This window comes from Paenibacillus sp. JMULE4, assembly GCF_013337105.1.
GTDB classification, from domain to species: domain Bacteria; phylum Bacillota; class Bacilli; order Paenibacillales; family NBRC-103111; genus Paenibacillus_G; species Paenibacillus_G naphthalenovorans.
Genome location: NZ_SGWF01000020.1, coordinates 288,358 through 346,028 on the forward strand (window position 1 = coordinate 288,358; position 57,671 = coordinate 346,028).

47 protein-coding genes, 9 tRNA genes, 2 rRNA genes and 3 pseudogenes (1 of these 61 running past the window's edge) are annotated in these 57,671 nt (G+C 54.1%); 15 read left to right on the forward strand and 46 right to left on the reverse strand.

Annotated features, from left to right (window positions below; genetic code table 11):
* Positions 1–16 precede the first annotated feature (16 nt).
* From EXW96_RS24195 to EXW96_RS24285, 19 genes are all read right to left on the reverse strand, one after another.
* The gene (locus tag EXW96_RS24195) at positions 17–967 is read right to left on the reverse strand and encodes an ROK family glucokinase (protein ID WP_074729716.1); all 951 of its coding nucleotides are present in this window, start codon (positions 965–967) and stop codon (positions 17–19) included.
* Between the two features lie 163 nt (positions 968–1,130).
* A complete protein-coding gene (gene trxB, locus EXW96_RS24200) occupies positions 1,131–2,078 on the reverse strand; it encodes a thioredoxin-disulfide reductase (RefSeq protein WP_054819198.1) in 948 nt (315 codons plus the stop codon).
* Positions 2,079–2,166: 88 nt separating this feature from the next.
* The gene (locus EXW96_RS24205; protein ID WP_174351613.1) at positions 2,167–3,906 is read right to left on the reverse strand and encodes a tetratricopeptide repeat protein; all 1,740 of its coding nucleotides are present in this window, start codon (positions 3,904–3,906) and stop codon (positions 2,167–2,169) included.
* A gap of 174 nt (positions 3,907–4,080) precedes the next feature.
* Positions 4,081–5,031, reverse strand: coding sequence for a ribose-phosphate diphosphokinase (locus EXW96_RS24210; protein ID WP_062410067.1), 951 nt, complete (start codon positions 5,029–5,031; stop codon positions 4,081–4,083).
* Between the two features lie 113 nt (positions 5,032–5,144).
* Entirely contained in the window at positions 5,145–5,960 is an 816-nt protein-coding gene (hisJ, locus tag EXW96_RS24215) for a histidinol-phosphatase HisJ (protein WP_062410068.1), read from the reverse strand.
* Positions 5,961–6,053: 93 nt separating this feature from the next.
* Positions 6,054–6,749, reverse strand: a complete 696-nt coding sequence (gene hisIE, locus EXW96_RS24220; protein ID WP_062410069.1) for a bifunctional phosphoribosyl-AMP cyclohydrolase/phosphoribosyl-ATP diphosphatase HisIE — start codon at positions 6,747–6,749, stop codon at positions 6,054–6,056.
* Complete coding sequence (hisF, locus tag EXW96_RS24225) at positions 6,746–7,504, reverse strand: imidazole glycerol phosphate synthase subunit HisF (RefSeq protein ID WP_174351614.1); 759 nt, start codon at positions 7,502–7,504, stop codon at positions 6,746–6,748. Before hisF ends, hisIE begins: the two co-directional genes overlap by 4 nt.
* A 67-nt stretch (positions 7,505–7,571) precedes the next feature.
* On the reverse strand, positions 7,572–8,300 hold the full coding sequence (gene hisA, locus EXW96_RS24230; protein WP_174351615.1) for a 1-(5-phosphoribosyl)-5-[(5-phosphoribosylamino)methylideneamino]imidazole-4-carboxamide isomerase: 729 nt from the start codon (positions 8,298–8,300) through the stop codon (positions 7,572–7,574).
* Positions 8,301–8,381: 81 nt separating this feature from the next.
* Positions 8,382–9,002, reverse strand: a complete 621-nt coding sequence (gene hisH, locus EXW96_RS24235; RefSeq protein ID WP_174351616.1) for an imidazole glycerol phosphate synthase subunit HisH — start codon at positions 9,000–9,002, stop codon at positions 8,382–8,384.
* Between the two features lie 3 nt (positions 9,003–9,005).
* Positions 9,006–9,617: an imidazoleglycerol-phosphate dehydratase HisB gene (hisB, locus tag EXW96_RS24240; RefSeq protein WP_062410072.1), complete on the reverse strand. Its 612-nt coding sequence runs from the start codon at positions 9,615–9,617 to the stop codon at positions 9,006–9,008.
* Positions 9,610–10,899: a histidinol dehydrogenase gene (hisD, locus tag EXW96_RS24245; protein ID WP_054819195.1), complete on the reverse strand. Its 1,290-nt coding sequence runs from the start codon at positions 10,897–10,899 to the stop codon at positions 9,610–9,612. The genes hisB and hisD overlap by 8 nt, the downstream gene beginning before the upstream one ends.
* A 44-nt stretch (positions 10,900–10,943) precedes the next feature.
* Positions 10,944–11,585 (reverse strand): ATP phosphoribosyltransferase, encoded by a 642-nt coding sequence (gene hisG / locus EXW96_RS24250; RefSeq protein ID WP_062410074.1) that lies wholly within the window; start codon positions 11,583–11,585, stop codon positions 10,944–10,946.
* 16 nt (positions 11,586–11,601) lie between these two features.
* Positions 11,602–12,807, reverse strand: coding sequence for an ATP phosphoribosyltransferase regulatory subunit (locus tag EXW96_RS24255; protein ID WP_074729713.1), 1,206 nt, complete (start codon positions 12,805–12,807; stop codon positions 11,602–11,604).
* Positions 12,808–13,103: 296 nt separating this feature from the next.
* A complete protein-coding gene (locus EXW96_RS24260) occupies positions 13,104–13,619 on the reverse strand; it encodes an acyltransferase (RefSeq protein WP_062410076.1) in 516 nt (171 codons plus the stop codon).
* Positions 13,620–13,622: 3 nt separating this feature from the next.
* The gene (gene ppaX / locus EXW96_RS24265; protein WP_174351617.1) at positions 13,623–14,270 is read right to left on the reverse strand and encodes a pyrophosphatase PpaX; all 648 of its coding nucleotides are present in this window, start codon (positions 14,268–14,270) and stop codon (positions 13,623–13,625) included.
* A complete protein-coding gene (lgt, locus tag EXW96_RS24270) occupies positions 14,248–15,288 on the reverse strand; it encodes a prolipoprotein diacylglyceryl transferase (RefSeq protein WP_062410078.1) in 1,041 nt (346 codons plus the stop codon). The genes ppaX and lgt overlap by 23 nt, the downstream gene beginning before the upstream one ends.
* A 47-nt stretch (positions 15,289–15,335) precedes the next feature.
* Positions 15,336–16,277, reverse strand: a complete 942-nt coding sequence (hprK, locus tag EXW96_RS24275) for an HPr(Ser) kinase/phosphatase (protein ID WP_062410079.1) — start codon at positions 16,275–16,277, stop codon at positions 15,336–15,338.
* Between the two features lie 144 nt (positions 16,278–16,421).
* The gene (locus tag EXW96_RS24280; RefSeq protein WP_062410080.1) at positions 16,422–17,546 is read right to left on the reverse strand and encodes an ABC transporter ATP-binding protein; all 1,125 of its coding nucleotides are present in this window, start codon (positions 17,544–17,546) and stop codon (positions 16,422–16,424) included.
* Positions 17,547–17,637: 91 nt separating this feature from the next.
* Complete coding sequence (locus tag EXW96_RS24285) at positions 17,638–18,732, reverse strand: PucR family transcriptional regulator (protein WP_074729710.1); 1,095 nt, start codon at positions 18,730–18,732, stop codon at positions 17,638–17,640.
* A 146-nt stretch (positions 18,733–18,878) separates the two neighbouring features.
* Here EXW96_RS24285 and EXW96_RS24290 point away from each other — a divergent pair, with 146 nt between their 5' ends.
* The 4 genes from EXW96_RS24290 to EXW96_RS24305 are packed head-to-tail and all read left to right on the forward strand — an operon-like array spanning position 18,879 to position 22,790.
* The gene (locus EXW96_RS24290) at positions 18,879–20,207 is read left to right on the forward strand and encodes a nickel-dependent lactate racemase family protein (RefSeq protein ID WP_174351618.1); all 1,329 of its coding nucleotides are present in this window, start codon (positions 18,879–18,881) and stop codon (positions 20,205–20,207) included.
* A gap of 26 nt (positions 20,208–20,233) precedes the next feature.
* Complete coding sequence (locus tag EXW96_RS24295) at positions 20,234–20,620, forward strand: hypothetical protein (protein WP_309225211.1); 387 nt, start codon at positions 20,234–20,236, stop codon at positions 20,618–20,620.
* Positions 20,621–20,628: 8 nt separating this feature from the next.
* Complete coding sequence (locus EXW96_RS24300) at positions 20,629–21,225, forward strand: gluconate 2-dehydrogenase subunit 3 family protein (protein ID WP_074729709.1); 597 nt, start codon at positions 20,629–20,631, stop codon at positions 21,223–21,225.
* Positions 21,222–22,790 carry a GMC family oxidoreductase gene (locus EXW96_RS24305; protein WP_074729708.1) on the forward strand — a complete coding sequence of 523 codons (1,569 nt, stop codon included), beginning with the start codon at positions 21,222–21,224 and terminating at the stop codon, positions 22,788–22,790. The genes EXW96_RS24300 and EXW96_RS24305 overlap by 4 nt, the downstream gene beginning before the upstream one ends.
* A gap of 141 nt (positions 22,791–22,931) precedes the next feature.
* On the opposite strand, the gene EXW96_RS24310 is transcribed toward EXW96_RS24305, so the two are convergent.
* The 19 genes and pseudogenes from EXW96_RS24310 to EXW96_RS24395 form a co-directional block, all read right to left on the reverse strand.
* A tRNA-Lys gene (locus tag EXW96_RS24310) sits at positions 22,932–23,007 on the reverse strand.
* A gap of 8 nt (positions 23,008–23,015) precedes the next feature.
* Positions 23,016–23,101 (reverse strand) — tRNA-Tyr (locus EXW96_RS24315).
* A gap of 14 nt (positions 23,102–23,115) precedes the next feature.
* A tRNA-Phe gene (locus EXW96_RS24320) sits at positions 23,116–23,191 on the reverse strand.
* 163 nt (positions 23,192–23,354) lie between these two features.
* Positions 23,355–23,431 (reverse strand) — tRNA-Asp (locus EXW96_RS24325).
* 12 nt (positions 23,432–23,443) lie between these two features.
* A tRNA-Thr gene (locus EXW96_RS24330) sits at positions 23,444–23,519 on the reverse strand.
* Positions 23,520–23,525: 6 nt separating this feature from the next.
* Positions 23,526–23,601: transfer RNA gene (locus EXW96_RS24335), tRNA-Val, on the reverse strand.
* A 47-nt stretch (positions 23,602–23,648) separates the two neighbouring features.
* Positions 23,649–23,725: transfer RNA gene (locus tag EXW96_RS24340), tRNA-Met, on the reverse strand.
* A gap of 12 nt (positions 23,726–23,737) precedes the next feature.
* Positions 23,738–23,825: transfer RNA gene (locus tag EXW96_RS24345), tRNA-Ser, on the reverse strand.
* A 76-nt stretch (positions 23,826–23,901) separates the two neighbouring features.
* A 23S ribosomal RNA gene (locus EXW96_RS24350) occupies positions 23,902–26,813 on the reverse strand.
* A 196-nt stretch (positions 26,814–27,009) separates the two neighbouring features.
* Positions 27,010–27,085, reverse strand: a tRNA-Ala gene (locus tag EXW96_RS24355).
* 97 nt (positions 27,086–27,182) lie between these two features.
* Positions 27,183–28,732: ribosomal RNA gene (locus tag EXW96_RS24360) — 16S ribosomal RNA — on the reverse strand.
* Together the 16S and 23S rRNA genes with 9 tRNA genes alongside form the textbook arrangement of a ribosomal RNA operon.
* Positions 28,733–29,119: 387 nt before the next feature.
* A complete protein-coding gene (locus EXW96_RS27915) occupies positions 29,120–29,602 on the reverse strand; it encodes a hypothetical protein (protein WP_254611545.1) in 483 nt (160 codons plus the stop codon).
* Between the two features lie 258 nt (positions 29,603–29,860).
* A complete protein-coding gene (locus tag EXW96_RS27920) occupies positions 29,861–30,022 on the reverse strand; it encodes a hypothetical protein (protein WP_254611546.1) in 162 nt (53 codons plus the stop codon).
* Positions 30,023–30,099: 77 nt separating this feature from the next.
* Positions 30,100–32,117: pseudogene (ligA, locus tag EXW96_RS24370) on the reverse strand (NAD-dependent DNA ligase LigA).
* A gap of 23 nt (positions 32,118–32,140) precedes the next feature.
* Positions 32,141–34,429: a DNA helicase PcrA gene (pcrA, locus tag EXW96_RS24375; protein WP_174351619.1), complete on the reverse strand. Its 2,289-nt coding sequence runs from the start codon at positions 34,427–34,429 to the stop codon at positions 32,141–32,143.
* Positions 34,430–34,435: 6 nt separating this feature from the next.
* On the reverse strand, positions 34,436–35,134 hold the full coding sequence (pcrB, locus tag EXW96_RS24380; protein ID WP_062411079.1) for a heptaprenylglyceryl phosphate synthase: 699 nt from the start codon (positions 35,132–35,134) through the stop codon (positions 34,436–34,438).
* 263 nt (positions 35,135–35,397) lie between these two features.
* Positions 35,398–35,982 carry a hypothetical protein gene (locus EXW96_RS24385; RefSeq protein ID WP_174351620.1) on the reverse strand — a complete coding sequence of 195 codons (585 nt, stop codon included), beginning with the start codon at positions 35,980–35,982 and terminating at the stop codon, positions 35,398–35,400.
* Between the two features lie 214 nt (positions 35,983–36,196).
* A complete protein-coding gene (locus tag EXW96_RS24390; protein WP_174351621.1) occupies positions 36,197–37,099 on the reverse strand; it encodes a spore coat protein in 903 nt (300 codons plus the stop codon).
* Positions 37,100–37,125: 26 nt separating this feature from the next.
* Positions 37,126–37,368 carry a hypothetical protein gene (locus tag EXW96_RS24395; protein ID WP_054819894.1) on the reverse strand — a complete coding sequence of 81 codons (243 nt, stop codon included), beginning with the start codon at positions 37,366–37,368 and terminating at the stop codon, positions 37,126–37,128.
* Positions 37,369–37,646: 278 nt separating this feature from the next.
* Here EXW96_RS24395 and EXW96_RS24400 point away from each other — a divergent pair, with 278 nt between their 5' ends.
* The 4 genes and pseudogenes from EXW96_RS24400 to EXW96_RS24415 form a co-directional block, all read left to right on the forward strand.
* A complete protein-coding gene (locus EXW96_RS24400) occupies positions 37,647–38,651 on the forward strand; it encodes a methionine ABC transporter ATP-binding protein (RefSeq protein ID WP_137670922.1) in 1,005 nt (334 codons plus the stop codon).
* Positions 38,651–39,307 carry a methionine ABC transporter permease gene (locus tag EXW96_RS24405; protein ID WP_174351622.1) on the forward strand — a complete coding sequence of 219 codons (657 nt, stop codon included), beginning with the start codon at positions 38,651–38,653 and terminating at the stop codon, positions 39,305–39,307. Before EXW96_RS24400 ends, EXW96_RS24405 begins: the two co-directional genes overlap by 1 nt.
* A gap of 67 nt (positions 39,308–39,374) precedes the next feature.
* Complete coding sequence (locus tag EXW96_RS24410; RefSeq protein WP_074729054.1) at positions 39,375–40,235, forward strand: MetQ/NlpA family ABC transporter substrate-binding protein; 861 nt, start codon at positions 39,375–39,377, stop codon at positions 40,233–40,235.
* A gap of 264 nt (positions 40,236–40,499) precedes the next feature.
* Positions 40,500–40,872: pseudogene (locus EXW96_RS24415) on the forward strand (amino acid ABC transporter ATP-binding protein); the annotation flags it as partial.
* Between the two features lie 116 nt (positions 40,873–40,988).
* Here EXW96_RS24415 and EXW96_RS24420 read toward each other — a convergent pair.
* From EXW96_RS24420 to EXW96_RS24450, 7 genes and pseudogenes are all read right to left on the reverse strand, one after another.
* Positions 40,989–41,279: a hypothetical protein gene (locus EXW96_RS24420; protein ID WP_174351623.1), complete on the reverse strand. Its 291-nt coding sequence runs from the start codon at positions 41,277–41,279 to the stop codon at positions 40,989–40,991.
* A 254-nt stretch (positions 41,280–41,533) separates the two neighbouring features.
* On the reverse strand, positions 41,534–42,586 hold the full coding sequence (locus EXW96_RS24425) for a copper amine oxidase N-terminal domain-containing protein (protein WP_254611547.1): 1,053 nt from the start codon (positions 42,584–42,586) through the stop codon (positions 41,534–41,536).
* Between the two features lie 703 nt (positions 42,587–43,289).
* Positions 43,290–44,225: a DUF4340 domain-containing protein gene (locus EXW96_RS24430; protein ID WP_137670909.1), complete on the reverse strand. Its 936-nt coding sequence runs from the start codon at positions 44,223–44,225 to the stop codon at positions 43,290–43,292.
* A complete protein-coding gene (locus tag EXW96_RS24435; protein ID WP_137670908.1) occupies positions 44,222–45,613 on the reverse strand; it encodes a GldG family protein in 1,392 nt (463 codons plus the stop codon). Before EXW96_RS24435 ends, EXW96_RS24430 begins: the two co-directional genes overlap by 4 nt.
* A 54-nt stretch (positions 45,614–45,667) precedes the next feature.
* Positions 45,668–46,380: pseudogene (locus EXW96_RS24440) on the reverse strand (ABC transporter permease subunit).
* Positions 46,373–47,425 (reverse strand): ABC transporter ATP-binding protein, encoded by a 1,053-nt coding sequence (locus tag EXW96_RS24445; protein ID WP_062410101.1) that lies wholly within the window; start codon positions 47,423–47,425, stop codon positions 46,373–46,375. The pseudogene EXW96_RS24440 and the gene EXW96_RS24445 overlap by 8 nt, the downstream one beginning before the upstream one ends.
* A gap of 214 nt (positions 47,426–47,639) precedes the next feature.
* Positions 47,640–47,984, reverse strand: a complete 345-nt coding sequence (locus tag EXW96_RS24450; protein ID WP_137670906.1) for a hypothetical protein — start codon at positions 47,982–47,984, stop codon at positions 47,640–47,642.
* A gap of 329 nt (positions 47,985–48,313) precedes the next feature.
* Here EXW96_RS24450 and EXW96_RS24455 point away from each other — a divergent pair, with 329 nt between their 5' ends.
* Both EXW96_RS24455 and EXW96_RS24460 read left to right on the forward strand, forming a co-directional pair.
* Positions 48,314–48,538 (forward strand): hypothetical protein, encoded by a 225-nt coding sequence (locus tag EXW96_RS24455; RefSeq protein WP_174351664.1) that lies wholly within the window; start codon positions 48,314–48,316, stop codon positions 48,536–48,538.
* Positions 48,535–48,768, forward strand: coding sequence for a hypothetical protein (locus EXW96_RS24460; protein ID WP_174351625.1), 234 nt, complete (start codon positions 48,535–48,537; stop codon positions 48,766–48,768). The genes EXW96_RS24455 and EXW96_RS24460 overlap by 4 nt, the downstream gene beginning before the upstream one ends.
* A 63-nt stretch (positions 48,769–48,831) precedes the next feature.
* Here the strand turns inward: EXW96_RS24460 and EXW96_RS24465 are convergent, their stop codons facing one another.
* On the reverse strand, positions 48,832–51,351 hold the full coding sequence (locus EXW96_RS24465) for a U32 family peptidase (protein WP_062410103.1): 2,520 nt from the start codon (positions 51,349–51,351) through the stop codon (positions 48,832–48,834).
* Between the two features lie 309 nt (positions 51,352–51,660).
* Here EXW96_RS24465 and EXW96_RS24470 point away from each other — a divergent pair, with 309 nt between their 5' ends.
* From EXW96_RS24470 to EXW96_RS24490, 5 genes are all read left to right on the forward strand, one after another.
* Positions 51,661–54,909 carry an FG-GAP repeat domain-containing protein gene (locus EXW96_RS24470; RefSeq protein WP_174351626.1) on the forward strand — a complete coding sequence of 1,083 codons (3,249 nt, stop codon included), beginning with the start codon at positions 51,661–51,663 and terminating at the stop codon, positions 54,907–54,909.
* Between the two features lie 45 nt (positions 54,910–54,954).
* Positions 54,955–55,206, forward strand: coding sequence for an acyl carrier protein (locus tag EXW96_RS24475; RefSeq protein ID WP_054820280.1), 252 nt, complete (start codon positions 54,955–54,957; stop codon positions 55,204–55,206).
* Between the two features lie 5 nt (positions 55,207–55,211).
* Entirely contained in the window at positions 55,212–56,408 is a 1,197-nt protein-coding gene (locus EXW96_RS24480; protein WP_074729036.1) for a class-II aminoacyl-tRNA synthetase family protein, read from the forward strand.
* Between the two features lie 86 nt (positions 56,409–56,494).
* A complete protein-coding gene (locus tag EXW96_RS24485) occupies positions 56,495–57,412 on the forward strand; it encodes a hypothetical protein (RefSeq protein ID WP_137670901.1) in 918 nt (305 codons plus the stop codon).
* Between the two features lie 95 nt (positions 57,413–57,507).
* Positions 57,508–57,671, forward strand: the start of a protein-coding gene (locus tag EXW96_RS24490; RefSeq protein ID WP_174351627.1) for an MBOAT family protein. The gene runs 991 nt beyond the window's last position; the window shows 164 of its 1,155 coding nt (coding positions 1–164); the start codon lies at positions 57,508–57,510; the stop codon falls past the right edge of the window.

Here is a 57,671-nt window from a genome sequence, read left to right on the forward strand (position 1 = left end):
ACGGCTCGATCCGGGTTTATCCCCGCAGATTAAGGCCGGCAGCGCCAACGACTCCGGCATCGTTGCCTAGAACAGCCGGGACGATGTCCACGCCTTCCTGCGCGGTTACCTGAGTATGCTCTCTGTAGTGTTTACGGATCGCGTCGAACAGGATATCGCCCGCCTTGGATACGCCTCCGCCGACGATAAATCGCTGAGGATTTAAGATAACGGAAACGGTAGCCATCGATTTGCCGAGGTACAAGGCAGCGCGGTTGATAATACGAAGCGCCGTTTCGTCGCCGGTTTTGGCTGCGTCGAACACATCTTTAGCCATGATGTTTTCTACAAGTGCCAAAGAGGTACTCTCGCCGCGTTCCACCGCTTCCTTCGCCATTCGAATAATGCCCGTTGCGGATGAGACGGTTTCCAGACAGCCCTTTTTGCCGCAGCCGCAATCGATAGCCTCAAGGTCGGGAACAATCGCCATATGCCCCAGTTCGCCGGCCATACCGGAAAAGCCTTGGTAAATTCGGCCGCGGATAATGATCCCGCCACCGACACCGGTGCCAAGCGTATAGCAAACGATGTTCGGGATACCTGCGCCTGCACCCGCCCACGCTTCGCCAAGGGCCGCCACATTGGCGTCATTATCGATTTTCACCGATTTTCCAAGCTTTTCTTCAAGAATTTTCTTCACCGGCACATTGCGCCAGCCCAGGTTGGGAGACAGCTTAACGAAGCCTTCGGAAATATCCATGAATCCGGCGATTCCCGCTCCGATCCCTGCAACCTGATCCCATGTATAATCGGACTCCGCCACCAGTTTGCGTACGTACTGCGCGATATTTTCCAACACCACGTCGGCGCCGTGCTCGGTACCGGTCGGCCCTTCGTCTGTGAGCAGCAGCTTGCCCTGCTCATTACATAAGCCCACCTTAATGGAGGTACCTCCCAAATCGACTCCGACGTATACTTGTTGTTCCATGCTTCTTAATCACCTCATAAAAATTGCCAATCTATGTTGTCCAAGACCTTTGGAGACCCGGCTCATATGCACTCTCTCTTGTTCCAACTATAAGCCAACCTCTACAAGAGGTCAAGCGAAGGCTAAAGAAAAAACGCGGAACGAAAGTTCCACGTTCAATCGATTAAAGAGACTGGCTCCAATCGTGTACCATATGCCCTTCAAGAAATTTTTCGCAATCCAGCGCAGCCATACAACCGCTGCCGGCAGCCGTAATCGCTTGGCGATACTTGCTATCCTGTACGTCGCCGCAGGCGAATACGCCTTCCACATTGGTCAAGGATGAACCCGGCTTCGTGATAATGTAGCCCAGCTCGTCGGTTTCGATTTGTCCGCCGAGGAAATCCGTATTCGGCTTATGGCCGATCGCTACGAAGATGCCGTCCGCTTCGATCAATTCTTCTTCGCCGGTTTCGTTGTTTTTCACTTTTAGACCGGTAACGCCTTTATCCCCGGATATAATCTCCAGCGGCGTACGGTTTAAGCTCCAAACAATCTTTTCATTCTCGCGCGCGCGATCCTGCATGATTTTGGAAGCCCTCAGCTCGTTTCTGCGGTGGACGATGCGTACTTCCGTTGCAAAACGTGTCAGGAAGTTCGCTTCCTCCATCGCCGAGTCGCCGCCGCCGACCACGATAATCTTTTTGCCGCGGAAGAAAAAGCCGTCGCAGGTTGCACAGGTGCTGACGCCGCGGCCGATGCTTTCCTTCTCGTTCTTAATGCCGAGCAGCTTGGCCGATGCGCCTGTAGAGATGATCAGCGATTCCGCGACAATGTCTCCAAGACCTTCTACGTTGAGCTTGAACGGACGCTCGGAGAGATCCACCTTATTGACCCAGCCGGTTTTAAATTCAGCGCCGAAGCGTTCGGCTTGTTTACGCATATTCGACATCAATTCCGGCCCCATGATGCCTTCAGGAAACCCCGGAAAGTTTTCCACATCCGTTGTGGTGGTCAACTGGCCGCCCGGCTCCGGACCTTCGATAACAAGCGGGTTCAGGTTGGCGCGTGCCAAGTAGATAGCTGCCGTTAACCCGGCAGGTCCGGTTCCGATAACGATTGACTTGTACATATGGTTTCCTCCCAATCGACTGCAACTCTTAAAGCCGCTTCCTTACGGCCGGTTGTCAGCGTATTTTTTCTATACCTTCATATTAAGGTTAAGACTCCAAGCTTGCAAATTTATCAAAGATGGCGTCCATCTTTTCTTTCAATCCGCAGGCTTCATCAATCAGCTTGGCGTTCCTGCTGACGGTAGCTACCGATACGCCGTAGCGATCCGCGGTTTCCTGATAGCTGACAGGGCGTCGGTGCATCTTAGCCGTCAGGTATTCCAGGGCGGCTGCCCAGCCCTCCACTTTCGTGATTTTGGGCACGTTCGGAAATACTCTTGATAAGTATTCTACCCAAAGCGTTTGTAAATCGTACTGCTGCACCATATCGTAGCGGCGGAACATATACCGCATCGCCGTCTCCATCACCAGCTGCCATTTGGGATCCCATATCGGAAGCCCCGGAGCAAAAGGCGACGGGGCCACCGTTGTCTGATTCCCCTCCAGCACGGCCGTCAGCGGTTCTTTCACGCCGATACTGCGAAGAACGAAGATAGCCACCTTCTTCAGATAGTCATCCTCGCCCGGTTGTCCGATAAATTCAAGCAGCGCATCCTTCACCTCGTCATCGGCGATCAAGCCGAACGCTTGAATGACCTGCAGCTTCGTATGCGCATCTCCATGCCGCAACGCCCAGAAAAAGGACGAACGCACCAACGGATCGCGCTTCAGGTGATCCGGCAAGCCGTTCTCCGTACGCTCGATTCCCCGAAACTGCTCCTCAAACGGCATATGATAATGATAGCTGACAGGCGGCTTCACCGCTTCGTCCCAATTCTTATTGAGCAAATTAAGATAGAACCTGGGAATTTCCGAACCGGGGTCGAACTTCGCCGCCTGCCGCCACCAGCGCTCAGCTTCCTCATAGCGGCCCGTATTGTATGCGGCTACGGCGGTATAGTGACACAAGCAAGGATCCGGACCCGTTTCGCCGGTTTTCAACAGACGCTTGAACAGCAAATAAGCCTTCTCATGCTCGTTCAAAATCCCCATAGTGGTCGCCAGCTTAAACGCATGATCCTGATGGAAAGGATACGTTTTGCGCAGCACTTCAAGCAGCCCGGCCAGACCCGCCTTATCACCGAAATGCTGGTAAAAAATCGCCAGATTGCACAACGCATGCAAATTGCCCGGCTCCAGCTCCAGCACTTGACGAATCATATCAACCGATTTTTCAAAGTGTCCCATGTAATAATAGGCCAACGCAAGGTTATTGCGCGCAGCTATGAAGTCGGGATGCTTGCGGATAATTTTCTCCAGCACCCGCACCGCTTCCGAAAAACGGCCCTCCTCCAGCATCGAACGCGCCCGGTCGTGCTCGAACAGCCCTTCCCGGCTCTTGATCGTCGTCAGCTTGGTGGGACGGTCGAGCTCGTAGCTGAGCAGCTCCATCATTTCTTCGGATTCTTCCAGAAACTGTCCGTTGGGGTCATTCTCCAGGTAATGGATAATCGCTTCTTCGGCCAGCTCGTAATTCTCCATATTGGCAAAATTGTTCGCCATATAAAAATAGCATTCCGTCATCGTAGGGTCGATCCGATCAAGCACATGCTGCAAAATGCGGTTGGATTCCTCATAATTTCCCATCTCGGACAGAAGCCCGGCCAGATTGCAATGATTCACCGGGTTTTCCGGTTCATATTCGGCCGCGCGACGAAAATACTTCAATGCCTTATCATAATGATAACGGTCCAAGGACTTAACGGCTTTTTCGAAAAAGAACGTGGCATCCATTTTCATCGGTACGATATTGCTGTGCTTGGGCGTCGCACGTTTTTTCTTCCCCATAGTAATAAGGCACCTCCGTAACCCGACCGGAATTCATGAGAAACCCTTCCTGAATATCCATTCGCAAAGTGCTCTCTAAATCGCCGGAGTAATATTGATTCTTAAGTATACCACAAGATGACCCCAAACTGTTAGTTCCTGTTTGTCGGGGTCATCCGGTAAATGTATTATAAGTTATACACCGCCATATTTAAACAAAGAGCTGAGCGATCCGCCGGACATGATGATGTTGATGGCATCCGACAGCAAAGTGGCCACGGACAATACTTGGAACCGGGCCGAATGATCTTCCGGAATGGCGATGGAGTCCGTAATCACGCATTCCTTGATGTTCGGATGATCCAGACGCTGCAGCGCCGGTCCGGAGAACACCGGGTGTGTCGCACACACGTAGGCATCGTTCGCCCCGCGCTCCTTGAGGCCTTCGACAACGTTGACGATCGTCGTTCCCGTATCGATCAAATCCTCAATGATGATCGGGGTTCTTCCTTCAACTTCTCCGATGACATGCGTGATAACCGCTTCGTTGTGAGCGGGTCTTTTTTTGATCATCATAGCGAACGGCGCGTCAAGAATGTTGGCCATTTTCTCTGCAGTCGTCGCCCGTCCCGCATCCGGCGAAACGATGATCGGATTGGGAATGTTTTTCTTCTTAATGTAATCACTGATCAAATCCAGTGCCGTCAAATGGTCCACCGGAATGTTGAAAAAGCCTTGAATGGCCGGAGCATGCAGATCGATGGTGATGACGCGGTCCGCACCGGCTGTAGTCAGCAGGTCCGCCACCAGCTTCGCCGAGATCGGTTCCCGGGGCGCCGCTTTTCGCTCTTGGCGGGAATAACCATAGTAGGGAACGACAAGATTGATCGTTCTCGCCGATGCCCGTTTGGCGGCATCCATCATAACGAGAAGCTCCATGAAATTCTCATTGATCGGATGGGAAAAGGTCTGCACTAGGAACACGTCGCAATTCCGGATGCTTTCCTCATAGAGACAGTAGATTTCCCCGCTTTTGAAACGGGACAGCTTGATCTGGCCGAGCGGTACATCAAGCTCCTTGCAAATGCGCTCCGCCAATCTCGGGTTGGACGAACCCGAAAAAATCTTCATTTTGTCGCTGTACATGGTTACCTCCGCTTGTGCTTATGTTACGTGGGTCATCAAACGACGCCGCAAGTATTGCAAAAAATGGTATTTTACATCATTTTAATAAAGCTACTACCCTATTATACATCATATTAGGGGAATCCAATAGGCATCATTAGCCGTTTCCGGCCTTTAAATGTGGCTAATTCTTTAAAACCGACATCACGAAGCAGATCCACCGCCTGGTCCAGATACTGTCCCAGCCGCTCCGGCTGGTGAGCGTCCGAGCCGATCGTGAGCGGAATTCCCAGCTCCAGCGCATATTCCAGCATCCGGCGGCTTGGAAACATTTCGTTGACCGGCATACGCAGACCGCTGGCATTCAGCTCGATGGCCATGTCTTGTGCTTTTACCGCTTCCAAAACTTGGCGTTCGAGGTGCTCCACGCTTTGCTCCGGCTTGAAGCCGAACCTCTTGATCACGTCAATATGCCCGATATAATCATAAAAGCCTGTCCTGACGGCTTTACCTACTGCATCATAGTACTGTTCGTACACCTCGTAGGCGTCCCTCTGCTTCCAGCCGTCGGTTTGCCGGTAGTCGGTAATGTCCCATTCACCCAAAAAATGCACGGACCCGATAACGTAATCCCAGGGATACGCTTGAATGATCCGCTCGATGTCAGCCTCGTAGCCTTCGATATAGTCTCCTTCGAGCCCTACACGAATGTCAATGCGGTCTTTATATTTCTCCCGCAGCATGAACGCTTCCTCAATATATTTCGGCAGTTCTTCCATCGGCATGGCCATGCCGGGATAATAGGCGGCCGGATCTACGTGCAGCAAGGGCATGTGATCGGACAGCCCGAGCTGGGTGAGTCCGATCTCAATGCCCTTCAGCACATAGTCCTCCAGTTCACCCGACGCATGGCCGCATCTTACATGGTGCGTATGATAATCAATGCGCATAGAGCGATTCTCCTTGCCCGGCCAGCGGTTCCATGTTCTTCCGCTGAATTGCCGTTAAGTTGTTCTTCCAATGAGCTTTGATCCCAAGCTTATTTACTTGTTGTGACGGCGGTCCAGCTCTTTCATCAGCTCATCCAGCGGCAGCTTTCTCTCGCGGAGCAGCACCAGGAGATGGAAAATCAGATCGCTGGCTTCATAACGCAGCTCGTCGTTGTCCCGGTTTTTAGCTGCGATGATGACCTCCGCCGTTTCCTCGCCGACCTTTTTCAAAATCTTGTCGACGCCTTTCTCGAACAGATAGGTCGTATAGGCCCCTTCCGGACGCTCGGCATCGCGCTGTGCAATGACGGATTCCAATATGCCCAGCATCGCGAAGCGGTCCTTCACGACTTCTTCATCAGACCCTATCTTCTCCGCCTGCCCGGCCAAAACGCCGACGCGTACATCGTGCTGAAAACAGCTGTAGCGTCCCGTATGGCAAGCCGGACCGGTTTGGTCCACCTGCACCAGCAGCGTATCTCCGTCGCAGTCGTACTTCAGCGATTTTACCTTCTGGATATGCCCGCTTGTAGCGCCTTTATGCCACAGCTCCCCACGCGAACGGCTCCAAAACCAGGTTTCGCCCGACTCCAGCGTAGCTTTCAGCGAATCCTTGTTCATATAGGCCATCATCAGCACCTCTTTGCTGGCCGCATCCTGAACGATGGCCGGCACCAGGCCGCTTCCGTCCCATTTAATCGCCGCTAACAAGCTTTCCAAGTTATCCACCGACGTTTGTTGTCCACTCATCGGATCTCCACTCCTTTATTTCTAAGGTCGTCCTTAACCTCTTCAATCGTTATTTCTTTATAATGGAAAATCGTCGCAGCCAGCCCCGCATCCGCTTTGCCTTCTGTGAACACCTCGTAAAAATGCTCCTTCCTGCCCGCTCCGCCCGAGGCGATGACAGGAATCGTCACCAGCTCCGACACCGCCTTCGTCAGCGGGAGGTCAAAGCCGTCCTTCGTACCGTCCGCATCCATGCTTGTGAGCAAAATTTCTCCAGCCCCGAGCTGTTCGATCCGCTTCACCCACTCCAGCGCCTTGATGCCCGTACTGTTCCGTCCGCCGTGTGTAAATACCTCCCACTCGCCCCATTCGGCATTGTATCGGGCGTCAACGGCCACCACGATGCACTGCGAGCCGAACCGGCGCGCACCGTCGGACACGAGCTGCGGATTTTTGACTGCAGCCGTATTGATGCCGATTTTGTCCGCACCCGCTCTTAGCAGCCGCTTCATATCGTCCACACTGGAAATCCCGCCTCCTACCGTAAACGGAATCGTGATTTCACCGGCCGTTTTTTGCACCACTTCAACCATGGTGGCACGGCCTTCATGCGAAGCCGAAATATCGAGGAACACAAGCTCGTCAGCCCCCTCGCGGTCATAGATCGAAGCCAGCTCTACCGGATCACCGGCATCGCGCAAATTCACAAAGTTAACTCCCTTGACGACCCGGCCATCCTTGACGTCAAGGCAGGGAATTATCCGTTTGGCCAGCATACCCCGCACCCCTTTCTCTGCCGTAAAGCCGCCTCGCTCTCCGGCGGGCGGCAATCGTTGAATCAGCTTATACCAGGCTTTGCGCTTCCTCCAGCTTAATGCTGCCAGTATACAGCGCCTTCCCGACGATCGCGCCGCCGACTCCCTCGGACGCGTACTGTACAAGACGCTTCAAGTCGTCGTATTGGCTGACGCCTCCAGACGCAATCACCGTTTGTCCGGACACCTTGGCCAAGTGGACGATCGCTTCCACGTTCGGTCCGCTCATCATGCCGTCACGGGAAATATCCGTAAAGATAAACGTGCGGGCGCCTTCCCGCGCCAGTTCCACGGCAAGCTCATCCGCTTTCACCGCAGACGTTTCCAGCCAGCCGCGCGTCGCGACATAGCCGTCGCGCGCATCCAGACCAATGGCCACCTTCTCACCGTGCTTGGCGAGTACGCGGTTCACAAAATCACGGTTTTCAATCGCCGCCGTACCGAGAATAACACGCGATACGCCTAGCGAAAGCACGTGATCCACGTCCTTCTCCGTGCGCAAGCCGCCGCCGAGCTGCACCGGCACCTGAACGGACTTTGCGATTTCACCGATCAGCTTGTCATTCACGGGATAGCCCGCCTTGGCTCCGTCAAGGTCGACCAAATGAATCCATTTCGCCCCTTGCGATTCCCAGGCTTTGGCCACTTCTAGCGGATTTTCATTGTATACCGTTTCCTGGTTATAGTCCCCTTGAATCAGACGAACACACTTGCCGCCGCGAATATCGATCGCGGGATAAATAACAAATGAAGACATGGACGTTCCTCCATCTCAGAGTCTTATAGGGTACAAGCCGCCATCAGACATTCGTGCTTCGCTGTATGGCAGCCTGATTGGCTACGTTGCAGCCTGTTTCTTGACGCACATATTCAGAAAGTTGCCGAGCAGCCGCATGCCGACAGCCCCGCTTTTCTCGGGGTGAAACTGCATGCCGTACACGTTGCCGCGGCCGACAATAGCCGTGACCTCCTGATGGTAATCGGTCGTCGCAAGCAGGTCTTCCTTCCGCTCGGGAAGCACATGGTAGGAATGGACGAAATACACATGGCCTTCTTCCAAACCCTGAAGCAGCGGATTCGACTGCTTGAACGACAGCTTGTTCCAGCCCATGTGCGGAACCTTGAAGCTGCCCTGGAAGCGGACGACTTCGCCCGGCAGCAGGTTCAATCCTTCATGCACGCCGTATTCCTCGCTCCTGCTGAACAGCAGCTGCATGCCAAGGCAGATCCCCATCAGAGGCTTTCCGCTTTGCGCGTAACGTTTCACCGCTTCATCCAGCCCGGCATTGCGCAGATGCTCCATCGCATCGCCGAACGCGCCTACACCGGGGAGGATGGCTCCTTCCGAATCCAGCAGCTCGCGCTCGTCCGCCGTCACCAAGGCGCTGTAGCCAAGACGCTCCACCGCCGAACGGACGCTGTGCAGATTGCCCATTCCGTAATCGATGATCGCGATCATGGCTTACAGTACCCCTTTCGTGGACGGAACGCCCTGCACGCGCGGGTCGATGCTGGTCGCTTCGTCCAGAGCGCGGCCAAGTGCCTTAAAGACCGCTTCGATCATATGATGCGTATTGTGCCCGTAATGCACGATAACGTGCAGCGTAATCCGGGCCTCCAGCGCAAATTTCCACAGAAACTCATGTACCAGCTCCGTCGTGAAGCTGCCCACCGTTGCCGATGGATACTCGGCGCGATATTCCAGATGGGGACGGTTGCTGATATCGATCGCCACCTGAGCCAGCGCTTCATCCATCGGAACAAACACGCTTGCGTAGCGTTTAATTCCTTTTTTGTCGCCCAGCGCTTCACGCAGCGTCTGTCCGAGGCAGATGCCGATATCCTCTACCGTATGGTGATCGTCGATTTCCACATCGCCCCGGGCGTCCACCCTGAGGTCGAATTGGCCGTGCTTCGTAAACAAATCGAGCATATGGTTCAAAAACGGTACATCGGTCTCGATCTCGGATACGCCCGAACCGTCGACAGAAAAAGCCAGTTTAATGTCCGTCTCATTCGTTTTGCGCGCGATTTCAGCCCGGCGCCCCGCTGCCTGAAAGTCTTGTTCAGCCACGAGTATTCCCTTCTTTCTCCAAACGAATTTGAATTGCCCGCGCATGTGCATCCAGCCCCTCATGACGGGCGAGCGAAATAATTTGACCGCCGTCCCGCAGCAGCGCTTCCTTGCTGTAATAAATGACGCTCGACTTCTTTATGAAATCGTCCACGTTAAGCGGTGACGAGAACCGTGCCGTGCCATTGGTCGGCAGCACATGGTTCGGTCCGGCAAAATAATCGCCTACCGGCTCGGAGCTGTAAGGCCCAAGGAAGATCGCTCCCGCATTCTCGATCCGGCTTAAATATTGAAACGGTTCCCGCACGATAATCTCCAGATGCTCCGGCGCCAAGCGATTGACTGCATCAATCCCCTCTTCAAGGTCAGATACCGTAAGAATCGCGCCATAATCGCGAATCGATCTCGCGGCGATCTCACGCCGCGGCAGCTCGTTCAACTGGCGTTCCACCTCTGCGCGGACCGCTTCGGCCAACGGCTCCGATGTCGTGATCAGAATGGCCGAGGCCATCTCGTCGTGTTCCGCCTGAGAGAGCAGATCCGCAGCTACGTAGGCCGGATCCGCACTATCGTCGGCCAGCACGACAATTTCGCTCGGCCCGGCAATGCTGTCGATATCTACGGCGCCGAACACATACCGCTTGGCCAGAGCTACATAAATATTGCCCGGCCCGACGATCTTGTCCGCGGCTCGGATCGACTCCGTCCCATAAGCGAGCGCAGCTACGGCCTGAGCTCCGCCCACGCGGTAGATTTCGCCGACGCCCGCTTCCGCCGCCGCTACCAGAATATGCGGGTTGATGCCCACAGCCCCTGCGGTGGCCGGCGGGGTCACCATCACGATCTCCGGCACTCCCGCGACCTGTGCAGGAATGGCATTCATCAGCACCGAAGAAGGATAAGCCGCCTTACCGCCCGGAACATACAAGCCGACCCGCCTCAGCGGACGGATCACTTGGCCGAGGATGGTGCCGTCGGCCTGCAAATCCATCCACGAGGAACGCATCTGCTTCTCATGGAATTTTCGAATATTCACTGCGGCCGCACGAATGGCCGACAAAAACTCCTCGTCCACCTCGTTGTAAGCGGCCTCGATCTCCTCTTTCGTCACGCGCAGCTCGTCCACGCGGACACCGTCAAACTGCTGCGCGAATCTCCGCAGCGCCGCATCCCCGTCGCGGCGCACCTCTTCGATGATCTGCCGGACGCTCTCGTTCTGCTCGGGGGAGCCGTACTCGACCTCCCGCTTCAGTGAAAATTTCGATGCAGGCATAATTCTCATGTTCCCTGCCTCCTTCTGACAATTCGTTGCGGATGATGGGATGGTTATCCCTTTGCCGTCACCGCGGCGATCACCGGCTGCAGCCGATCGCACAGCCCTTGAATAGCGGCATTTTTCATCCGGTAGCTTACCCGGTTCGCAATCAAGCGGCTTGTGATCTCAAAAATCTGCTCGTGCTCTGCCAGACCGTTTTCCCTTATCGTTCCGCCGGTTTCCACCATATCTACAATCCGGTCCGCCAATCCGATCAATGGAGCCAACTCAATGGAGCCGTTCAGCTTGATCACCTCGACCTGCTGTCCCCTTTCGCGGAAATACTGCGAAGCCACGTTCGGGTATTTCGTCGCTACCCGGGGATTCAGCACAGGCTTCCAGTCCGGCAGCCCGATCACGGACATGCGGCATCGCGCAATGCCGAGATCCAGCAGCTCATAGACATCCCGGTTTTCCTCCATCAGCACATCCTTGCCGACAACTCCGATATCTGCAACGCCGTACTCGACGTAAGTGGGTACATCGACCGGCTTCGCCATAATGAATTCCATCCGCGCTTCCGGTACGGCGATAATCAGCTTGCGCGAGTCATCCGCATCCTCGGGAATCGCTAAGCCCGCTTCGCGGAACAGCTTGGAGGCCTGTTTATAGATACGCCCTTTGGGCATCGCTACTTTCAATAAATCCTGCATGCGTATCGCCCCTCCTTTACTTCACAAACTCAAAGACATCCTGATAGACCGTCCCCTGTACGCGGAAGGCTCCGTCATCCAGCGGCTGTTTGTCTTTTAGTCCGTCCTTATGATCCAGCAGTTTGGTCTCCACCATCAACCCTTCGCGTGAACGCAGCGCCAAGGCTTCCTTAAGCGCCGCTTCGCGATGCTCGGCGGTGTAAGCGACAAGCACTCTCCTGGCCGTTGCGCTTGATGCGCTTTTCCCGACTACCTCTAAAATGCGGTTCGTCTTCAGCGCGAATCCGGTGGCCGGCGCCGGACGTCCAAACTGCGACAGTAGATTGTCATAGCGGCCGCCGCTGCATACGGGAAAACCAAGGTCTGCGGCATATCCTTCAAACGTCATGCCTGTATAATAGGAGAAATCTCCGATCATCGTCAGATCGATTAACACATGCTCACTTACATGATAAGCCTTCAGCACATCCCATATCTCACACAAATGAGCGATCGCACGTTCGGCTACAGGATCATGCGTCACTTGCTGCGCCAGACGGCAAATCTCCTGCCCGCCGCGCAGACGAAGAACGCCTTCCAGCTTCTTTTGCACCTCTGCCGGCAGCCCGAGCGCTTTAATCGTCTCCCGATAACCTACATAATCGCGGCTCAGGAGGCAGTCCTTTAGCGCCCGCTGAGCATCCGGACGCCCTTCCAGCATCTCCTGGAACAATCCGTTCAAGAATCCCACATGGCCAAGGGCGATCTTGAACTCCTTCACGCCGGCAGCCTGCAGGCACGCCACCGCCAGCGCGATCACTTCCGCATCCGATTCGCTCGAATCGTCGCCTACCAGCTCTACACCGGTCTGGAAAAACTCCGCATCCCGTCCCGCTTCCGCTTCAATGGCCCGGAAAACATTGGCATGATACGACAGGCGCAGAGGAAACGGATGTTCCCTCAGCAGCGAGGATACCACACGGGCAATCGGCGCTGTCATGTCCGATCGCATGACCAGCGTTGTTCCATTGCGGTCGAGCAGTTTGAACAGCTTTTTATCTTCCGTGGAGCTCGCGACTCCAACCGTATCGTAATATTCCAAAGTAGGCGTTATAATTTCTCTGTATCCCCAGCGCTCCATACACTGCAGCACTTTGAACTCAATGCCGCGCAGCGCCGCCGCCGCCTCGGGGAGATAGTCCTTTACGCCTGTCGGCTTTTCAAACACCTTCGGTTTGGACATCGGTCTTCACCCTTACTATTCATTAAATGATATTGGATTCGGTTCATCTTTGAGTCATCCATCTATTACTTTAGTCCGCTAATGTGCTACCATACTACCAAGATAAAGAAGACACTCGCTAGTTTACCACGGAACCCCCGATTCGTCAATGATCGGGAAACAGGTTCGGATGCCATCTGCTTATAATGAATGAAGGGAGCCAACGGCTTCCGGCTCCCAACTTCCCCTGACTGTTATCGATTGCCGGTTGAAGGAGCCGCATTGGGGAAACCGGCCCTTCTCCCGCAGGATGAAATTTATTCCATATTTAAGTAAACCGGCTCTTTCCGCACATCCTCACGGATCACCCGCAGCGGATTACCCGCTACGAAGCTGTACGGAGCCACATCTTTATGGACCACCGAACCCGCCCCAATAACGGCATGATCCCCTATCGTGACACCCGGTAAAATCGTCGTGTTCGCGCCGATCATTACATGGGAACCGATGCGCACACGCCCAAGCCGATACTCTTTGATTAAATATTCGTGTGTCAGGATGGTGGAGTTATAGCCGATAATGGTATTGTCGCCTACCTCAATCTTTTCGGGAAAAAAGACATCCACCATCACCATCAGCGCGAAAGAAGCCTGCTCCCCCACCTTCATCCCCAGCACCCGGCGGTAAATCCAGCGCTTCAGCGGCAGGGAAGGAGTATATCTGGATATTTGGATGAATATAAAATTGCGAACGGCCTTCCATCGGCTGATCGTGCTGTACATTTGCCACAGCGAGTTCGGCCCTTCTACCGGATACCTGTCCGTTTGTCTCACTGGCTACTTCCCCTCGACGCCGGCAAGCGGCAAAATTTCACGAATATCGTCAATGATATAGGTCGGCTCATACCGCTTTAAATAATCTATCCCCTTCAACGACCAGGAAACACCCACAGAACGAATGCCTGCCTGATGCGCCGCTTCGATATCATAGTGGCTGTCGCCGACCATTATCGCAGCCGAGGCGTCCGCTTCAAGGTCACGCAGCGCCTTGCGGATGCCTTCCGGATCTGGCTTGGGCTTTGTCACATCATCTACGGTCACAATCGTACCGAACAAGTCGAACATGCCGGTCAGCCTAAGCCCCATTTCCATCGTTCGGCGGATTTTGCTCGTGACCACGCCCAGCTTCACTCCCGCGGCATGCAGCCGCGCCAACGTCTCCCGCACATACGGGAATTCTTTAACCAGCTCGTCATGGCGGCTGATATTAAATTCCCGGTACTTGGCCACCAAATCTTCCACCTGTTCCCTTCCGGAGAAATACACCATCTGTTCGATCAACGGCCGTCCCATGTTCGGAACAATGCGTTCACGCGTCAGCGGTTCAGGCCCCACCCCTTCAAACGTATGTAGAAAGGATTGAATAATCAGCTCATTCGTATCGATAATGGTTCCATCCAAATCAAACAGTATGGTTCGAATCATTCTTCTGCTCCTTCGTCTTGCCGTCTTGACTATGACCACCGGCCGTTGTCTCGGCACCGCCTGCTTTCGTATCGTCAGAGACCGGCGCCCCGGATCGGTCCGGTTCTTCCCCGATCCGATAAATCGGATCTGAGTAACGTGCCGCAGCGGCCCCGCTCCGGCGGCGGACCACGATCAGTGTAATGGCGGCAAGAACGATCAACAAGGCCAACAGCTGAGATATGCGCACGTTGCCGCCATAGGTCAAGTAGCCCTGCTCGAAGCCAAGCAGCTGCATCGGGGACCAAAGCCCGTTCATCAGCTCGGCCAACCATGCCGGTCCCGTGAAATCAAGGCTGTCGGTCCGCAGCGCCTCAATGAAAAAACGCCCAGTCGAATACCAGATGAAATAGCTTAAAAAGAGCTCTCCCGCCCGCATAAACGATTGTCTCCGCAGCACGAGCAGCAGAAGAAGCCCCACGATGTTCCATACCGATTCGTACAGAAAGGTAGGATGGTAATACCGTCCGTCGATCAGCATTTGATTCACGATCCAGTCCGGCAGATGCAGGTTTTCCCGCAGGAAGGCTTCCGTCACCGGTCCGCCGTGCGCTTCCTGATTCATGAAGTTTCCCCATCGGCCGATGGCTTGACCGACAATCAACCCCGGGGCGCAAATATCGGCGATTCGCCAAAATGAATACCCTTTACGCCGAACATAAAAAAACGCAGCAGCGATCGCCCCGATGAGTGCGCCGTAAATGGCAATGCCGCCCTCCCATATTTTGAACACATCCCACAAATTGTCCTTATAATCGTCCCATTGGAAGGCTACATAATAAATCCTTGCGCCAATGATAGCCGACGGCACTCCGATCAGGACCAAGTCCATAAAAAAATCGGGGGACATCTTGAACCTTTTCCCCTCTTGTATGGCAAGCACCAGCCCTATCAGAGCAGCCGTACCCAGAATAATACCGTACCAGCGAACGCTCAACGGACCAATGGAGAACGCAATCGGATTTATCGCAAGAAACATTCTTAAACTCCCTTCCACTTACCTTCCTAATGATGAGCAGTACAATTCTATTCCAAATCGTCCATATCTTCGTTCAGCGACTCTGTAAGCTTATTTGTAAACTGCAGCGCGGCATTATATCCCATTCGCTTCAGCCTGTAGTTCATAGCCGCCACTTCGATGATGACCGCCAGGTTACGTCCGGGTCGTACAGGGATCGTAACCAGCGGAATGTCGGTATCGATAATGCGCGTCGTCTCCTCGTCCAGACCCAGCCTGTCATACTGTTTATCCTGCTGCCAAATCTCCAGTTTGCAGACCACCGAAATTTTCTTTGCCGTCCTTACGGCGCCTGCCCCGAACAGCGTCATCACATTAATAATTCCGATCCCGCGGATCTCGAGCAGATGCCGAATCAGCTCAGGAGCGTTCCCGATCAGTTGATTGTCTGCCGTTTGCCGGATTTCCACCGCATCGTCGGCGATGAGCCTGTGACCGCGCTTGACCAATTCCAAAGCCGTCTCGCTTTTGCCAATGCCGCTGGAGCCGGAAATCAGCATACCAATCCCGTACACATCAACCAGTACCCCGTGGATTGTCGTCGAGGGCGCAAGCCGGTTCTCCAGAAATCCCGTCAGTCTGCTGGCCAGGATGGTCGTCGCCAGATTCGTCCGCATCACGGTAATATGATGTTCGTTTGCCGCCGCGAGCAGCTCAATCGGCGCCTCCATCCCGCGGCTGATAATGATACATGGCGTTTCTTCCGGCGAACAAAGCCTCTGCATCCGATCCATCCGTTCCTCGGAAGACAAGCGGTCAAAGAAGGTAAGCTCCGTCTTTCCCAGAATCTGGACCCGATCGTGCGGGTGAAATTCATAATAGCCGGCCATCTCCAAGCTCGGCCGGTATAAATCGGCTGTTGTAATCGGACGCTTTAGCCCTTCTTCGCCGCAAATGATTTCCAAATGGAACTCCTTCACCAAATCGGATACTTTCACTTTTTTCGGCATCGTGCTCTTTCTCCTTTTTATCCCAATATTCTCATCCTAACGAAATCCCGCGCATAAATCAACCGGAAGAAGCTGCCCTTTCGTTCACGAAGATTCAAAAAAAGGCCAGCCCATCAGGGCTGACCTTTTGAATCATTGCTGCGATTAGGAATGAAGCAGGATGGAAGCAGTCGTATCTTTATCGAAGAAATGAACCTTGTTCATATCGATAGCGAGTTTCACGTTCGAACCTTCTTTAAGGCCTGAACGTCCGTCTACACGGGCTACGACGCTTTGTGTACCGATACCGTTCAGGTACAGGAACATTTCATGACCCAGGTTCTCGGCCACCTCGATATAGGAGTTCACGATGCTGTTCGGTGAAGCTTCCATAAAGATGGCTTCTTCGTGAAAATCTTCCGGACGAACGCCCATTACGACTTCCTTGCCTACATAACCTTTTTCACGCAGGATTTTTGCTTTTCCTTCCGGCACCTCTACATCGATACCCGTAGTTTTGAAATGCAAGCTTCCGCCCTGATCTACAAATCCGCCGTTGATGAAGTTCATGGACGGGGAACCGATGAAGCCTGCTACGAACATATTCACCGGATGGTTGTAGATTTCTTCCGGCGTAGCCGCTTGTTGAATAACGCCTTTATCCATAACGACGATCCGGTCGCCCATGGTCATGGCTTCCGTTTGGTCATGCGTTACGTAAATCACGGTCGTCTCAAGACGTTTGTGCAGTTTGCTGATCTCAGCACGCATCTGTACGCGCAGCTTGGCGTCCAGGTTGGAGAGCGGTTCGTCCATCAGGAACACTTGCGGCTCGCGGACAATCGCACGACCCAAGGCAACACGCTGACGCTGACCGCCGGAAAGAGCCTTCGGCTTGCGGTCCAGCAAATGCTCGATGTCGAGAATTTTGGCCGCCTCGCGTACACGGGCGTCGATGTCGGCTTTCTTGAATTTACGGAGCTTCAAACCGAATGCCATGTTTTGATACACGTTCATGTGAGGATACAACGCGTAGGATTGGAAAACCATCGCGATGTCACGGTCTTTGGGTGCTACGTCATTCACCAAACGGTCGCCGATATACAGTTCGCCTTCCGTAATTTCTTCCAGACCGGCGATCATGCGAAGCGTAGTTGACTTACCGCAGCCGGAAGCGCCTACGAGAACAAGAAATTCTTTGTCTTTAATATCAAGATGAAAGTCCTTCACCGTTGCTTCTTCAGCACCAGGATATCTTTTAACGACGTGGTTTAAACGTACACCTGCCATGATTAATTCCTCCTGCGAGTTAGTATCGTGATATGGTTAAATCATACCGTACCTGACCGCAGGCTGACTATGCACAATCTTCACAAAAAAATCACTTTCTTTTCGTGACTTTGTACAATAGCATAGCGATTTTGACCAGCACCGCATGATTGAAGGTCCGAACGTCCAATCCCGTTTCCTGCTTGAATCTGTCCAGCCGGTACAGCAGTGTGTTCCGGTGAATATACAGCTTTTTGGCCGTTTCGCTGACGTTGCAGTCGAGCTGAAAGAAATGCTCGAGCGTCGTTAGGGTCTCCGGATCGAACGCCAGGTCCAGACGTTGGGCGGCGCGTTCCAAAAAACCGGCCTTCTCCGCATCGGGGATCAGATGCACCAGCTTTTCAAGCTGAAGCTCCCATGGCAAATGCGTAGTGCTGCCAACATGATACGTCCGTCCCAGCATCATCGTCTCCCGCAGCTGCAATATAGCTGCATAAAGCTCTTTTGAAGGAAGAATCGGGTAATGGACAGCCAGGTGACACTCCCCCACCCATTCATTCTCCAGCATTTCATGCAATCCATAGCCCACCGCCGCAAGCAGATCCTCCTGCGTTTCTTCATCAGGGTCGCGATCCTCTTTGTCATCTATAGAAAGGATGTTTTCCGGCGCCAGCATGAGCCATTCTTTATCTGTCAAAGGAATCAATGTGATTTCGGCATCAAAAAACGACTCCAGCAGCTTCTTCAGCTCAAGATACTGCACGCGGCGGGCCGTCGTGTAATCGCCGTACAGCAGCAGCGGAATTTTGGTGGAATACAGCCCCAGCTGGGACACCAGCGTATCCGGCATCTCCGCCTGGACCAATCCGAGCTCCTGCTGCTCCCGGAACCATTCGCGTACCAGTCCCGCCTTGCGCTCCAATTCACTCACGGTTACCGGGCTTTTTTTGTCCCGGACATTCCACGCTTCCAGCATCAGCTCGACAAGCCGGCGTTCCACCGGAGTGACCGCATCCTCCCGCACCGTAAAGAGCCGGGCGTCCTGCCCTTCCTTTTGCACGAAAAAGTACACTTCCTCACCCTTGGCCAAGCTCCCCGCTCCGCTTTCCTGCGCATCGCGCCGCCAGTCGTCCCATGACCATTTGGCCGATTTTACCGGAACGTTCAACGTCTTCTCGAGCCGCTCCCTTAACAGTTCCCAATCCATGTCCTGGCTCCCAACCTTCTATAAATAATGATGAAGATTACTTCGTTCGCTGTTCTATATTGTAGCATAACTGCACTGCCGTAAAAATAAAAAGGGCGCAATGTCCGTACTTTGGCGCTCCATCATTCAGGATAATTTATTGCAATATGGAAATAATTTTTAAGAGTCTGCATTCGGACGCTATCCCGCCAATATCGAAGGAGGGCAAGGTCATTCCAAGCTTGCGTTACGGTACGAGAACTGTTTCTTTTGAAATCCCCCCGGCCTGTTCTTACGAGACGATTACTTACATGCAGGAGCAGCCATGCGCAGGGCGTGACCGCTCTTTACATCTGATCCGGGAAGCGCTTAAGGCACCGATCGACTCGCCCGGACTTCGGGAACTGGCGGCCGGACACAGCCGGGCGGTCATTCTGGTCAGCGACGGCACAAGGCTCTGTCCGACTCCGCTGCTGTTGGAACCTTTGCTTGAAGAGCTACGATCCGCGGGCATTCAAGACGACGGAATCGATATCATCGTGGCGCTCGGCGTTCATCGGAAGCATACCGAAGAGGAACTGCGGGAATTGGTGGGGGAGGCCGTATACCAAAGAATTAGGGTGTACAATCATTCCGCTCTGCCTGAGGATTGCGTGCATGTCGGAACGACCTCGCACGGCACGCCGGTGGAAATCAACCGGCGGGTGGTTGAAGCGCCGCTTCGCATCGCGACGGGCAACATCGAGCCTCATGCCCTGGTCGGCGTCTCCGGCGGGGTGAAAGCACTGATTCCCGGCGTCGCCTCGCAGTCCTGTATCGAGCACAATCACGGACTGTCTCTGCAGTACCGCGCGGCGATTGGGGATCCGGATAATCCGATTCACCGCGATCTCGAGGAAGCTCATGCCTTCGTTCCCATTCATTTTCTTCTCAACGTGATCGTCGATATGGACAGGCATGTTCTGGACGCGGTAGCCGGGAATGTGCACTCGGCTCATCGAACCGGCGCAGCTCTTGCCTCCGCCCGCTTCTTGCATCCCGTTCGCAAGCGGTACGATCTCGTCATTGTATCTCCCGGAGGGGATCCTAAAGACCGGCAGCTCTATCAAGCGGTAAAAGCTCTGCGCAATGCCGCTGCGTTTACCAAGCCGGGAGGGCCGATCCTGATGGCGGCGGAGCTTTCCGAGGGACTCGGCAACGGCATGTTTCAGTACTGGGTCGAAACGATATCGGACCGGCCGCGGATGACGGCCAAGCTGAAACAGCACTTTGTGCTCGGCGCCCATAAAATATTGCACGTAGACGAAGTGCTCAACAGCCATCCGGTGTATTTGCATTCTTCCCTCCCCCGTCACATGACGGAGCTTCTGGGCTTCCATCCGGCGGATCATCTGGAAACGGTTCTGAAAGATCTGTCGAAGACATCCCCGTTGGAACTGGCCGTCATGCCGTTCGGTTCCTTAACCTTTCCCGGGCAACCCCGGCCCCAAGCTTAATCTCACATGGAGGCGATTCCTATGAATTGGACCGGTTGGCCCTTGGAGCGCGTTGTATTTTATTTGTCGGCTTGGCTTTTTTGGCCGTGTGGGTACAGGTCACGCTATCGCATTACCGCCAGAACTTCCATCACAAAGCGATGTGGTCTCCTGTCATTTCATCGCCAATTTACAGTCTGGCAGCGATATGGATTGCCATATCCCGCCCGGATTGGCTGCTTTCTGTCTTTGTTTTCCTGATGTGGTTCGGCGTTCTGACCGGCACCGCCGGCTTCTACTATCATTTTCACGGCGTAGGCTTGCGTGTAGGCGGCTACAGCATGCGCAATTTTCTGGTCGGCCCGCCTGTCCTCATGCCTATGATGTACATCGCGATCAGCGTGCTGGGCCTGATCGCTTACTATTGGAGGTAAGTCAGCCTATGAAACGTCTTACCCGCTACCCCTCTTACAATGTGATGAACGAACAGCATGAATGGGATGAACATACGCGAAAAATCGTTAACTCCCGGCTGCAAACCTTCGGGGGCCATACCTTCCTCACAACGGTGGAAGCGGAAATGCTGAGAGCATGGTGCAGTCTGTTAATGGATGACGCCCGTCCGGAGATCATACAATTCGTGCTCGGCCACATCGACCGGTCACTGGCCTCCGGAGAGGAAAGCCAGCGCAAGCCCGGGATTCCTCCAGTCCAAGAGCTGGTTCGCCAGGGTCTGCAGGCGCTGGAAGCCGCATGCCAGTCCATCCATACGAAGCTTTTCTTTCATCTGGAGGAGAAGCAGAAAAAACAGCTTATGGAAGAGATCAGCCAGGGCGAGGCGGTTCCTCACGAAGTGTGGCGGGACGTACCCCAGCAGGTATTTTTCCAGAAGCTGCTTTCCTTGAGCATAGAAGCCTATTATTCCCATCCGGAGATATGGTCGGAAATCGGATTTGGCGGACCGGCTTACCCTCGCGGCTACGCTCGTATGGAACATCTCGATCCCTGGGAGGCGAAGGAGGAGAAGAAAAAAGAATGAAGCGGAAATACGAAAACGAAACGGTGGACGTCGTCATTGTGGGTGCCGGCGCGGCGGGAGGGGTTCTGGCCAAGGAGCTCAGTGAAGCCGGAATGCGAATCGTAGTGCTGGATGCAGGGCCGTTTCGCGACCCGCAGCACGACTTTGCCAGCGATGAGTTGGCCATGAAGCAGCTGGGCTGGCAGGATACGCGCATTGTAGATGGTGCAGACCCGCTCCAGATGGGGCACAACAATTCCGGCAAAGGGGTAGGCGGAGGCACGGTGCATTTTACCGGCGTCTTCTTGCGGTTTCACGAGACAGACTTCAAGTCTAGGACGCTTGACGGCGTAGGAGAAGACTGGCCGATCGGATACGCGGATCTGGCGCCCTACTACGATAAAGTGGAAAAAGAAATCGCCGTATCGGGTCCGAAGTATTTCCCTTGGGGATCATTCCACGGCCCCTATCCGTACCCGGAGCGTGATCCGATCAGCCCGAACGCCCAATTGTTCGCTAAAGGCTGCGAGAAGCTTGGCATTCGCTGGGTGGTCAGCCCGCTCGCCATCCTGTCAGCGCCCTTTGAGGGCCGGCCGCCCTGCATTAACCGCGGCTTCTGCACGCAGGGCTGCATGCCGAACGCCAAATTCAGCACACTGATCGTGCACATTCCAAAAGCCATACGGGCCGGAGCGGAGGTTCTTCCCGACTGTATGGTCACGCAGGTGAACGTCGGTAAAGACGGCAGGGCGACCGGCGTCACCTTCGTTCATAACGGCAAGACCTATGAACAGCGGGCTAAATTGGTCATTATCTCCGCGTATGTCGTAGAAACCCCAAGGCTTTTGTTAAACTCGGCCAATGCGCAGTTCCCCAACGGGCTTGCGAACAGCAGCGGATGGGTGGGCAAAGCGTTCATGACGCACAGCAGCAACGACGTCTACGCGCGGTTCGATCACGATGTGCGGCTGTACAAAGGAACGCCGGTACTTGCGACGACGCAGGATTTCTATCATCTAACCGGGGGTGTCACGCGCGGCTACACGCTGCACGCCCGCGGAGTCAGGCCGCTGAGCTTTGCCCAGGGCATCTCCAAGTCGGGCGGCAGCCGTCCGGTCTGGGGCACACGCCTGCGTGAAGCGGTGCTCGACTATAACGCCTATGCGCGCATTACCATGGTCGGCGAAGTGCTGCCCGACCCCGGCAACACCGTCACCCTGAGCGAATGCAAGGACTCGAACGGCATGCCGCTGGCCAAAGTCACCTTCAGCTACGGCGATAACGACAAGCGGCTTATTGATCATGCCGTAGGTACAATGAAAGACATTCTTAAAGCCGCCGGCGGAAGGCCGGAGTTCGTCGTGCCCGATACCGCCCATCTGATGGGCGGCTGCCGCATGGGGTCGGACCCGGAGAGCTCCGTGGTCAACTCCTACGGTCAGACGCATGACATTCCAAATTTGTTCATCTGTGATGCCAGTATCTTTGTTACTTCGGGTGCCGGCAATCCGACGAATACGGTCATGGCGTTGGCTTCCCGTACAGCCGACTACATTAAAGAAAAAGCCAACCTCAGGGAATTATAGCCCGTTCTCATGCTTATTGCTTGAAAATGTAAGGGGGAAGCGAATCGTTTGAATCGTCAGCGAAGAGGGCGTGAGTCGTTGCAGTAACTTTTACAAAATGCAAAAAAGAGACCTTCTAAAGGTCTCTCTACGGTCACCAAATGGTGAGCCATGTAGGACTCGAACCTACGACACCCTGATTAAAAGTCAGGTGCTCTACCAACTGAGCTAATGGCTCTTATGAACTGGTGGAGGCTGATGGATTCGAACCACCGAACTCGTCAGAGAACAGATTTACAGTCTGCTGCGTTTGGCCACTTCGCTAAGCCTCCGGATTAAAAGCCTATGGTGGCTCGGGACGGAATCGAACCGCCGACACGAGGATTTTCAGTCCTCTGCTCTACCGACTGAGCTACCGAGCCTTATGTACTATAGCTTGTCATCTATAGATCAGGTCTAATCTTTGTAAATCATGGCGGAGCCGACGGGATACTCTCGTTTCACTCGAGACTGCGATGCAGTGCTAACGAGGTTAAAGCTCCGACGAACCCTAATGGGTTCTCATCCCTTACAGGATGTAAATCATGGCGGAGCCGACGGGATTCGAACCCGCGGTCTCCTGCGTGACAGGCAGGCATGTTAGGCCTCTACACCACGGCTCCGCATCAGGATACTGGTGCCGCCGAGAGGACTTGAACCCCCAACCTACTGATTACAAGTCAGTTGCTCTACCAATTGAGCTACAGCGGCATATGATGGTGGAGGCTGACGGGATCGAACCGCCGACCCTCTGCTTGTAAGGCAGATGCTCTCCCAGCTGAGCTAAGCCTCCATCATTCGATAAACGCATATCGAACCTTTAAAAATCAATTAAAAAAATGGTAGCGGCAGAGGGGATCGAACCCCCGACCTTACGGGTATGAACCGTACGCTCTAGCCAGCTGAGCTACGCCGCCACAGTTAGCCAACGGAGAGAGAGGGATTCGAACCCTCGCACCACTTACGCAGTCTAACCCCTTAGCAGAGGGTCCCCTTGAGCCACTTGGGTATCTCTCCAAGCTTGAACAAAACTCAAGACTTGCGCCCTGAAAACTGGATCGAAACCAAGCTGCTGATCATCTTCATGTGCTTTTTGGATAAGCCCTCGACCGATTAGTATTCGTCAGCTCCACACGTTGCCGTGCTTCCACCCCGAACCTATCTACCTCGTCGTCTACAAGGGGTCTTACGTACTGGGAAATCTCATCTTGAGGGGGGCTTCACGCTTAGATGCTTTCAGCGCTTATCCCTTCCGTACTTGGCTATCCAGCCGTGCCTCTGGCGAGACAACTGGTACACCAGCGGTACGTCCATCCCGGTCCTCTCGTACTAAGGACAGCTCCTCTCAAATTTCCTACGCCCGCGACAGATAGGGACCGAACTGTCTCACGACGTTCTGAACCCAGCTCGCGTACCGCTTTAATGGGCGAACAGCCCAACCCTTGGGACCTACTTCAGCCCCAGGATGCGATGAGCCGACATCGAGGTGCCAAACCTCCCCGTCGATGTGGACTCTTGGGGGAGATAAGCCTGTTATCCCCAGGGTAGCTTTTATCCGTTGAGCGATGGCCCTTCCATTCGGTACCACCGGATCACTAAGCCCGACTTTCGTCCCTGCTCGACCTGTTTGTCTCGCAGTCAAGCTCCCTTTTGCCTTTGCACTCTGCGAATGATTTCCAACCATTCTGAGGGAACCTTGGGGCGCCTCCGTTACGCTTTAGGAGGCGACCGCCCCAGTCAAACTGCCCACCTGACACTGTCCCCATACCCGCTTAGGGCACCAGGTTAGAACTCCGATACGATCAGGGTGGTATCCCAACGTCGCCTCCACACAAGCTGGCGCTCATGCTTCTCAGGCTCCCACCTATCCTGTACAGATCGTACCAAAGTCCAATATCAAGCTGCAGTAAAGCTCCATGGGGTCTTTCCGTCTTGTCGCGGGTAACCTGCATCTTCACAGGTATTAAAATTTCACCGGATCTCTCGTCGAGACAGCGCCCAAGTCGTTACGCCATTCGTGCGGGTCAGAATTTACCTGACAAGGAATTTCGCTACCTTAGGACCGTTATAGTTACGGCCGCCGTTTACTGGGGCTTCGGTTCACAGCTTCGGTCTTACCCTAACCGCTCCCCTTAACCTTCCAGCACCGGGCAGGCGTCAGCCCGTATACTTCGCCTTGCGGCTTCGCACAGACCTGTGTTTTTGCTAAACAGTCGCTTGGGCCTTTTCACTGCGGCCCCCTCGGGCTATTCACCCTACCGGGGCACCCCTTCTCCCGAAGTTACGGGGTCATTTTGCCGAGTTCCTTAACGAGAGTTCTTCCGCGCGCCTTAGCATCTCTGCTCGCCTACCTGTGTCGGTTTGCGGTACGGGCACCTTCTCCCTGGCTAGAGGCTTTTCTTGGCAGCCTGAACTCATGACCTTCGGTACTCCAATTTTCCCTCCCCATCACAGCCCAGCCTTTCGATGTGCGGATTTGCCTGCACACCAGCCTCACTGCTTGGACGAGCATCCATCAGCTCGCGTCACTATCCTTCTGCGTCACCCCATTGCTCATAACGGTTCACGGTGGTACAGGAATTTCAACCTGTTGTCCTTCGACTACGCCTTTCGGCCTCGCCTTAGGTCCCGACTTACCCTGAGCGGACGAACCTTCCTCAGGAACCCTTAGGCTTTCGGCGGATCAGATTCTCACTGATCTTTTCGTTACTCATACCGGCATTCTCACTTGTAACCGCTCCAGCTGTCCTCACGATCAACCTTCAACGCTGTTACAACGCTCCCCTACTGCCCATTACTGGACCCATAGCTTCGGTGGTGTGTTTAGCCCCGTTACATTTTCGGCGCAGAGTCACTCGACCAGTGAGCTATTACGCACTCTTTGAATGGTGGCTGCTTCTAAGCCAACATCCTGGTTGTCTGCGCAACTCCACATCCTTTCCCACTTAACACACACTTGGGGACCTTAGCTGATGATCTGGGCTGTTTCCCTCTTGACAATGGATCTTAGCACTCACTGTCTGACTCCCGGGTTAACGTCTGTGGCATTCAGAGTTTGACTGGACTTGGTAACCCTTGGCGGGCCCCGCACCCAATCAGTGCTTTACCTCCACGACGCATCTCCCGAGGCTAGCCCTAAAGCTATTTCGGGGAGAACCAGCTATCTCCGAGTTCGATTGGAATTTCTCCGCTACCCCCACCTCATCCCCGAATTTTTCAACATTCGTGGGTTCGGGCCTCCAGTGCGTGTTACCGCACCTTCACCCTGGACAGGGGTAGATCACACGGTTTCGGGTCTACGCCTGCAAACTCATTCGCCCTATTCAGACTCGCTTTCGCTGCGGCTTCGGCTTCTCACCTTAACCTCGCTTGCAAACGTAACTCGCCGGTTCATTCTACAAAAGGCACGCCATCACTCATTAACGAGCTCTGACTTCTTGTAAGCACACGGTTTCAGGTTCTCTTTCACTCCGCTCCCGCGGTTCTTTTCACCTTTCCCTCACGGTACTGCTTCACTATCGGTCGCCAGGGAGTATTTAGCCTTGGCAGATGGTCCTGCCGGATTCCCACGAGGTTTCACGTGTCTCGCGGTACTCGGGATCCGTCTAGGGTTTTCGCAGAATTTCGGCTACAGGGCTGTTACCTTCTCCGGCCGGCCTTTCCAGACCGCTTCACCTACTCTGCTCAACCCACGTTGACGTCCCACAACCCCAGAGGGCAAGCCCCCTGGTTTGGGCTAATCCGCTTTCGCTCGCCGCTACTGACGGAATCACTTTTGTTTTCTTTTCCTGAGGGTACTTAGATGTTTCAGTTCCCCTCGTCTGCCTCCAATGCAGCTATGTATTCACTGCATGGTACGTATCTATTACGATACGCAGGTTTCCCCATTCGGACATCCCCGGATCAAAGCCTGCTTACGGCTCCCCGAGGCATTTCGTCGTTCGCCACGTCCTTCATCGGCTCCTGGCGCCTAGGCATCCTCCGTGTGCTCTTATTAGCTTAACCAATTTGGTTATTCGGTACCGACACTTACGTATCGGCTGCTGACGATTTTCTTACGAAAATCGCAGCGGGATGATTCAGCATTTTGCTTCGTTTCGATATCCAGTTTTCAAGGAACAAATCTGCTGCCGTTTTTGGCGGCAACGAATGACATTCTACCATAATGATGGGCTTCTTTCAAGTGTCATTCTGGGAAGATTGGTGGAGCCAAGCGGGATCGAACCGCTGACCTCCTGCTTGCAAGGCAGGCGCTCTCCCAGCTGAGCTATGGCCCCTTACTTATGAAGGAAAACTCCATCAAAACTGAACAAATAAGGAACGAATGTTTCTTGCTTATTGTCCGCTGACCTACCGTCAGCATGGACTCCATAGAAAGGAGGTGATCCAGCCGCACCTTCCGATACGGCTACCTTGTTACGACTTCACCCCAATCATCTACCCCACCTTCGGCGGCTGGCTCCTTGCGGTTACCCCACCGACTTCGGGTGTTGTAAACTCTCGTGGTGTGACGGGCGGTGTGTACAAGACCCGGGAACGTATTCACCGCGGCATGCTGATCCGCGATTACTAGCAATTCCGACTTCATGCAGGCGAGTTGCAGCCTGCAATCCGAACTGAGACCGGCTTATAAGGATTCGCTCCGGATCGCTCCTTCGCTTCCCGTTGTACCGGCCATTGTAGTACGTGTGTAGCCCAGGTCATAAGGGGCATGATGATTTGACGTCATCCCCACCTTCCTCCGGTTTGTCACCGGCAGTCAACTTAGAGTGCCCAACTTAATGCTGGCAACTAAGCTCAAGGGTTGCGCTCGTTGCGGGACTTAACCCAACATCTCACGACACGAGCTGACGACAACCATGCACCACCTGTCTCCTCTGTCCCGAAGGAAAGGTACATCTCTGTACCGGTCAGAGGGATGTCAAGACCTGGTAAGGTTCTTCGCGTTGCTTCGAATTAAACCACATACTCCACTGCTTGTGCGGGTCCCCGTCAATTCCTTTGAGTTTCACTCTTGCGAGCGTACTCCCCAGGCGGAGTGCTTATTGTGTTGACTTCGGCACCAAGGGTATCGAAACCCCTAACACCTAGCACTCATCGTTTACGGCGTGGACTACCAGGGTATCTAATCCTGTTTGCTCCCCACGCTTTCGCGCCTCAGCGTCAGTTACAGTCCAGAAAGCCGCCTTCGCCACTGGTGTTCCTCCACATCTCTACGCATTTCACCGCTACACGTGGAATTCCGCTTTCCTCTCCTGCACTCAAGCCACCCAGTTTTCGGTGCGATCCGGGGTTGAGCCCCGGGCTTATACACCAAACTTAAGCGGCCGCCTGCGCGCGCTTTACGCCCAATAATTCCGGACAACGCTTGCCCCCTACGTATTACCGCGGCTGCTGGCACGTAGTTAGCCGGGGCTTTCTTCTCAAGTACCGTCACCCTCAGGGCAGTGACTCCCCAAGGCGTTCTTCCTTGGCAACAGAGCTTTACGATCCGAAAACCTTCTTCACTCACGCGGCGTTGCTCCGTCAGACTTGCGTCCATTGCGGAAGATTCCCTACTGCTGCCTCCCGTAGGAGTCTGGGCCGTGTCTCAGTCCCAGTGTGGCCGATCACCCTCTCAGGTCGGCTACGCATCGTCGCCTTGGTGAGCCGTTACCCCACCAACTAGCTAATGCGCCGCAGGCCCATCTGTAAGCCACAGCTTGCACCGTGTTTCTTGATCCCTCCATGCGGAGAAACCACCTATCCGGTCTTAGCTACCGTTTCCGGTAGTTATCCCGGTCTTACAGGCAGGTTGCCTACGTGTTACTCACCCGTCCGCCGCTCCAGGGGGCTCCCGTAAGGGAGCACCCCTGGCGCTCGACTTGCATGTATTAGGCACGCCGCCAGCGTTCGTCCTGAGCCAGGATCAAACTCTCCAATAAAGGGCGACTTTCACCAGCCGGAGCCGGTCAAAACGCTTGTTTATCGTACAGAGCTGATTTAGCTCAAATGTGTTATTGCACTAAGCATTCGTTCTTATTTGTTCAGTTTTCAAAGAGCTTTCGTCAATGTTGCAAATTTTGTCAGACAAGAATTAATCTTATCATTTTTCATCAGGATTTGCAACAGATTTTTATTTCCATCGCCGTTAGGACTCACCGTTTGTTTCGGACAAGCTTTTCGGCGACAAGGGATAATGTATCATAAATCCAGGGGTAAATGCAATACCTTTTTTCTACAAATACATTAACTGTTCCACCGATCCATTCCAGCGCCATACCGGGCCTTTGCCATGAGCCTGATATCCTCCAAGCCACCGCTTTATCCCGTTAAACATGCACATAATCCGCCCTGCCTTGAAGAAGCTCGCAACCTAATGAAGTGGGCCGGATACGGACATAGCGTAAACTGTCGGAATCCAGATTGCCGCTATAATCGGGAAGACGCCCTCCTTCCAGCTCAATAACCGGATGCTCAGCGTGAACAAGCTCGTCAAGCTCCGCCCAAAATTGTACGACGCCCATCCCTAAATCATTGAACTGATTGCTGATTTGGGCAAATAAAGAAACAGGCTGAACTATACCGTTGGCAACCCCTTCAAGAATGGCCTCCTGTACGGCACTCAGTCCGTTCCTCACCGACGGGAACCTGCGCAAATGGCACAGGATAGCCCGATACAAATAAGGAAGAGCGGATATATCCCGCTTCAGCAAGAAAACCAAAGCTTCAGGGTTACTTCCCGCATAAGCCTCCCACGCCTGCCGTGCAAGCTGAAATTGTTCAACCGTTACCTCTTTCCAGGAACCATACAATGAAGCCGTCTCTTTGTGCTCGACTGACCCAAGCCTTTAAAAGGGTGCACACCCGGAAACGAATCTATGCAGACAAGATTTATGGATACCGCCCCCCGTTCTCGTGCGGCCAACCATTGGAGCAAGTAAATAAGCAGGGTCTGATCAAACAGATCGTGCTCGAACCAAAGAACAACCTCGTCATGCTCACGATACCGTTCCAGCACTGTCTCCTGCTCCTCCGTGTACCTTCTAAATAATCCCTCCGGAACCCCTTTTTCAGTAAAATAGCGCTGGCCGCGCTTCACGTGTCGCGGGATCCGTAAAAGCAGCGGAAATGGGCCCCTCATACAGCGCCTCCCGCCAAACGAGAATATTCTCTCCCAGCACAACCTCTCTCAACCGGTCGGCAAAGCAATCCCCATTCACAAGATGCAGCATAACCAATCCAACCTCCTCCAAAAATAATACCGCCGGACAAATCTCATCCCGGCGGTCGATTAGATAATAGGCGCGGGCTATGCTTCTCCCAGCAGCCGCTTCAGCTCTTCTTCATCGTCGATAATACGGATACCCAGTTCCTGCGCCTTGGTCAGCTTACTTCCCGCGCTTTCACCGGCAATGACAATATCCGTTTTCTTGGAGACGCTCCCCGTTACCTTCGCGCCCAGCTTCTCCAGCTTTTTGGCCGCCTCGTCACGGCTCATGGAAGACAGCGTTCCCGTGAGCACGACGGTTTTGCCGAAGAACGGGTTATCCTCGTCTACGACAGCGGGAGCTTCCTCACTGACCGGCTTTACGCCGGCTGCAAGCAGCCGTTCGATGCTGCGCCGCATGGCAGGATCCTGGAAAAAACCTACGATGCTATCGGCCACAATCCCTCCGATATCGGGCAAGGTGACAAGCTCTTCGGGAGTAGCCTGCATGAGCTTCTCAAGACTGCGGTAATGATCCGCCAATTCCTTGGTCGTCGTTTTCCCCGTGTTTGGAATGCCGAGGCCGTATAAAAAGGATGCCAGATCCGGCTGTTTGCTTTTCTCGATGGCAGCAATCAAATTCTCCGACTTCTTCTGACCGAACCGTTCCAGCCCGATCAAATCCTCGAACGTCAAATAGTAAAGATCGGAAGGGTCCCGAACCCCTAATGTGTCATAGAGCTGCTCCGCCGTTTTCTCGCTGAAGGTTTCAATATCCATCGCGTCGCGGGACGCAAAATGGGTAATGCGGCCCACGAGCTGCGGGCGGCAGTCCAGACGATTCGTACAGAACAAATGCGGCCCCTTCTTCTCAAGCGCATGTCCGCAGGAAGGACAGGTATCGGGAGCAACAATCTCCTCCCCATCGGCCTCATCCGTTACTTTGCCGAGTATTTCGGGAATCACGTCATTGGAACGCCTAATATAAACGAGGCTTCCCAGCCCATATTTTAAATTTTTGCGTTCGATATCCTCTATATTATTGAGCGTACAGTTCTGGACCGTCACGCCTCCGATATCCACCGGCTCGACACGGGCCAGAGGGGTCACTTTGCCGGTTCGGCCTACGTTCCATGTAACGCCAAGCAGGGTGGTAACCGCTTCTTCCGCCTCGAATTTATAGGCAACCGCCCACCGGGGGAATTTATCCGTATAGCCCAGCACATCGCGAGTACGCATATCGTTAATTTTGACCACAAGCCCGTCAATCAGAAAATCAAACGTATCGCGCATCTCTGCAAGCTTCTCGAGCTCGTCTGCCACCGCATCGATGCTGTCCAGGAATTTCACCATCGGACTGACCTTAAATCGATTATCGCGCAAAAAGGCAACCATCTCTTGATGATCCCGGAACTTCAACGCATCGGAATAGCCTACATTGTAAAAATAAGCATTCAGCTTGCGCTCAGCCGTCACCTTCGGATTCAGGTTGCGAAGCGCTCCAGCCGCGGCATTGCGTGCGTTCTTGAGCGGCTCTGCAGCCGTCCGGTTATAGGCGTCAAGTACGGACAGGTTCATGATCCCCTCCCCCTGTACCTCTATCACGCCCTCTTTATACGGAATTTGCAGCGGAATGGACTTGATCGTCTTTACCTGAGGCAAAATGCCTTCACCCACCACTCCGTTGCCGCGGGTAGCCGCTTGAACAAGCTCGCCGCGGTCATATGTCAGGTTCAGGGTCAGGCCGTCAAATTTCAGCTCCACGACGAAAGATAAAGGCGGAAGCAGGTTCTCCGGATTCTGTGCATTGTATTGATCCACCAGTTTTTGAGCCCGTTGGTACCATGCCATCAAATCGTCGCGATTCTGTGCTTTGTCGAGGCTCCAAAGTCTGGAGAGGTGGCGGTGAGGCTCAAAGCCTTTGAGCAGTTCTCCCCCACCCGCTGTGTCGGCGAATGCGGCAGTACCGTCCCGGTTTCCGCCTCCAGCTCGACCAGCTTCGCATAAAGCGCATCATACTCGGCATCGCTGATGGAAGGCTGGTCCAATGTATAGTACAGATAGTTATGCTTATTGATTTCTTCTATGAGGGTTTGCATGGTTTCCATAGCATCCGGCATGGTCAGTTCGTCCTCTCCTGGCTCTATTCATTTGCTTTGGTAATCGGGGCGAATTTGGCCAGCAGCCGCTTGACCCCAATGGGAGCCGGGAAAGCGATCTGCAGCTCGGTGTCTTCGCCCGAGCCTTTGATCGCAACGACAACGCCCGTGCCCCATTTGCCGTGCGAAACTTTGTCGCCCATGGCAAAGTCCACCGCCTTCGGCGTGGCTCCCCCCGGGGCAGGCGCACCGGCGCCGCGGAAGCTCACGGGCGCCCGGCCCGCAGCCGGCGTGCCGCCGAAGGCTCCGGCGCTGCCGAAGCGGCGTTCGCCGCCGCCCCACGCCGTTCCGGTACCGCCGCGGCTGAACCCGCCTCCGGCGCGTACAGCCTCCACGAGCTCCTGCGGGATCTCGTTTATGAAACGCGACGGAGCGTTCGCCGACGTCCGCCCGAACAGCGTGCGCATCCGTGCACACGTCAGGTACAGCTCCTCTTCGGCACGCGTGATGCCGACATAAGCAAGCCGCCGCTCCTCCTCAAGCTCCTCATTATCCATCAGCGCACGGCTGTGCGGGAATACGCCCTCCTCCAGGCCGATAATGAACACGACCGGAAACTCCAATCCCTTAGCGCTGTGCATCGTCATCAGCACGACGCCCTGCTTGCCCGCTTCGGGGTCGTTATTCATCGAATCGATATCGGCGATCAGCGCGAGGTCCGTGAGAAACGAAACGAGCGATTTATCTTCGTTGCGTTTCTCAAATTCCATCGTGACCGACAGAAACTCGTCGATGTTCTCCAACCGGGCTTGCGATTCAAGCGTGTTTTCCCGCTTCAGCTCGTCACGGTAATGCGTCATCTCAAGCATCTTCTCGGTCAGCTCCGTCACGGACAAATAATCGACCATCCGATACAGGTTTTCGATCATTTCGCGAAAATCCGAGAGCGCATGGCGCGCTTTGGCGCCAATTTCCATACTGTCAACGTTTTCCAGCATGGCAAACATCGATACGCCGAATTGACCGGCTGCCGCAGCCAGCTTGTCTACCGTCGCATCTCCGATCCCCCGCTTAGGCACGTTAACCACGCGGGCAAAGCTGATATCGTCATCCGGATTGGAAATCAGCCGCAAATAGGCCAAAATATCTTTAATCTCTTTGCGGTCATAGAACTTGATTCCGCCTACAATCTGATAAGGAATATCCGACTTGATCAAAATTTCTTCGATGACCCGGGACTGCGCGTTGGTACGGTACAGAATGGCATGATCGCTGTATTTACGGCCCTGCTCAACCTGTTTGCGAATTTCGCTTGTAATATAGTAGCCTTCCTCATGCTCGGAATCGGCCTGGTACAGCCGGATTTTATTTCCTCCGCTTTTGTCGGTCCACAGATTCTTCCGCTTCCGTCCGAGGTTATTGGCAATGACTTTATTCGCCGCATTCAGAATCGTAGAGGTCGAACGGTAATTTTGCTCAAGCAGAATGGTCGTCGCATTCGGATAATCCTTCTCGAAATCGAGAATATTGCTGATGTCCGCTCCGCGCCAGCGATAAATCGACTGGTCGCTGTCGCCCACGACGCAGATGCGTTGATGCTTGCTCGCGAGCAAACGGCACAGCATATACTGCGCACGGTTCGTATCCTGGTATTCGTCGACGTGAATATACTGGAACTTGTTCTGATAAAAATCAAGCACCTCCGGCATTTGCTGGAACAGCTCTATCGTCTTTATGATCAAGTCGTCGAAATCAAGCGAATTGTTGCTTTTGAGCTTTTTCTGGTAGAGCGCATAGACCTTGGCAACGATTCCGTCAAAATAATCGCCGATCCTCTGCTCGAATTTCTCCGGCGTAATCAGCTCGTTCTTGGCGTTGCCGATAACCGCTTGCACGGCCTTCGGCTCGAATTTTTTGGAATCGATGTTCAGCTCCTTCATGCAGTTCTTGATCACGGAAAGCTGATCTCCCGAGTCGAGAATGGTGAAATTCGAAGTGAACCCGATTCTTGAAATATCCTTGCGCAAAATACGGACGCACATCGAGTGGAAGGTCGATACCCAAATATCCTGCCCCTGCGGCCCCACCAGCGCGCTGACGCGCTCCTGCATTTCCCTTGCGGCCTTATTCGTAAACGTGATGGCCAGGATGCTCCAAGGCGCCGCCTTGCGGGTTGCGATCAAATAAGCGATCCGGTGCGTCAACACGCGCGTTTTGCCGCTTCCCGCGCCGGCCATGATCAGCAGAGGCCCGTCTACCGTCTCGACGGCTTGGCGCTGCTGCGGATTCAGTTTTTCAATCGCTTTAAAAATATCTGTCGTTTCATTTATCATTTGTTTTTATTCCCTTTCTGCAGCTTTTCCATAACGCACGGCGTCGACCGTGGCCAAAGCAAGCTCCAAATTCTCATACACGGCATTGCCTACTACAATCGTGTGTGCCGCTTCAGCCGCTTGCCGCGCTTTCTCGGGCCCATCAATGCCGCCGCCGTAAAACAGCCGTGCCTGGCTCAGCAGACTGCGTACTCTTCTGACCAACGCCATGTCGCCGAACGTGCCGCTGTACTCCAAATATACGATCGGACAGCGGAACAGCCGATCAGCCATACGCCCGTACGCTTCAACGTCTTTGACGCTTAGACGGGTGTCGGCCTCCGTCAGTTTGGCCGCGGTGGCGTCTCCGTTCAATATGATATAGCCTTCGGTCACGATCTGATCCCAATCGATAATAGCACCGTATTCCTTCAGCGCCTGATGGTGCCGGCCGACGATCCACTGGGTATCACCCGCGTTGAGCACAACAGGAATCATAAACAGGTCAAATCCGGGGACAATCGCCTCCTGATCGGATATCTCCAGCACGCAGGGCACCTCGTAGCGCCGGATACGCGCCAGCAGATCGACCGTGTTGTCGAACGTAACGCCCGTCGAACCGCCAACCATCACGGCGTCCGTTCCGGACAGGCATACGCGCTCCAGGGCATCGTCCGATATGTCCCGGTCCGGGTCCAGTTTAAAAATATGCTTCCATTGTTCCATTCGCAAATGCAAGGGGATGCCTCCTGTTCGTGTGAAAAGGGCCGAAACGCACCCCGGTCAAAGGGGTACGATATTCACTATCAGCTTGTCTAGAATAAAGTCTATGCTACCCCGGAGGAAGTGTCAAATGCCGGACTTATAAAGGAAATATCCTCTATTATATCATATTCGCCGAACGAAAAGAGAATGTATGTTCCCATAAAAACAAAAAACAGAGCACCTCCAAGGATGCTCTGTGTCTCAGTGTATGAAGCGTTACGGGTCTATGAGCGCGTCTGAAAATCCGTCACGATCAAACGGTCGCCCTGCACGCGGTAAGCCGACTCATGCTGCATAACCGACTCGCCGTAATCAAATCTCGTTCTTCCCGTCAAGGAAATCTTATACTGGCCCGGGGCCGGCTGCGATTTGTTCAGTTCATACTTGCTCCATTCGCTTCGCAAGCCCAGCATCGCTTTAGTGCTGTTCGCCTGATAGGTGCCTATCGTGTAGTCATGCCGGTAAAAATAATCGATCATCCGCTGCGCCATCTCGGGAGTATACACCTGCTCCAAATGCGTCCGCATCTCCTGCATCGCATACCTATCCATTTCACCCGTCGGCGGGGAAGAAAGTACTTTATGCGTCCAATCGTCCACCTGACGGATCCACGCGATGACCTGTTCGTCGGATTGGTTCATGATTTCCTTGTTCATCGGCGGCGGCGTGATCCGGCTGAATGTCTGGAGCAGCTGTTCCCGGCCTACGGTTTTTTGCAGCGTCTTTATATTGGTAGAGTTGTGATCCCCTTGTGTCTGGCAACCGGCAAGCAGCCCGGTAATCAGAACCAATGTCAACCATAGTCTCATCGGACGAAGCCCCTCCTGCTGTGGCGTTTTTCTCGTATTATGGTTCAAAAACGAAAAAATATACCGCATTGGACGCCCCAAGGAACTTCTTGAGACGTCGGACTGAGTCCATTGCGACGATCCATACCGTACTTCTTTAAATAAAAAACTCTGCTTCCCTTCATTTATAAATAAAGGTTCGCAGAGTCTTGTTCGGGTTACATCATACTTGCTGTTAAGAGAACTGTCGCCCCGATGGAGACGATGGCGTCTTGGTATGGTTTGTGGTCAATACCGACGTCTGAATGCCTGTGGAGGCATCCGAAGCGGAAGAGTGAACCCCAAAACTGTAACCTCCGCCGAGACGCGCCGCCGGAGAAGTTATTCCGGATACAGAATGGCTTTGATCCTGCCGTTCTCTGGAGTCGTTTGCTTCCTGTAATCCGCTGCTGAATTTATTGCTCGTATAGTCCTGTACCGATTTGGCTGTAAAGTTATCCTGGCTGTCCGTACCGGACACCGAGGACTTTGAGCCATAATGACTTTCCTGCGACTCGGCGGCAGAGGAGCCGAAGCTGTGGCCCGGGTGAACGCCTTGGCCGAAACCGGACGCTGGCGCCGAACCGAAACTTTGGTGCGGATAGGCTCCAAAGCTGCCGCCCGTGGTATAAGAGGAAGCTCCCGAAGAAGCGACGCCTTGGTTCCCGTAACCTGCCGCACCTGCTGTATGCCCTGATTGGAACGGCTGCTGGATTGCGGCCTGCTGGATCGGCTGCTGATAGGCGCTTCCGCTTTGAATCGCCTGCTGGACAACCGAATGCAGCTGCTCCGCTTTGCGGATGTGCTGCTGCAGCTCCTGCTGCACTTCCTGCTGGGTAGCCATGGAAATTGAGCCGTAGCCGTTGATTTGACTCAGGACATCAAACAATTCTGCTTGGTCCTGCAGCGTTTTTTGCGTTAGGCCCGCGAATGTTTGACGGATCACCGGATGCGTCGCTTCAAGCGCAGCTGTGGTGTATTCACGAGCGGCGCGCTTCAGCTCCGATAGTACGAGATTGGCCGTATCCTGCTCATTCAAATGAAAATGATGGGCTTGTGCTTCGGCTTGCCGGGGGCTAATCGGGTTTTGTTGGTACATTATTGTACGCGCCTCCTATGTAGTTTTTAGTGGCTCATCTGCGTATGCTGCTGCAGCGTCCGGAGCAAATGATCCGTATTTTGAAGACGATCCTGAGCAATTTGCGCCAGCTTTTGTTTGAGTTGGGGGGTTTGGCTTTCCGCCACCCCCTGCGCGGCAATTTTGGCAAGCAGTTCTTCATTTTTCAAACAATCCGAAATGTAAGCCAGCTCTTTGGAACTGACCGTATTCATGTTCTGCTGCTGTTGCTGTTGCTGTCCTGTATACATGGCAGAATCCTCCTTTCATTATCGACAAAAGGTAGGTTGTCCGCACCGGTGGGAAAATATGTATGGCCAGATCTCAAGTTTGATTTGCGTTTCAACGCAGAAAGACGAGCGGCTCATTTGCCGCTCGGTTCTGCTATCAGCGGATCATCCGCATTGGCCTACCGAATTATTTCTTTTCCATACGGAAAAACTATTGAAAATTGCCTAATGTTAATGTATATTAATCCAATGGTATAACTAGGTTATTATAGTAGCTTTTTGGAAAGGAGGGATTGACGCTGATCGAGCTGCACCAAGTGAGCAAGACATACCGGACTCACGGGGCTGTGACCGAGGCGCTGTTTAATGTCGGACTGAAGGTTGACAAAGGCGATATTTTCGGCGTAATCGGCCACTCCGGCGCCGGGAAGAGCACGCTGCTGCGCTGCGTCAATCTGCTCGAACGTCCGACGTCGGGTCGAGTCATTGTGAACGGAAAAGAACTGACAGCGCTGCGGGAGAAAGAGCTGCAGCAGGAGCGGCGGCGGATCGGCATGATTTTCCAGCATTTTAATTTGTTGACGACTGCTACGGTCACGGAGAACATCGCATTCCCGCTGAAGCTAGCCAAGTGGTCTTCCTCCCGTATACGGGCGCGGGTAGACGAACTGCTGGAGCTGGTAGGACTAAGAGACCATGCGGGCAAATATCCGGCCCAACTGTCGGGTGGGCAGAAGCAGCGGATCGGCATCGCCCGGGCGCTCGCGACGAACCCCGACGTGCTGCTGTGCGACGAGGCGACGTCCGCGCTCGATCCGCAGACGACCCAATCGATTCTGCAGTTGCTGCTGGATATTAACGCCAAGCTGGGCATCACGATACTACTCATTACACACGAGATGCACGTCATTCGTTCGATCTGCAACCGCGTAGCGGTGATGGACGGCGGCCGCATTGTCGAGGAGGGCGACGTGCTTGACGTATTTCTCAAGCCGAAGCATGCCGTTACCCGCGAATTCGTCGGGCAGGTGTCGGAGTGGCCGGACGATCAATTCGCTTACGCGCATCGGGGAGGACGGCTCTTGCGCATTCATTTTGTCGGTGAATCGACCTACGAACCGGTGCTGTATGAGGTGGTCCGCGAAACGGCCGCAACATTCGCCATTTTGCAGGGAACGGTGTCGCGGATGAAAAACACTCCCTACGGGCAGCTGCTCATCGAGCTTCGCGGAGAAACGGCCGATATGGACCGTATCGTTGATCGGCTGCGGGATCGCGGCGTCGATGTGGAGGTGGTGTCGTAATGTTCAGCAATATTCGTTGGAACGAAGTATGGAGAGCGTCCCAAGATACGCTGATCATGCTCGGCTTTTCGCTAGTATTCACCGTGCTGCTCGGGCTGGTTCTGGGCGTACTGCTGTTCGTGACGGGACGGGGCCAGATCCTGGAGAACGGCGTCGTTCACCGGACGCTGTCTGTCATCGTCAACATTACCCGTTCGGTGCCGTTCGTTATTTTGATGATATCCATTTTTCCGTTGACCAAATGGATTGTCGGCACTTCCATCGGCGTCAAAGGGTCGATACCGCCGCTAGTCATCGCCGCTGCGCCGTTCTTCGCTCGGCTTGTGGAGGCCGCGCTGCGCGAGGTGGATCGCGGCGTCATTGAAGCGGCGCAGGCAATGGGTGCTTCGAAGTGGACGATCGTATGGCGGGTGCTGCTTCGAGAAGCACGTACAGGCATTATCGCGGCGGTTACGGTGACGGCCGTCACGCTCGTCTCCTATACGGCGATGTCCGGCGTCGTAGGCGGAGGCGGGCTGGGCGATCTGGCGATCCGCTACGGGTACCAGCGTTTTCAGCCCGATGTCATGATTGTGACCGTTGTGCTGCTTGTTGTGCTCGTCCAACTGCTGCAATCGCTCGGCGACCTGCTCGTACGGAAGTATATCCGCCGTTAAGAGGATGCTGTACCCGCACGAGTCTCGCATAAAAACTGGTTTAGGAAGGAAAGGGGAGTTATCGAAAATGAAAAAAGTTTGGTTATCGTTGGTCGCGCTTGTGCTGATGGCGGCATTGGTCGCTTGCGGCACTAAGCAGAACACGCCTGGTCAGGCAAGCGGCGGAGAGAGCAGCCCTCCCTCCGAAACGCAGCAGGAAGTAACGCTGAAGGTCGGAGCTACGCCCGTGCCGCACGCGGAAATATTGAATGCGGTAAAGGACGCGCTGGCCAAAGAGGGCGTCAAGCTGGAAATCCTCGAGTTTAACGACTATGTTCAGCCGAACGTCCAGGTATACGAGAAGCAGCTGGATGCGAACTTTTTCCAGCACACGGCCTATCTTGAGCAGTTCAACAAGGAACGTTCCTATGATCTGGTGAAAGTGACGGGGGTTCACATCGAACCGATCGGCGTCTACTCCAAGAAGGTGAAAAGCTTGGATGAGCTGAAGGAAGGGGCTAAGATCGCAATTCCGAACGACCCGACCAATGGAGGCCGCACGCTCAGCCTGCTTGCCAAGCACGGGTTGATCAAGCTGAAGGAAGGCGTGGACGTCGACGCGACAGTCGGAGATATCGAGCAGAACAACAAAAAGCTGGAGTTCGTCGAGCTGGAGGCGGCCACGCTGCCGCGCGCGCTTGACGAGGTTGATGCCGCGGCCATTAATACGAACTATGCACTGACGGTCGGACTGGTACCGAACGAAGATGCGCTGATCATTGAAGATAAAGATTCGCCTTATGCGGATAGGCTGGTCAACATTCTGGCCGCACGTCCGGACAACAAGGACAGCGATGCGATCCAGAAGCTGGCCAAAGCGCTTAATTCGCCAGAAGTCAAGAAGTTTGTGGAAGAGAAGTACAAAGGCGCAGTCGTACCTACGTTCTAATTAAAACGAAGCAAAAAGGCCGTTTCGGCGTCGCGATGACACCAAAGCGGCCTTCTTGCATATCTTTGACCCCGAAATCTTAAAAAGATTTCATCCATTCCTGATATAATGCGAACACCATGAAGCACATACTTTTTCTGCTTGTAAATCAATTCCCCCTGTCCCTCCAGGACAAATATCATATAGAAATAAGGAACCATTTTCGGCCCGATTCGGTGATTTATCTCCGATTCATCCACTCCGATGCTCACCGGCCATACGGCGCTGGATAAGGTCGGCCTGTCAGAGAAATATAACGCTTATCCAGCTTAATTGTCGGGCGGACAACAGCAGCGTGTCGGCATAGCACGGGCCATTGCCGTTAATCCCGAGGTCATTTTATTTGATGAGCCCACCTCTGCCCTGGACCCGGAATTGGTCGGTGAAGTATTGCAGGTCATGAAAAAGCTGAACCACTATGGTGGTTGTCACACATGAAATGGCTTTTGCGGAAGACGTGGCGACCAAGGTCATCTTTATGGACAACGGCGTTGTGGTTGAAGAAGGAACCGCCAAGGATATTTTCGGCAACCCGAAAGAACAAAGAACGAAACAGTTTTTAAGCAGTGTTTTAAAAAATATGGATTATTCGATCTGATTCGACTTTAGGCCGTTCGCCAATCCCGAAGGGAACGGATGTTCAAGGAAATGCAGCGGGTTAAGCCGTCGCCTTGCACCCGGGTGACTGTGGGGGGGTAAGGCGATAAAACGGCCTTAACGGATTTGTTCAATTCCGATAATGAATCTGTTGGCCCTAAAAATCTTCACTTTATAGCGGCGTCCTTCTTGCAGATCGACATACCCTTTCGCCATCTCATAAGTGTGTCCGTCGCTGGTTCGCACTTGATCGCCGCCCCTCCTGGGATCCCATCTTTCCGTGATGACGACCTCCTTTGTTACGGGGCCCTTCACAATATCCGTTACGAAGCACCCGAACATGAAGATCAAGTACAACAATCCCAAATATAAAATAGCAACAAACAGGTAGCCAAACTTATATCTCACACGATTTTTCAGCCGGGTTCTGAAAAAATAGGACAGGAAATACGTGTAAAAGATCACGCACGCAGTGCTGCTGAAAATACCGATTAACAAAATCCGTCGTTCCAACGACGTGTAGTTCATGAAGACGAACAAGACGCAAACGAGACATAACAGCACTACGCCGACACGGAAGACGTTTCTCTTTTTTCTATGCCACTTTCGTGTGTCTACGGCAGGAGTCAACAAGGGATGCTTTCACTCGCTTTCCTCTCAGCTTACTTTGTCTCAATCAGCACGGTTTGGGTCAGTTGATCCCACTCCACCTTCGCCCCGAGCGCTTCGCTGATAAACCGGATCGGCACCATCGTTGAAGAACCGACAAGCTTGGCCGGCGCGTCCAACGTTTTCGGGCTTCCGTTGATCAAAGCATCTTTACTGCCGAGCTTAAGGTCGATCGTCGTACCGCCCTTCTTGGCCTGAACCGCCCTCTGTTCCTCGTTCCACAATACCGTGGCGCCCAGCGCCTCGAATATCGCTCTCATGGGGACAAGTACATTCCCGGAATCATTCACCGGCGGCTGTTCAAAGGTTTGCAGTTCGCCGTCAATCATCACCTTGATTTCTGCGAAACTTACCGTTAGCGGCTTAACGGCGATTGGCGCTTCATCGAATATCCGCTGCCGGTAATTCATAACGTCGGTAATCAGCTTTTGCCGGTCTTCCAATATTTCCTGTACGGCTCTGTTTCTTTCCTCCAAAATTTGTTTGTATGTGTTCTCCCGTGTTTGCCGAATGCTCTCGAGCTCCTTCTCGCGCACATCGTCGTCCGCTTTGTTAGCGGCATATCGTTTCATCGCTCCGCCGGTCCGGGAGTCGGGCTTGAGCTCATCCTTGTAATCGTCTATCAAACTTTTAGGGTATGCACCGCTCTTGACGTCATTCGAGTATCGGTCGCGTATCCGTTTATAGGATTCGTAATAGCGTCCGAAGCTGCCTAAAGTGTTGCCCGGGTTAATCGAGCGTTGGTATTGGTTATGGATCAGTCCGTTTGCAGGGCCGGGAGGGTATTTCTTCTTCAATTCTTGATAGTCGTTATTCAGCAGCTCAGCCAACGATTCCATATCGGCTGTGACTTGTGCCACCAAAGCGTCCTTATCGGCATTGGCCACCTTGTAAACTACATCGTAATATTTTTCCGCTTCGGCTTTGTCGGCTTCGTAACGCTGCTCATAGTCCGACGCTTGCGCCGCGGCTCCGCTAGTACCGAGGCTCCCCGCAACCAGCGCCGCAGTTAAACCCAAAATAGCTAATAAACGTTGTCGTTTCATTGATATCCCTTCCTTCTCCATATATTTTAGGCAAACATTTCCACATTCACGTTGAGATTATACGTCCTTTTTTCCAATTTGTTTCATGACAAGGCTTCTTTAAGGAAAAATAAGAGGTTGGAATCACCGGCTTGGTTCTATCCGCTTCTTAAGACTCGGTACATAAGGCCTATAAGCAAAAAAGCATAATTGTTAACACTGTTCAGTCGTGGATCTCAAACGCTTATGCTGTATTTGGGATCGATTGAAAAGGAGTGTGGTGCTGAAAATGACACAAAGCATATGGAGTGACTTTAAGATGTAGCCGAGTTGTAAAACATTTCTTCTCCCCCCAAGCTAACAGCATAGCAATCCCTTTTCATCAAACAGTTTCCTCAGAGCATCATTTACGATTCAAGACTTTGCACTCCGAGAAATCTGCTCATGCTTTATTAACATTAAAATTATCATTATTTGTTTGCAGGTTGATCCACAGATTCTTCCTGATCACCTGAAGCAAAAGGTTTTAGAAACTCAGATGCCGCGCTTCTTATCGGTAAGCGATAACGTTACCCGAAAACGGTATCGACGCGACCCTCAAGCTCACCTGCAAAAACTTGAGAACTTATGGGACGAGAGTATTGTTTGTTAAACATGCCGTCGTAGAAAAAAAACACCGCGCAGCCATGGCCGAATCATACGGTCCTTCTGCACGGTGTTCAGTTTATTTCTGCTCCGCCGGCGCTTCCTTATCTTTGTCCGCCAGCTCCTGAATCGCCGAGGCGGGAACGGCGAATGCCCATTCTCCGCCCTGCTTGGCGATCCACACGTTGTCGTTCTCCACTTTGCCCACATATACTGTTGAGGTTTCTTTTCCGTCCTCACCCGCCGTCTGAATCTCGATCCGCAGCTCCGGCTGGTCAAGACCCTTCACCTCGGACGCGGGCTTGGCCAGCTGCTCGGTGGAGAGGAAGGCCGCTTTATCGAGGTATCCGCTGGCATCCACGCCTTTGACTTCTTTATCTCCGAGCTTCCAGTTCGCCTCATACGACTTTTTGTCCGGCTCCGATTTGGTTAGCGTCCACTTATGGCCCTTCCAATCGACACTTAAAGCACGGACCTGCTCATAGTTCAGCTGAATCGGTCTTTTTTCCATAAAATCGATTTGCTGCTTTGCCAAAGACGTTAGGGTCGATTCGCTGATCTGGAATACTTCTGGCGAGCCGCCGAACTTGGCATAGTAATAGCCCTGCACCGCTACCGGGCTGCCGACGGACAGGGTGTGTGTCGTTCCGTTCGTCAGCTTTATGCTGAATTCCTGGGCCGGAGGATTCAGACCGAATTGGGTCAGGTCGGACGGATTCTCGTCGACGATCTTATCCTTCTTCACGGCGTTGAATGAATCGATCCATCCTGCCGGCTGAACCGTATTCAGCGGAATCGCAGAAGGGCGGATCATCGTCCACCCTCCGTCTTTTTGCTGCAGCTCAATAACCGTATCGCCTTTTTTGATCGTGTACCCTGCCACTTCTTCTTTCTTCACGTTCACCAGAGCCGGGGCTTCCGGCGGTTTTTCCTTAAAGAAGTCTTTGCTAGACGCAAACCAGAAGCCCCCGATGCACAAGATAACCAGGATCATCGTAGGGATCAGCCGCTTCATCCTTTTCTCCTCCTCCACCAAATCGTCCCGCCAAAGATCAGGAAGAGCAGCGGGAAGACCAGCACCGTTCCATAGAAAATCATGTTCGCCTGACCGGCAGTCACCAGCGCGGTTTGAATAGCATCGCCCTGCCGCGGGCGTATCGTTACCTGATTCGTCTGCTCCTGCAGCCAAGCCACGCTGTTGAGAGCGAAGTCACGATTGCCCTGCTGCGAAATGACCCGGTCCACGAACAACGTCGAACCGCCTAGAACGACCGCTTTCGGCTTCTGGTCCTTGTTTTCCACGACGTAGCCCAAATTCAGCGGCCCCTGGATATCGGTCTGATCCTTGCTGCTTTGGCTGCTCTGCGCAAGCCGCTTCAGATCGGTTTCGCCATAGGCCGCACTGGTCGTTTTAAGGATGGGAGTCACCGAATAATTCTCATTTGGCTGATCCGCGTTCAGCGATACGGCCAGCGTCATCATGGTCAGCAGGTTGTACTGCTGAAGCTTCTCGGTAATTTTATGCGGCCCGTATTCCGGAATGATCGTCAACGGATCATAGAGCACGCTTTGCTTCGGCTCGATCGCCACGGCATGCTGGTCTTTAATGCCGTAAGCCGACATGAGGCCGTCGATATTTTTCCATCCGGTTGCCATATCCTGATTAAACCCTAGCGCCAGGTACAGCTTGCCCTTACCGTCCAAATACGATTTGATCAGTTGGGCTTCCTGATCGCTGATATCGTGCTCGGGCCCGATAATGAACAGCATTTCGGCATCCTCCGGGATTTTGCCCTCGCGCAGCAGGTTCAGGTCCGCCACTTCGTAGTTCTCTCCTTCGAGTCCGCTGCGCCATGTATTCATTTGATTCAGGGGAATCTCGTTATGTCCGGAAAGAAAATACACTTTGCGTTTTTCCTTGCTGTTCAGGTTCACGAGCGCCTGGGTCAGCTTTTCCTCGCCGCTGAACTGATACTCCCCTTGCTGCTGGCCAGGAAGGAACATATCGTAGTAGTTGATCGTGTTTTTCTGCGTACCGCTCTCCACCACCAGCGTTCCTGAAGGATTTACGTCATATTGCTTGGCGATGGCCGGTTGTTTCACGATATCGTACTCGTCGAAAGTGATTTTCCCGCTGCGTTTCTTATATTCCTGCACCAGCTCGACCACCTGGCGTTTAATATACGGATCGGTCTGGTCGCTCGTCAGCGAGACGATGCGCACGTCCTGTTCCAGCGCAGCGAGCGTTTGCGTCGTTTGTTCCGACAGCGAAAATTTCTTATTTAATGTAAGATCAAGCTGCAGCCCTTTCATCGAGTTCAAAAATATCGTCAGCACGATGAAAATGCCGATCACGGCGAGCGACAGCACGACCGCATTCGTTCCGCGTATCCACTTGTTCACTTTGGCTTTCTCCCTTCTGCTTGGCGCGTAGTCCGCGCTTCAAGCGATTATCGATTATCTCCAGCGTTTGCGTTCCAGCACTTGAATACTGAGCAGCACGAACACCGCAATCAGCGTAATATAGAAAAGCACGTCGGCAAAATCGAGCACGCCCTTCTGCAGGTCGAGCGTACGGCCTACAATGGAGAACATACCGAGAAAATCTTTGATTTTCCCGCCCACTGTATCCCCGAGCCATTCGATCGTCCAAAAAACGAGCAGAATCGCAAACGCGGCGATACCCGACACCATTTGGTGCGCCGTTAGTGAAGAAGCGAACAAACCGATCGCCATCATCGCCGCGCCCAGCAAAAACATGGAAAGATAGGACAGCCACAGCACCGGCAGTTCGAACGTCCCGTAAGCGCTCAAAATCAGCGGATAAATCAAGCTGCCGATGACAAGCAGCAGCTGAACGATAGCGGCCGCGGTATATTTGCCGAGTACGATTTCCGTAATACTGGCGGGAGATGTCAGCAGCAGCTCGTCCGTCCCTTGCCGCAGCTCCTCGGAAATGAGCCGCATCGTCAGCAAAGGCACGATAAACAGAAACACGAACGTGATATTTCCTACCACCGGCCGAATATCGACTACATATGGCGGATACAGGAAATTCGCGCTGAAAAAATAGCCCGTTATGAGGAAAAAGAACGCGAAAGCCGCATACGCCGTCGGCGAGTAAAATACATCTGCAGCTCTTTTTTAGCAATCGCCCAGGTTCTACGCATCCGGGGTCACCTCCTCCGAAGCGGTTTCGCCGCCAGCCGCTCCTTCCAGCGCTTCGCTTGTTGTCAGCTTCAAGAAAATGTCCTCCAAGCTGAGGCTCTCCTTTTTCATAGATAGAATCGGATACCTGCGCTCGGCCATTCTGTAGAACAGCGCCTCGCGGATGTCCTCTTCAGCCGCTGCGGTTACGAGCACCTTCACCGTCGCATCCGGACTGTCCGCCACGGAAGACTCCGCGGCCGAATCCGCAGCATTCGATTCCGGTTTCGGCGCTTCGCCGTCCAGCTCCCTTACGCCGGCTACGCCGGGCACGCCGCGCAGTTCCTCAAGCACGGCCTCGCGCGGGCCCTTCACTTCAAGCGATACCTCGAAGGCTTCGCCCATCGTATGCGCCAGCCGTTCGGGCTGTCCATCCAGGACGATGCGGCCTTGATTGATAATTAATACACGATTGCACAGCGTATTGATTTCGGGCAATATATGCGTGCTGAGCAGCACGGTATGATTCTCGCCCAGCTCCCGGATGAGCTGGCGGATTTCGATGATTTGTTTGGGATCCAGCCCTGAAGTCGGTTCGTCCAGCACCAACAGGTCCGGTTGATGTAGGATGGCCTGCGCCAGACCGACACGCTGCTTGTACCCTTTGGACAAGCTCCGGATGACCTGCCGTTCGCGTCCCTGCAAACCGAGCCGCTCTACTACCTCGCCGATGCGGCTTTTCTGCTCCTTTGCCGGAATGCCACGCAAATCGGCGATAAACTGCAAATAAGCCCCGACCGTAAGCTCCGGATACAGCGGCGGCGTCTCAGGCAAATATCCGATCTTCTGCCGCGCTTTCTTCGGATGATCCGCCATCGACAAGCCGTCAATCGTAATCGTGCCCTGCGTCGGATTCAAATAGCCTGTGATCATCCGCATGGTTGTCGTTTTACCGGCGCCGTTGGGCCCGAGGAACCCGACGATCTCTCCGCGGCTCATAGAGAAATCGATGCTTTGGACCCCTCTTTGATTCTCGTATACTTTGCTGACCTGTTTCACCTCGAGCATACCACAACCTCCCGTTATACCCACTTTTTCCACATTACAGCCATTCCCATCTTTTATACGGCTTAACCACAAACAATATACAAGCCCATGTATAATAAAACCTTAATCGAACCTGAAATCTGGATTAAAATTTTGCGTCCATGACCCGGACAAAAAAACTTCAGACCCAAAAGTCCGAAGGCTTTCCTCTACAGCACCGCTCTCGTTTGCCCATTTACAATGGTTTCCCCCGAATCGTACAGCTTGGCCCCTTTGAGCCGTCCTTGAAGCCCGGTTTTGGCTTTAATGGAGGGTTCCCCTTGCTCTCCGGCTGCTTCTTGGAGTTCGGAAACAAATCCTTGATCCCCTCGCCGTCAATCGGGCCCGAATAATTCACGCCGATATTCAGCTTCCCTTCCAGCTCTTTAATCCCCAGGGCACCGAAATTGTTGCTGTGATCCCATTTTTCCACGATAAGCTTCTCGATCGCAATATGCTCGATAACGACCGTCGGCTTCGCTTCTGCCGGCTTCGGATCTTCCGGCTTGGTTTGAGCCTGCTCCTGCAGCTTGCGTTCCAATTCGGCGATTCTCCTTTCCAAATGGGCATAAGGTTTGTCCTTGGGTAAAAACCCGCGATTTGATCGGGAGAACGGCCACATGAAATCACCCCGTTTCACATAGAATGGACTATAGCATGGACTAAGGTACGGTCCTATTCGCCGGTACATGTCGTTAAAGGAGGATGTCCCCCGTGTTTTATCCATCAGAAACCAATTTCAGATTCGTCAAAGTGAATAAGATAGGACTAGTCAAACATGTCCGTTCAAAAGCGTTTCCGGTAAAATTTTTGGCGATTTCCAGCCATTCGAGAGATGGGACATTTCCACAGTAATTATATAGTATTTTCATTTTAAAGATTAATTCCATCGAAAATGCCTCGGCGGTGAATGTAGGACAAATTTTTTTAGCGGAATGGACGAATTCGGACAAACGTTTGCAGGGCTATGGACAAAATTACGGCGATGAGGCGAGCTTCGCGGGCAACCGGCATTTCGTCGACGACAGGGATCAGGTGGATTCACCTGCTTTGCAGCGCTCCGCACTCATTGCGCCCGGGGAGGAATACCGATGATTTTCGCACCGATGATGGTGAATTTATTAGGTTTTAAAGCCAACGTGCTGGATCGGGGGAGCAATCTCAGCTTCCGGCCCGTTCAACAAGTCGATCTGTTCTTATCCACCAAACAGAATATGGGCTTTGGCGAGGAAAACGGCGATTGGTCGCCGGCCTATGTACCGTTTAACTTAGTCTTCGATCAGGATGTGGTTGACAGCCCTTCGATTAAAAACAGCTTGGTATAAAAGGAAAAACCGCTGCACCGGCTTTATGCAAAGCCGAGGCGGCGGTTTCTATAAGCAGTAAGGCTATTTCACCAGCTGCCCGCGCGTGACGCCGAGCTGGTTGGTCGATTTCAATGTTTTCCACACCTGTGTGCCGCTGATCTGGCCGCGCAGAGCGCGCTCGTACAATCCGAGCACCTCCTGCACCTTTTCGGGCGATTCCTCCAAAAACTCCACACGGTATGAAGGCACCCCCAGCTCCATGAAGTTCGCAAGGTATTCCGCACCGGATTGGTCGATCGCATTGTACACGGTGTTCCGGCAGCCTTCGTCGACGCGGACCGGATGCGAGAAGCCGACGCGGTCCTTCAGGGACGCGCGGTGCTCCTCGCACGGCCGGCCGCAGTTCGTGTAGTCCGTACCCGGACTCAAGAACGTGCAGTAGACGCAGTGCTCCGTATGGAACATCGGCAAATGCTGATGGATGACGATCTCCAGGCGCGAAGTATCCGTACGGCGCAGCAGATCGACCATCTGCTGAATGTTCAGGTCGTAGGACGGGGTCACGCGGCTGAGCCCGGCATCCAGAAACAACGCGGCCGTCTTATGGTTGGCGACATTCAGCGAGAAGTCGCCGATCAGTTCCGGACGGGCTTCCGATGGATGCTCGGCGAAATAGCGCATAAACCAGTAGACCGCTCCCGTATTGCGAACCAATACCGCATCGGGTTTCAGGTTCAGGATGTTCTTGAAATAGCCCGTTTCACCAGGCATATGAATGCGCGGCGTCGCAAGCGCGATGCGCTTGCCCGCGGCGCGGGCGGCCTCCACGGCAGCAGGAAACTGCTTGATAAACTCGAAATCGGCATAGATTAGCTCGACGTTCATCGCGCAGGCCGCCTGCACCTGGTCGAGGCTGCGGCAGAGCGCCGTCAGCCGCGCCCGGGCCTGTCCGCCGACAGGCGTGGCGGGAGCAGCCGGCTGCACAGGCGTATCGCCGTATACATCCACGCTGCGCTTGATGTAAGCCCGAGGACGCTCACGCCACTCCTGCAGCAGCTCCACTGCCCGGCGGCGCATCTGGTTCAGCTCGCGCATCGGTACGATCAAATCCCCGCCAAGATGAACCTCAAGCCCGTCGAGCTTGTAAATCGTTCCGCCCAGCCGTCCGAACTGCTCGCGGAACAGTTCGACCGTCATCGGCCTCTTCTCGGCGGGAGCCAGCGGCAGCTCCGACTCTACGACTACGGTATGATTGGCCGTCACGTCCGTCCATACGCTCTTCAGCGGCTGACCTGCGGCTCCGATCACCTTCACGTTAACCGGGAACACACGGTAAGGCTTGTCCGTCTCGAACGACTGGCGCATTCTTTTGTCCAGATGCGGGTCGTTGGTCTTCCAAATCCGGTCGCCGACATGCACGCGGCTCAGATCGACATCGCTGCGGCCCGGCACGATTTCAACAAGACCGCCCTGCGCTTCGCCCTCCAGCTTTACGCCCTTTCGGCGCAGGTCGTATACGCGGCCGCCCTCTTCCTTCTTGGTCGGATCCCCCGCGTCAAAGCAAATGCCGTCGCCCCGCTTCAGCGGCGCCTCCAGCTCGCACAGCACACCGTCCCGCAGCACCTGCTTCACGCGTCCCAGGTAAACGCCGCGGCTTTTGGGGTATGTGCCCTCCACCAGCTGCTTGTTGTTCGTTCCTTTCAGGAAGCCGTGCGTAAACCCGCGCGAGAAGCTTTGCTCAAGCTCCCTAAGCTCTTCTTTGGTCGGCTTCGGGTTCTCTCCGTCGAAGTAACGGTCAATCGCCTTGCGGTATTTCGAAACCACATTGGCCACGTACTCCGGGCTTTTCAACCGCCCTTCGATTTTAAAAGAGGTTACGCCCGCTTCAATCAGCTCCGGCACCAGCTCGATCGCCGCCAAATCCTTCGGGGATAACAGATAGGCCACATCCCCCATCGGCTTATGCTCCCCGTCCACCATCAGATCGTACGGAAGCCGGCAGGCTTGGGCGCATTCGCCGCGGTTGGCCGAACGGCCGCCCCACATCTCCGAGGTCAGGCATTGTCCTGAATAAGACACACAGAGCGCCCCGTGCACAAATACTTCCATCGGAAGCTTGGCCTGCTCGCCGATCTGCCTGATCTGCTTCAGGTTGTTTTCACGCCCCAGCACTACCCGTTCGATATCAAACGGCTTCGTGAATTCCACCGCCTCCGGCGAGGTAATCGTCATCTGCGTCGAGCCGTGAATCGGGAAGTCCGGCGACAGCTCGCGAATCATCCGCACAAGACCCAAGTCCTGTACGATCACCGCATCTACGCCGGCATCGATACAGGCTTCGATCAGCGACTTGGCATCCTCCAGTTCCTCTTCAAATACCAGGATATTGAACGTCAAAAAGCCCTTAACCCCGTAACGGTGCAAAAAGGACATAATGTCCGGCAGCTCGTCCGTATGAAAATTATTCGCCCGGGCCCGGGCATTGAATTTTTCTACGCCGAAAAAGACGGCGTCGGCCCCGTTCGCCACCGCCGCTCGCATACAGTCCCAATCCCCCGCGGGAGCAAGCAGCTCTATATCTGATTTGCGTATTTCGCTCATGGAAATAGTAACCTCCGAATAAAAAATACCTTAACTGTTCTAGTGTAACAGAAACCGACCCAAGGATAAACGGTACCTCCATCCAGTCCAGGCCAAAGCCCCTTTGCGTTCAACCCACCTTGAAAGGCTTTTCGGGCGACGCTTCATCTTATAAGGGCAGCCGACCCCGGTTCCGGCCCGGTTGCCGTTATGATCGCGGGAGCCCCGCAGACTCGGCCGGAAGCCGGACCGGACCGGAGGTCAAAAGTTAACAAAGCCCGCCATCCATGCTATAATGTCAGGGTAATGCAACCCAAAGGTAATTGAGGGATGACTTTGAATCGAATCCACCGGCGCAGCGCCGTTGTCGCCTTGCTCGGATTACTGGCGGTGATATTGGCGCTCGTTCTGTTCATGCCCGACAAGGAGCTCAAGGTACGCATGCTGTACGCCACGCAAGGCGACGCTTACGATACCGCCGCTTACGGGCATTTGCGGCAAACGCTAGTCGTTGGCCTGGAGCTGGATCGCTTGTCTTTGGACAAGCTGAGCACACGACAGCTCCAATCGTACGATACGATAATGTTAGACCCGGCCCTGCACGGAACGTTAACCGATCCGCAGCGCAAGCTGCTGGTCGATTATGTCGAGGCGGGCGGACATTTGTTCCTTGAAAATCCATTTGCCGACGATTTTGAGCCCGCTTTCCTGGGGGCCAAGGAAATTGTGGATGTGAAGGTGCCTGAGCGCAGTGCGCTTCCTGTCAGCGCCGGCGCATCACTTTGGTCATACCCGGACACGGACACTAACCTGCAGGGCGTTCAGCAGCTGCTGCGGTCGTTTGCGGATACCTTCTTCCGGCATGATACGGAAGGCAGTTTGAGCCGGTTCTCATGGGGCAAAGGCATTATTCCTTCCACCGCGGAAACGCTGGTCTCGATGAACGGGGCTTCCTTATACACGGTGAACCGGTACGGACGGGGCACCGTCTTTTTTTGCGGTACTTTGCTGCCGAACCGCTATTATATCACGGGCTATGATCTGACCGGCGGCATGGATCCCAGGCTGGGCTTTGAGCAGCTCGCCGCGGAGACGAACGCGGCTAAGAAAGAACGTCCCGGCGCGTTGTATTTTGACCGGAGCCAGCTGCCGCTCGAGCCGTATTTTCACTTCACGTTCGCGGCCGGAAGCCATCTGCTGCGCAGCGAATATGCCGCCTTCATCTCTAAAGTGAAGCTCGGCTACAGCGTAAAGAAGACGCTGGGCCCTTACGGAAGACCGGCCATGGCGTATCAAAATCATTTTGAGGCGATGGAAGCGATTCGCGACGGCGAGGGCATCCAGTGGGCTGAACTGCTGCGCAAGTACAACCAGATTCCTTCCTTCTCGCTCGTCCGCTCCGCGTTCACTTGGGGGCGGTGGCAGGAATCCGTGGTCGTCCACCTGAACACGGGCACGAATGAGAAGCCTGCGTTCGCCGGGGAGACGCCGAATTCGTTTTACTCCAGCGGCAACCGGCTTATGGACGAGGAAGGCCCGATCCGATTGGCCGCTTATCCGGAGTACCGTTCGCTGGGGGACCCGATTACGCTGCCTTACCGCGCGGTTCCGGCGCTGGCCGATGTGGACGGCGACGGTAACGTCGATCTCGTTGTCGGCTCGGCCGACGGCAGCGTATACGTGTACCCGGGAACGGGGGCTGCAGGCGACGCCTATGCCGGCCAGCAGCTGCCGGAGGGCATGAAAGCGCCCGCGGCCTTCGGGAAGCGGGCGCCCGTGCGGCTCGAGAACGGAGAGCCGCTGAAGGTCGGGTCGTACGCCAGCGTCGCGGCGGCCGACCTGAATGCCGACGGCCGGCCGGATCTGCTGATCGGCCGGCCGGACGGCACGCTCGCCGCCGCCTACGGCAGAGCCGGCGGCGTGTTCACGGCGCCCGCCGCGCTGCTGGCAGGCGGGCAGCCTGTGCGTGCCGCCGCGCCGCTGGCGGCGGCTGTGGGCGACGTCACCGGAGACGGCGTCCCCGACCTTGTGGTCGGGGACGGCGACGGCCGGGTGACGCTGTACCGCGGCGAGCGGGGCGCCGGCGGCGCGCTCGCCTTTGCTGCGGGCGCGGTGCAGTTCAAGCTGCCCGCGCCGTTTGCGGCGCCGTCCATCCGCGACATGGACGGGGACGGCAGGGCCGACCTCGTCGTCGGCGGCCTGGAAGGCGACCTGCGCGTATACTTGCAGCGGGGATCGGAGCCGGGCGCTATCACCTGGCTCGATCACGGCGTTATGGAGGCCGCCTCGACGAACCAGCTCGGCAGCCGCGCCCTGGTCGGAGGACACAGCTCCGTTCCACTCTGGTATGACTTGAACGCCGACGGACGGGACGATCTCATTGTCGGACAATTGGAATTCGGCATGCCGTCGACGATTGACGACCCGAAATTTCCTTACGCCGACCAGCTAAACGAATTTATTCAATACAGCAAGAAGCATCATTTGGAATTGTATCCTCACATTTTCGTGCACAACTTTACAAGCGACGCTCAGGAGAAGCAGGAGATCGCCCTGCACCGGCAGGCGTTCGACAAGCTGGGCATTCCTTGGGGGCTGACGGGCACAAATCAGCATACCTGGCGCATAAATCATCCCGACCGCACACAGACGCTGCGCAACGAACGGGAAGCGGGGATTTGGTTTAACTTTGGCTTCAAGCCCTCCTACGCGAAGAATGACCCGAGGCTGGGCGTCGAGTATAACTGGGGATTGCCGTTTTTGATGACGAACGCGGCGGGCGAACCGGAGCTGAAGCAGCCGATGATGCTGTATACCCCGGCGCCGGTGCTGCGCACCGACCCGCAGTACTCGACGAAGGATTTGTTCGAAGCCTATGCGGCCATGGATTTGCCGATCGATTATTTCGAGCATATCGAGTACCATTTTCCGGTGCGTGTTCCGGAGCTCTTGGAATTTGTCCGCTACCTGGACGGGCTGCGCAATGATTACAGCTATAACTTTATGACTGAAACGCAGATGGCCCGGTCCTTCCTTAACGCCATGACGACCCGCGTTAAGCTTGAGCGGCCATGGCGCGAGGTCATCGCGGACCGGCTGAAGAAGATGCTCGGCATGCAGGTCGAGCCCGGCTTCCGTGTGAAGCCGGACACCGGCGAAGTGCCGGAGCATGCGGCCGAATATACCGGCACGCTCGGCCTTGCGGTCGAGCTTGGGCAGCCTTACGCAGACAAGCAGGCGGTCACCGATGCCGATGTGCACGACACACGGGAAGGCAAGCTCTATTTCGGAGCGCCCCAAACGACCAATGTCCGCTTTGTGACGAAGGAGCGCGCAAGCGCCCTTGAAGCCGAGCTTCACCTGCTTCGTTCGAACGTCCCGTATGAGCTGGAAAAATCCGGCGAACGCCGGATGTTGAAGCTGAACGCGCCGGGCATGCAGCAGATTCGCCTGCGCAGCACTCAGCCGTTGACCATCTCGGGTCCAGAGCTGAAAGTAGACCGGGATGAAACAGGCATGATCTATACCGTCACCCATTTCGGCGACCCGGTTGCCATTGAAATCTCTTACGGGCGCTAGGCGCCCGTTCCACGTTATTCCATATCAATCAAGGAGGCTTTATCCATGCAGGATGTGTTAGAGCAGTTAGAAGCGCACATAAGGAGCCGCTACGAAATTGAAGACGACGACGAGGACTTCACGGTGGACGTCCACCTGTTCGATTATGGTTATATCGACTCCTTCGGAGCTACCGCTTTGATCGCGCATATCGAGCAAACGTATGGGATTCAGGTAACCAACCAGGATTTGATGATGTACCCGCTGAATACCGTTCGCGAAATCGCTGCATTTATCCAGAACAAGAAGGGGAATTAAGAACAATGGAGTGTATAGTATCTCTGGAGCATCTTGCCCCCAGCCAGCATGGACAATTAAAATACGCAGCCGCCTTCATCGACGAAACGATCAGCGACATCCGGATTGAATCGGGCCGGATTCATATCGTTCACGAATCGCCCAAAGGCAATGCAGCCATCGAAGAACGGGTGCATAAGCTCATCGACCGGTTCTCCCAAGGCGACTTCGGCTTTAAGGAGAATATCCTGTTCGAGCACAAAGCCGACACCCCTTACGAGGGAGATATTATCGCCGAGCTTGTCGATCGAAAAATCATCAAGGTGCTGGAGCCGGGGCTGTTCATTTTCCGCGAGCCGTTCTCCAGCCTGATGCGTTTTTTCGATTACAGCTTTATGACCAAAGTGGCCGGCCGCTTCGACGGTGTAAAGGAAGAGCATTACCCAGCCGTCATTCACAGTGAGACGCTGAACAAAACGAACCATTTCACCTCGTTTCCGGAACACATTCATTTTCTCACGCATCTGCGCGAGGATTTGGATATCATCGAATCGTTCTCGCAGTCGATCCGCGACGCAGGCGGCTGGAAGCAGGACCAAAAGCTCGATTTGAACGCCACGATGCCGACGCCGAAGTTTACGATGAATCCGTCCACCTGCTATCACTGCTATGAAGGATTGCAGAACGAAACGCTGGAAGGCGACGGTTTGATCGTGGCGGCCATCTCGAAATGCCACCGCTTCGAATCGCGCAACCACAGCGATTTCGGACGGCTGCTCGACTTCAGCATGCGCGAGATCATCTTTGTAGGAAAGCCTGATTTCGTGAAGGAAAACCGCCTTCGCGCGATCGAATACCTCAAGGAGCTGGCCGTGGAGTGGAACGTGGACAGCGTGCTGGAGATCGCCAATGATCCGTTCTTCACGAACGATTTCCAGGTAAAGGCTTCCTTCCAACGCAATCAGGAGATGAAATACGAGCTTCGCCTGACGATACCGAATCTTAAAAAATCGATTGCCTGCAGCTCGGTGAATTTCCACAGCAATACATTCGGCAACGCCTTTAACATCAAGTTCGGCAAACGCAACGCCGTAACCGGCTGCGTCGGATTCGGCATCGAGCGCTGGACCTTTGCGTTCCTGGCACAGTACGGACTGGACGAAGCCAAGTGGCCTGCCTCGTTCCGCGAGCAGTATCACGCCTGGCAGCAGAAATCGCTATAATCCAGCGCCGGTCGATTCCATACCGGAACAACGGCTATGGCCTTACCGGCCTGCCTCATTCTTTTACAAAGTGTGGTTTAAGCCATATGATCGCTTTTATCCGTAAAAACAGCTTTGTGCTGCTTCTCTTGGCCGCTTTCGTGCTGTCGGACGCTCTCATCAGCTGGTGGGACCCGATGGCATCGTCGCGGCGTTTTTATAAAAACGATTTTACAAAGACGCTTTATCATCATGACTGGGTAAACCACGGTCCTGTATTCTACGGCAATTCGGCGGTGACGGGGGCATATATCGAATCCGAATCGAAATCCGGGCTGGTCGAGATGGGACTCTCCTATGGAAAACTGACGGATCTGAAGGCTATTCTGGAGCGGCAGCTTTACCATGTGGAAGATCAGCTCGTCATCGGTATTGATGTCCATACGATGATCGACAGCCTCGAAACCGATCCTACTTACCAGTGGTTTAAGCCGTGGTACCAGCCTTACGTCTACGCGTACCGCGATTATTTTCGCGATTCCGGCACGGAGTTCGTCCGCCAGCTGTACAAAGGCACGGTCGAGCTGAACCGCTCCGAGCTGTTCACCTACCAGCCGCGCTGGATTGACAAACAGCTTTACTTCGGTCGACTGTCCGATGAAGAACTCCGTACAAAGTGGAACGACTATGAACGCCGATTCGGCTGGATGTCCCGGCATGATTATAAAGACAACCTGCAGGCGCTGGATTGGATCATCGATTACTGTAAAGAAAATCGGCTGCCGCTTCGGGTCGTTTGGATGCCGTGGAACCCGGATTATCCGCTTCCCGCCTATATGCACGGACTGCAGGAAGAGGTGAATGCCCGTCTGAATGCTGCGGGCGTACCGGTCCTTGATGCGCTGCTGACATACGATCCGAAATATTTTCATGATCTCGTTCATTTGAGCCGCCAGGAGGGGGCTCCCGTGTTTACGAAGGAGGTGGACGCATGGCTCGCTTCGCTCGCAAACTCCTCGAAGTGATCGTGTATCTCGCCATGCTCATCACGGTGCTCATTTATTTTACCGGCAAAGGGCTGTTCATTTACGAAGGGTTCTGATTTTGGAGGCGTCAGGTTATGTGGTATTTGAATATGAACGCGGTCATGGCCTTGACCGGCATGGTACTTGTGCTCGTTCTTACCCGCCGCTGGCCGAGCAATAAGCGCTATCTGCTGCTCGCGTTCAATTTGTGCTTTTTGCTGCTGTTCAGCGAAAAGCTGTTCTTCTTCTATTTGGCCTA

What these genes read in the sequence shown, in the direction of transcription:
- EXW96_RS24195 (WP_074729716.1), bottom strand. Translation starts at nt 967, where the DNA reads ATGGAACAACAAGTATACGTCGGAGTCGATTTGGGAGGTACCTCCATT.
- trxB (WP_054819198.1), bottom strand. Translation starts at nt 2,078, where the DNA reads ATGTACAAGTCAATCGTTATCGGAACCGGACCTGCCGGGTTAACGGCA.
- EXW96_RS24205 (WP_174351613.1), bottom strand. Translation starts at nt 3,906, where the DNA reads ATGGGGAAGAAAAAACGTGCGACGCCCAAGCACAGCAATATCGTACCG.
- EXW96_RS24210 (WP_062410067.1), bottom strand. Translation starts at nt 5,031, where the DNA reads ATGTACAGCGACAAAATGAAGATTTTTTCGGGTTCGTCCAACCCGAGA.
- hisJ (WP_062410068.1), bottom strand. Translation starts at nt 5,960, where the DNA reads ATGCGCATTGATTATCATACGCACCATGTAAGATGCGGCCATGCGTCG.
- hisIE (WP_062410069.1), bottom strand. Translation starts at nt 6,749, where the DNA reads ATGAGTGGACAACAAACGTCGGTGGATAACTTGGAAAGCTTGTTAGCG.
- hisF (WP_174351614.1), bottom strand. Translation starts at nt 7,504, where the DNA reads ATGCTGGCCAAACGGATAATTCCCTGCCTTGACGTCAAGGATGGCCGG.
- hisA (WP_174351615.1), bottom strand. Translation starts at nt 8,300, where the DNA reads ATGTCTTCATTTGTTATTTATCCCGCGATCGATATTCGCGGCGGCAAG.
- hisH (WP_174351616.1), bottom strand. Translation starts at nt 9,002, where the DNA reads ATGATCGCGATCATCGATTACGGAATGGGCAATCTGCACAGCGTCCGT.
- hisD (WP_054819195.1), bottom strand. Translation starts at nt 10,899, where the DNA reads ATGAGAATTATGCCTGCATCGAAATTTTCACTGAAGCGGGAGGTCGAG.
- hisG (WP_062410074.1), bottom strand. Translation starts at nt 11,585, where the DNA reads ATGCAGGATTTATTGAAAGTAGCGATGCCCAAAGGGCGTATCTATAAA.
- EXW96_RS24255 (WP_074729713.1), bottom strand. Translation starts at nt 12,807, where the DNA reads ATGTCCAAACCGAAGGTGTTTGAAAAGCCGACAGGCGTAAAGGACTAT.
- ppaX (WP_174351617.1), bottom strand. Translation starts at nt 14,270, where the DNA reads ATGATTCGAACCATACTGTTTGATTTGGATGGAACCATTATCGATACG.
- lgt (WP_062410078.1), bottom strand. Translation starts at nt 15,288, where the DNA reads ATGTTTCTTGCGATAAATCCGATTGCGTTCTCCATTGGTCCGTTGAGC.
- hprK (WP_062410079.1), bottom strand. Translation starts at nt 16,277, where the DNA reads ATGCCGAAAAAAGTGAAAGTATCCGATTTGGTGAAGGAGTTCCATTTG.
- EXW96_RS24280 (WP_062410080.1), bottom strand. Translation starts at nt 17,546, where the DNA reads ATGGCAGGTGTACGTTTAAACCACGTCGTTAAAAGATATCCTGGTGCT.
- EXW96_RS24285 (WP_074729710.1), bottom strand. Translation starts at nt 18,732, where the DNA reads ATGGATTGGGAACTGTTAAGGGAGCGGCTCGAGAAGACGTTGAACGTT.
- EXW96_RS24290 (WP_174351618.1), top strand. Translation starts at nt 18,879, where the DNA reads ATGGAAATAATTTTTAAGAGTCTGCATTCGGACGCTATCCCGCCAATA.
- EXW96_RS24300 (WP_074729709.1), top strand. Translation starts at nt 20,629, where the DNA reads ATGAAACGTCTTACCCGCTACCCCTCTTACAATGTGATGAACGAACAG.
- EXW96_RS24305 (WP_074729708.1), top strand. Translation starts at nt 21,222, where the DNA reads ATGAAGCGGAAATACGAAAACGAAACGGTGGACGTCGTCATTGTGGGT.
- EXW96_RS27920 (WP_254611546.1), bottom strand. Translation starts at nt 30,022, where the DNA reads ATGCTGCATCTTGTGAATGGGGATTGCTTTGCCGACCGGTTGAGAGAG.
- pcrA (WP_174351619.1), bottom strand. Translation starts at nt 34,429, where the DNA reads ATGATAAATGAAACGACAGATATTTTTAAAGCGATTGAAAAACTGAAT.
- pcrB (WP_062411079.1), bottom strand. Translation starts at nt 35,134, where the DNA reads ATGGAACAATGGAAGCATATTTTTAAACTGGACCCGGACCGGGACATA.
- EXW96_RS24385 (WP_174351620.1), bottom strand. Translation starts at nt 35,982, where the DNA reads ATGAGACTATGGTTGACATTGGTTCTGATTACCGGGCTGCTTGCCGGT.
- EXW96_RS24390 (WP_174351621.1), bottom strand. Translation starts at nt 37,099, where the DNA reads ATGTACCAACAAAACCCGATTAGCCCCCGGCAAGCCGAAGCACAAGCC.
- EXW96_RS24395 (WP_054819894.1), bottom strand. Translation starts at nt 37,368, where the DNA reads ATGTATACAGGACAGCAACAGCAACAGCAGCAGAACATGAATACGGTC.
- EXW96_RS24405 (WP_174351622.1), top strand. Translation starts at nt 38,651, where the DNA reads ATGTTCAGCAATATTCGTTGGAACGAAGTATGGAGAGCGTCCCAAGAT.
- EXW96_RS24410 (WP_074729054.1), top strand. Translation starts at nt 39,375, where the DNA reads ATGAAAAAAGTTTGGTTATCGTTGGTCGCGCTTGTGCTGATGGCGGCA.
- EXW96_RS24425 (WP_254611547.1), bottom strand. Translation starts at nt 42,586, where the DNA reads ATGAAACGACAACGTTTATTAGCTATTTTGGGTTTAACTGCGGCGCTG.
- EXW96_RS24430 (WP_137670909.1), bottom strand. Translation starts at nt 44,225, where the DNA reads ATGAAGCGGCTGATCCCTACGATGATCCTGGTTATCTTGTGCATCGGG.
- EXW96_RS24445 (WP_062410101.1), bottom strand. Translation starts at nt 47,425, where the DNA reads ATGCTCGAGGTGAAACAGGTCAGCAAAGTATACGAGAATCAAAGAGGG.
- EXW96_RS24460 (WP_174351625.1), top strand. Translation starts at nt 48,535, where the DNA reads ATGATTTTCGCACCGATGATGGTGAATTTATTAGGTTTTAAAGCCAAC.
- EXW96_RS24465 (WP_062410103.1), bottom strand. Translation starts at nt 51,351, where the DNA reads ATGAGCGAAATACGCAAATCAGATATAGAGCTGCTTGCTCCCGCGGGG.
- EXW96_RS24470 (WP_174351626.1), top strand. Translation starts at nt 51,661, where the DNA reads ATGACTTTGAATCGAATCCACCGGCGCAGCGCCGTTGTCGCCTTGCTC.
- EXW96_RS24475 (WP_054820280.1), top strand. Translation starts at nt 54,955, where the DNA reads ATGCAGGATGTGTTAGAGCAGTTAGAAGCGCACATAAGGAGCCGCTAC.
- EXW96_RS24480 (WP_074729036.1), top strand. Translation starts at nt 55,212, where the DNA reads ATGGAGTGTATAGTATCTCTGGAGCATCTTGCCCCCAGCCAGCATGGA.
- EXW96_RS24485 (WP_137670901.1), top strand. Translation starts at nt 56,495, where the DNA reads ATGATCGCTTTTATCCGTAAAAACAGCTTTGTGCTGCTTCTCTTGGCC.